At 57.1% G+C, this 56,885-nt stretch carries 56 protein-coding genes (2 of these 56 cut by a window edge); 33 read left to right on the top strand and 23 right to left on the bottom strand.

Features of this window, described 5'->3' with window-relative positions; translation table 11 throughout:
- On the bottom strand, positions 1-605 hold the beginning of the coding sequence (locus IE087_RS20235) for a glycosyltransferase (RefSeq protein WP_189371207.1). 2,716 nt of this gene lie to the left of the window's left edge; only the first 605 of its 3,321 coding nucleotides appear in the window; it begins with the start codon at positions 603-605; its stop codon lies beyond the left edge, outside the window.
- A gap of 155 nt (positions 606-760) precedes the next feature.
- Entirely contained in the window at positions 761-1,636 is an 876-nt protein-coding gene (locus IE087_RS20230) for a glycosyltransferase family 2 protein (protein WP_189371206.1), read from the bottom strand.
- A 444-nt stretch (positions 1,637-2,080) separates the two neighbouring features.
- Between IE087_RS20230 and IE087_RS20225 the strand changes: the two genes are divergently transcribed.
- Together IE087_RS20225 and IE087_RS20220 are read left to right on the top strand one after the other, a co-directional pair.
- Positions 2,081-2,884 carry a cytochrome P450 gene (locus tag IE087_RS20225; RefSeq protein ID WP_189371205.1) on the top strand — a complete coding sequence of 268 codons (804 nt, stop codon included), beginning with the start codon at positions 2,081-2,083 and terminating at the stop codon, positions 2,882-2,884.
- A gap of 47 nt (positions 2,885-2,931) precedes the next feature.
- Positions 2,932-3,930: an SGNH/GDSL hydrolase family protein gene (locus IE087_RS20220; RefSeq protein ID WP_189371204.1), complete on the top strand. Its 999-nt coding sequence runs from the start codon at positions 2,932-2,934 to the stop codon at positions 3,928-3,930.
- Here the strand turns inward: IE087_RS20220 and IE087_RS20215 are convergent.
- Positions 3,927-6,287 (bottom strand): class I SAM-dependent methyltransferase, encoded by a 2,361-nt coding sequence (locus IE087_RS20215; RefSeq protein WP_229801495.1) that lies wholly within the window; start codon positions 6,285-6,287, stop codon positions 3,927-3,929. The genes IE087_RS20220 and IE087_RS20215 overlap by 4 nt on opposite strands.
- A 158-nt stretch (positions 6,288-6,445) precedes the next feature.
- On the opposite strand from IE087_RS20215, the gene IE087_RS20210 reads away from it, so the two are divergent.
- The gene (locus IE087_RS20210; protein ID WP_189371203.1) at positions 6,446-8,122 is read left to right on the top strand and encodes a tetratricopeptide repeat protein; all 1,677 of its coding nucleotides are present in this window, start codon (positions 6,446-6,448) and stop codon (positions 8,120-8,122) included.
- Here IE087_RS20210 and IE087_RS20205 read toward each other — a convergent pair.
- The 5 genes from IE087_RS20205 to IE087_RS20185 form a co-directional block, all read right to left on the bottom strand.
- Entirely contained in the window at positions 8,119-8,379 is a 261-nt protein-coding gene (locus IE087_RS20205; RefSeq protein WP_189371202.1) for an acyl carrier protein, read from the bottom strand. The two genes, IE087_RS20210 and IE087_RS20205, sit on opposite strands and share 4 nt — an antisense overlap.
- A gap of 89 nt (positions 8,380-8,468) precedes the next feature.
- Positions 8,469-9,950 carry a class I adenylate-forming enzyme family protein gene (locus IE087_RS20200; RefSeq protein ID WP_189371201.1) on the bottom strand — a complete coding sequence of 494 codons (1,482 nt, stop codon included), beginning with the start codon at positions 9,948-9,950 and terminating at the stop codon, positions 8,469-8,471.
- Positions 9,951-9,953: 3 nt separating this feature from the next.
- Positions 9,954-11,861, bottom strand: a complete 1,908-nt coding sequence (locus IE087_RS20195; RefSeq protein WP_189371200.1) for a beta-ketoacyl [acyl carrier protein] synthase domain-containing protein — start codon at positions 11,859-11,861, stop codon at positions 9,954-9,956.
- Positions 11,858-13,885: an AMP-binding protein gene (locus IE087_RS20190; RefSeq protein WP_189371199.1), complete on the bottom strand. Its 2,028-nt coding sequence runs from the start codon at positions 13,883-13,885 to the stop codon at positions 11,858-11,860. The genes IE087_RS20195 and IE087_RS20190 overlap by 4 nt, the downstream gene beginning before the upstream one ends.
- Entirely contained in the window at positions 13,875-14,645 is a 771-nt protein-coding gene (locus IE087_RS20185) for a class I SAM-dependent methyltransferase (protein WP_229801494.1), read from the bottom strand. Before IE087_RS20185 ends, IE087_RS20190 begins: the two co-directional genes overlap by 11 nt.
- A 147-nt stretch (positions 14,646-14,792) precedes the next feature.
- On the opposite strand from IE087_RS20185, the gene IE087_RS20180 reads away from it, so the two are divergent.
- The 10 genes from IE087_RS20180 (at position 14,793) to IE087_RS20135 (ending at position 24,944) form a co-directional block, all read left to right on the top strand.
- The gene (locus IE087_RS20180) at positions 14,793-16,073 is read left to right on the top strand and encodes a polysaccharide pyruvyl transferase family protein (RefSeq protein ID WP_229801493.1); all 1,281 of its coding nucleotides are present in this window, start codon (positions 14,793-14,795) and stop codon (positions 16,071-16,073) included.
- Complete coding sequence (locus IE087_RS20175; protein WP_189371196.1) at positions 16,074-16,892, top strand: phytanoyl-CoA dioxygenase family protein; 819 nt, start codon at positions 16,074-16,076, stop codon at positions 16,890-16,892.
- Positions 16,893-16,960: 68 nt separating this feature from the next.
- Positions 16,961-17,719 carry a phytanoyl-CoA dioxygenase family protein gene (locus IE087_RS20170; protein ID WP_189371195.1) on the top strand — a complete coding sequence of 253 codons (759 nt, stop codon included), beginning with the start codon at positions 16,961-16,963 and terminating at the stop codon, positions 17,717-17,719.
- Between the two features lie 94 nt (positions 17,720-17,813).
- Complete coding sequence (locus IE087_RS20165) at positions 17,814-18,845, top strand: LacI family DNA-binding transcriptional regulator (RefSeq protein ID WP_229801492.1); 1,032 nt, start codon at positions 17,814-17,816, stop codon at positions 18,843-18,845.
- 99 nt (positions 18,846-18,944) lie between these two features.
- The gene (locus IE087_RS20160; RefSeq protein WP_189371194.1) at positions 18,945-20,033 is read left to right on the top strand and encodes an ABC transporter ATP-binding protein; all 1,089 of its coding nucleotides are present in this window, start codon (positions 18,945-18,947) and stop codon (positions 20,031-20,033) included.
- A gap of 29 nt (positions 20,034-20,062) precedes the next feature.
- Entirely contained in the window at positions 20,063-21,391 is a 1,329-nt protein-coding gene (locus IE087_RS20155; RefSeq protein ID WP_189371193.1) for an extracellular solute-binding protein, read from the top strand.
- Positions 21,392-21,471: 80 nt separating this feature from the next.
- Positions 21,472-22,383, top strand: a complete 912-nt coding sequence (locus IE087_RS20150) for a carbohydrate ABC transporter permease (RefSeq protein WP_039689903.1) — start codon at positions 21,472-21,474, stop codon at positions 22,381-22,383.
- Positions 22,383-23,318 (top strand): carbohydrate ABC transporter permease, encoded by a 936-nt coding sequence (locus tag IE087_RS20145; protein ID WP_189371192.1) that lies wholly within the window; start codon positions 22,383-22,385, stop codon positions 23,316-23,318. The genes IE087_RS20150 and IE087_RS20145 overlap by 1 nt, the downstream gene beginning before the upstream one ends.
- A complete protein-coding gene (locus IE087_RS20140) occupies positions 23,318-24,061 on the top strand; it encodes a cytochrome b561 domain-containing protein (protein ID WP_229801491.1) in 744 nt (247 codons plus the stop codon). Before IE087_RS20145 ends, IE087_RS20140 begins: the two co-directional genes overlap by 1 nt.
- Positions 24,021-24,944: an SMP-30/gluconolactonase/LRE family protein gene (locus tag IE087_RS20135; RefSeq protein WP_189371191.1), complete on the top strand. Its 924-nt coding sequence runs from the start codon at positions 24,021-24,023 to the stop codon at positions 24,942-24,944. Before IE087_RS20140 ends, IE087_RS20135 begins: the two co-directional genes overlap by 41 nt.
- Here IE087_RS20135 and gnd read toward each other — a convergent pair.
- Positions 24,933-26,354: an NADP-dependent phosphogluconate dehydrogenase gene (gene gnd, locus IE087_RS20130; RefSeq protein WP_189371190.1), complete on the bottom strand. Its 1,422-nt coding sequence runs from the start codon at positions 26,352-26,354 to the stop codon at positions 24,933-24,935. The two genes, IE087_RS20135 and gnd, sit on opposite strands and share 12 nt — an antisense overlap.
- 66 nt (positions 26,355-26,420) lie before the next feature.
- On the opposite strand from gnd, the gene IE087_RS20125 reads away from it, so the two are divergent.
- On the top strand, positions 26,421-26,840 hold the full coding sequence (locus tag IE087_RS20125) for a GlcG/HbpS family heme-binding protein (RefSeq protein ID WP_189371189.1): 420 nt from the start codon (positions 26,421-26,423) through the stop codon (positions 26,838-26,840).
- Positions 26,841-27,051: 211 nt separating this feature from the next.
- On the opposite strand, the gene IE087_RS20120 is transcribed toward IE087_RS20125, so the two are convergent.
- Genes IE087_RS20120 through IE087_RS20110 form a run of 3 tightly spaced genes read right to left on the bottom strand, consistent with a single transcriptional unit; the run spans position 27,052 to position 29,964 of the window.
- Positions 27,052-27,495, bottom strand: coding sequence for a tripartite tricarboxylate transporter TctB family protein (locus IE087_RS20120; RefSeq protein ID WP_189371188.1), 444 nt, complete (start codon positions 27,493-27,495; stop codon positions 27,052-27,054).
- Complete coding sequence (locus tag IE087_RS20115) at positions 27,492-28,988, bottom strand: tripartite tricarboxylate transporter permease (RefSeq protein WP_189371187.1); 1,497 nt, start codon at positions 28,986-28,988, stop codon at positions 27,492-27,494. The genes IE087_RS20120 and IE087_RS20115 overlap by 4 nt, the downstream gene beginning before the upstream one ends.
- A gap of 25 nt (positions 28,989-29,013) precedes the next feature.
- Positions 29,014-29,964, bottom strand: coding sequence for a tripartite tricarboxylate transporter substrate binding protein (locus IE087_RS20110; RefSeq protein ID WP_189371186.1), 951 nt, complete (start codon positions 29,962-29,964; stop codon positions 29,014-29,016).
- Between the two features lie 128 nt (positions 29,965-30,092).
- Between IE087_RS20110 and IE087_RS20105 the strand changes: the two genes are divergently transcribed.
- Genes IE087_RS20105 through IE087_RS20095 form a run of 3 tightly spaced genes read left to right on the top strand, consistent with a single transcriptional unit; the run spans position 30,093 to position 32,983 of the window.
- A complete protein-coding gene (locus IE087_RS20105) occupies positions 30,093-30,995 on the top strand; it encodes a LysR family transcriptional regulator (RefSeq protein ID WP_189371185.1) in 903 nt (300 codons plus the stop codon).
- Between the two features lie 42 nt (positions 30,996-31,037).
- Positions 31,038-31,916, top strand: a complete 879-nt coding sequence (locus tag IE087_RS20100; RefSeq protein WP_189371184.1) for an alpha/beta fold hydrolase — start codon at positions 31,038-31,040, stop codon at positions 31,914-31,916.
- A gap of 2 nt (positions 31,917-31,918) precedes the next feature.
- Positions 31,919-32,983, top strand: a complete 1,065-nt coding sequence (locus IE087_RS20095) for a tartrate dehydrogenase (RefSeq protein ID WP_229801490.1) — start codon at positions 31,919-31,921, stop codon at positions 32,981-32,983.
- 321 nt (positions 32,984-33,304) lie between these two features.
- On the opposite strand, the gene IE087_RS20090 is transcribed toward IE087_RS20095, so the two are convergent.
- Entirely contained in the window at positions 33,305-34,204 is a 900-nt protein-coding gene (locus tag IE087_RS20090; protein ID WP_229801489.1) for a Hint domain-containing protein, read from the bottom strand.
- A gap of 562 nt (positions 34,205-34,766) precedes the next feature.
- Between IE087_RS20090 and IE087_RS20085 the strand changes: the two genes are divergently transcribed.
- From IE087_RS20085 to IE087_RS20075, 3 genes are all read left to right on the top strand, one after another.
- A complete protein-coding gene (locus IE087_RS20085; protein WP_189371181.1) occupies positions 34,767-36,524 on the top strand; it encodes an alpha/beta hydrolase in 1,758 nt (585 codons plus the stop codon).
- 56 nt (positions 36,525-36,580) lie between these two features.
- Entirely contained in the window at positions 36,581-36,877 is a 297-nt protein-coding gene (locus IE087_RS20080; RefSeq protein ID WP_189371180.1) for a hypothetical protein, read from the top strand.
- A gap of 159 nt (positions 36,878-37,036) precedes the next feature.
- Positions 37,037-37,996 carry a hypothetical protein gene (locus tag IE087_RS20075; protein WP_189371179.1) on the top strand — a complete coding sequence of 320 codons (960 nt, stop codon included), beginning with the start codon at positions 37,037-37,039 and terminating at the stop codon, positions 37,994-37,996.
- A gap of 144 nt (positions 37,997-38,140) precedes the next feature.
- Here IE087_RS20075 and IE087_RS20070 read toward each other — a convergent pair whose 3' ends face one another.
- Genes IE087_RS20070 through IE087_RS20050 form a run of 5 tightly spaced genes read right to left on the bottom strand, consistent with a single transcriptional unit; the run spans position 38,141 to position 41,617 of the window.
- Complete coding sequence (locus tag IE087_RS20070; protein ID WP_189371178.1) at positions 38,141-39,145, bottom strand: LacI family DNA-binding transcriptional regulator; 1,005 nt, start codon at positions 39,143-39,145, stop codon at positions 38,141-38,143.
- Positions 39,146-39,148: 3 nt separating this feature from the next.
- Positions 39,149-39,481 (bottom strand): NIPSNAP family protein, encoded by a 333-nt coding sequence (locus IE087_RS20065; RefSeq protein WP_189371177.1) that lies wholly within the window; start codon positions 39,479-39,481, stop codon positions 39,149-39,151.
- On the bottom strand, positions 39,478-40,365 hold the full coding sequence (locus IE087_RS20060; RefSeq protein WP_189371176.1) for an NAD(P)-dependent oxidoreductase: 888 nt from the start codon (positions 40,363-40,365) through the stop codon (positions 39,478-39,480). The genes IE087_RS20065 and IE087_RS20060 overlap by 4 nt, the downstream gene beginning before the upstream one ends.
- Positions 40,362-40,862 carry a gluconokinase gene (locus IE087_RS20055; RefSeq protein WP_189371175.1) on the bottom strand — a complete coding sequence of 167 codons (501 nt, stop codon included), beginning with the start codon at positions 40,860-40,862 and terminating at the stop codon, positions 40,362-40,364. The genes IE087_RS20060 and IE087_RS20055 overlap by 4 nt, the downstream gene beginning before the upstream one ends.
- Positions 40,862-41,617 (bottom strand): SDR family oxidoreductase, encoded by a 756-nt coding sequence (locus IE087_RS20050; protein ID WP_189371174.1) that lies wholly within the window; start codon positions 41,615-41,617, stop codon positions 40,862-40,864. The genes IE087_RS20055 and IE087_RS20050 overlap by 1 nt, the downstream gene beginning before the upstream one ends.
- A gap of 94 nt (positions 41,618-41,711) precedes the next feature.
- Between IE087_RS20050 and IE087_RS20045 the strand changes: the two genes are divergently transcribed.
- From IE087_RS20045 to IE087_RS20010, 8 genes are all read left to right on the top strand, one after another.
- A complete protein-coding gene (locus IE087_RS20045; RefSeq protein WP_189371173.1) occupies positions 41,712-42,659 on the top strand; it encodes a 2-hydroxyacid dehydrogenase in 948 nt (315 codons plus the stop codon).
- A gap of 11 nt (positions 42,660-42,670) precedes the next feature.
- Positions 42,671-43,699, top strand: a complete 1,029-nt coding sequence (locus tag IE087_RS20040) for an L-idonate 5-dehydrogenase (RefSeq protein WP_189371172.1) — start codon at positions 42,671-42,673, stop codon at positions 43,697-43,699.
- Between the two features lie 250 nt (positions 43,700-43,949).
- Positions 43,950-44,969, top strand: coding sequence for a Fe(3+) ABC transporter substrate-binding protein (locus tag IE087_RS20035; protein WP_189371171.1), 1,020 nt, complete (start codon positions 43,950-43,952; stop codon positions 44,967-44,969).
- 324 nt (positions 44,970-45,293) lie between these two features.
- Positions 45,294-45,467, top strand: a complete 174-nt coding sequence (gene hemP / locus IE087_RS20030; protein WP_189371170.1) for a hemin uptake protein HemP — start codon at positions 45,294-45,296, stop codon at positions 45,465-45,467.
- On the top strand, positions 45,464-45,934 hold the full coding sequence (locus IE087_RS20025; protein ID WP_189371169.1) for a hypothetical protein: 471 nt from the start codon (positions 45,464-45,466) through the stop codon (positions 45,932-45,934). The genes hemP and IE087_RS20025 overlap by 4 nt, the downstream gene beginning before the upstream one ends.
- 32 nt (positions 45,935-45,966) lie before the next feature.
- Positions 45,967-47,226, top strand: coding sequence for an imelysin family protein (locus IE087_RS20020; protein WP_189371168.1), 1,260 nt, complete (start codon positions 45,967-45,969; stop codon positions 47,224-47,226).
- A 160-nt stretch (positions 47,227-47,386) separates the two neighbouring features.
- Entirely contained in the window at positions 47,387-47,644 is a 258-nt protein-coding gene (locus IE087_RS20015; RefSeq protein WP_189371167.1) for a DUF1289 domain-containing protein, read from the top strand.
- Positions 47,645-47,667: 23 nt separating this feature from the next.
- Positions 47,668-48,084, top strand: a complete 417-nt coding sequence (locus IE087_RS20010) for a hypothetical protein (RefSeq protein WP_189371166.1) — start codon at positions 47,668-47,670, stop codon at positions 48,082-48,084.
- 162 nt (positions 48,085-48,246) lie between these two features.
- Here IE087_RS20010 and IE087_RS20005 read toward each other — a convergent pair whose 3' ends face one another.
- Together IE087_RS20005 and IE087_RS20000 are read right to left on the bottom strand one after the other, a co-directional pair.
- Positions 48,247-48,717, bottom strand: a complete 471-nt coding sequence (locus IE087_RS20005) for a Dps family protein (protein ID WP_189371165.1) — start codon at positions 48,715-48,717, stop codon at positions 48,247-48,249.
- Positions 48,718-48,824: 107 nt separating this feature from the next.
- A complete protein-coding gene (locus tag IE087_RS20000; RefSeq protein ID WP_229801488.1) occupies positions 48,825-49,292 on the bottom strand; it encodes a hypothetical protein in 468 nt (155 codons plus the stop codon).
- Between the two features lie 28 nt (positions 49,293-49,320).
- Between IE087_RS20000 and IE087_RS19995 the strand changes: the two genes are divergently transcribed.
- From IE087_RS19995 to IE087_RS19975, 5 genes are all read left to right on the top strand, one after another.
- Positions 49,321-50,844 (top strand): di-heme oxidoreductase family protein, encoded by a 1,524-nt coding sequence (locus IE087_RS19995; protein ID WP_189371164.1) that lies wholly within the window; start codon positions 49,321-49,323, stop codon positions 50,842-50,844.
- Between the two features lies 1 nt (position 50,845).
- A complete protein-coding gene (locus IE087_RS19990) occupies positions 50,846-51,814 on the top strand; it encodes an imelysin family protein (RefSeq protein ID WP_189371163.1) in 969 nt (322 codons plus the stop codon).
- Positions 51,814-52,884, top strand: a complete 1,071-nt coding sequence (locus IE087_RS19985) for a DUF1513 domain-containing protein (RefSeq protein WP_189371162.1) — start codon at positions 51,814-51,816, stop codon at positions 52,882-52,884. Before IE087_RS19990 ends, IE087_RS19985 begins: the two co-directional genes overlap by 1 nt.
- Positions 52,885-52,895: 11 nt before the next feature.
- Positions 52,896-53,219 carry a heme-degrading protein HmuQ gene (gene hmuQ, locus IE087_RS19980; protein ID WP_189371161.1) on the top strand — a complete coding sequence of 108 codons (324 nt, stop codon included), beginning with the start codon at positions 52,896-52,898 and terminating at the stop codon, positions 53,217-53,219.
- Positions 53,220-53,393: 174 nt separating this feature from the next.
- Positions 53,394-55,271, top strand: coding sequence for a serine hydrolase domain-containing protein (locus tag IE087_RS19975; RefSeq protein ID WP_189371160.1), 1,878 nt, complete (start codon positions 53,394-53,396; stop codon positions 55,269-55,271).
- A 55-nt stretch (positions 55,272-55,326) separates the two neighbouring features.
- Here the strand turns inward: IE087_RS19975 and IE087_RS19970 are convergent, their stop codons facing one another.
- The 3 genes in view from IE087_RS19970 to IE087_RS19960 are tightly spaced (each overlapping or abutting the next) and all read right to left on the bottom strand, a layout consistent with a single transcriptional unit that may run on beyond the window.
- Positions 55,327-56,391, bottom strand: a complete 1,065-nt coding sequence (locus tag IE087_RS19970; protein WP_189371159.1) for an energy transducer TonB family protein — start codon at positions 56,389-56,391, stop codon at positions 55,327-55,329.
- A complete protein-coding gene (locus tag IE087_RS19965) occupies positions 56,388-56,774 on the bottom strand; it encodes an ExbD/TolR family protein (RefSeq protein ID WP_189371158.1) in 387 nt (128 codons plus the stop codon). The genes IE087_RS19970 and IE087_RS19965 overlap by 4 nt, the downstream gene beginning before the upstream one ends.
- On the bottom strand, positions 56,774-56,885 hold the 3' portion of the coding sequence (locus tag IE087_RS19960; RefSeq protein ID WP_229801487.1) for an ExbD/TolR family protein. Its footprint extends 275 nt past the window's final position; the window shows 112 of its 387 coding nt (coding positions 276-387); its start codon lies off the right edge, out of view — the gene reads right to left on this strand; the stop codon is at positions 56,774-56,776. The genes IE087_RS19965 and IE087_RS19960 overlap by 1 nt, the downstream gene beginning before the upstream one ends.

The following is a 56,885-nucleotide window of genomic DNA, read 5'->3' as shown; positions in this document are numbered from 1 at the left end:
GAGTGTGGAACCCATGGATTGCGGGGCGCATCCCTTTCGGCCTGCTTAAGCAAACCCTCAGCAAGGTTCAGATTGCCCAGAGTAATGGCAATGTTGGCGCGCTTGATTGCGACAATCTCTGGAAAGCATTCAACGACGTCTGCATCCTGTAAAAGCGCATCGGCGCGCTGCCATTCTCTTGCATCGAACAGCTCATCTGCCGACTTGATCTGTTCTTGCGCGCGGGTCCTGATCTCTGCTCGTTTTTCCTCCTCGGCCGAGATGCGTGACGCGATCACTTTGATCGGCGCGCAGTCTGTCTGATCCAGGCCACGGCGAAACGTATCGAGCGCAACTGCTGCATCCCCTTCAGCTAGTTTGGCGCGCCCAAGCTGAAAAAGGAGCCATGGATTGTTCTCAGACAGCATCAACGCTTCGTTGAGACGGGCGACAGCCGCAGCAGGGTTGCCATCTGCAATGTAGCGGTCGGCCACGTCTGACAAATGAGCGACGCCAGTTAGCGCTGATCCCAGAAGTTCGGACAGGATAGCGCCGTCTGTTGCGCCGGCCTCAACATCAGACCTCCATGTCGCAAACAGCTTTTCTGCCTGTTCCGCGCTGTCCATATTTCATCCCCCAGCTTGTGTGATCTACGCAACGGCTCAAAAAGCCACGCAACAATCGCTACGCGACGGTATCGCAGTCAGACGTACCAGCAAGCCGGAAATCGCCTAAAAGGGGAAAAAGTAGTCTGAATTGCTACCTGAGCGTTATGCCGTAGTCACATTGAATTGTCTTTCGTCACTTGCCCGGTTTTGACATCAAAAATCCAGCCCTTTTGCCGCACCGCCCGAAGCGGATACCCACGAATCCGGGCATAGTTCCGCGCTGCCTGTTTGACTGCGTCAATCGCTTTGGCGGTTCCATCAGTCGTGGTACCACCATGCGTCTGATGGAAAGTCGCGACAGAAGCCAACCGTATAAGCTGTGCATTCTGCAGACCAACTGCTCGGACAAGCATATCGGGATTGGCCACACCCCCTCCAGCCTCACTGAATGCGGGGTCATAATAGTCGAGGCGTTTCCAGGTATCTGCTGATAAAAAAAGTGCGTTGCTTTCCAACATGGGTGCATCGATACGAGACATCTCGGGTGAGCTGATCGAAAACAGATCGCAACCAGGATCGGGCCATCCAGCCTGGGCTAAAAGACCATCTTCAACCTCAGAAGAGTACCCTTCCTCGATACTAACGGCCTGACGTTTGGGGCCCAGCTGCCAGTTTGGGACCGCAATGATCGGATTGGTGTGCAACTGCCCGGCAGAATACACGCCTTGCAGAAGATTTTGTGAGGCAAGCCGGGCACCATCAATCCAGGCGCCCACCCATTTCCCTCGTGCATGTTTCAAGGCTGCGTTCAGCGCGCCAACCGGAGATTTCGAACGCTGCGGAAAGTGAACCAACACTGGCGCGGGGTCCATCTCGGGTATCATTGGCAAAGAAGCTGAGCCATTGTCGCAAAGAACAATTTCATAGGTCAGGTCTTCGACATTGCGTTGGAATGCGCGAGACAGTGACAAAAGCGTTCTTGGCAACTCTCGCGACATATTCCAGCACACAACAGCTATTGAAACATCAGGCTTTTGGGTTGAACCCATCCCAAGCATCCTCGCGAAATCTATGTGCTTTACAGCATGTTGGATACAGCAGCCCCTTGCACAGCAAAACCCGCATGCTATCGGTTGTGAGAGTGTGCAATTCCAGAGGATCAGAAGCAAATCAAGATGGTTGGTCACATTCAAGAGAATGAATCGTTTCTAGGCCAACCGACTGCACGCGAAGTGCGAAAAGCATCGGATGGTACATGGATTCTCTCGCGCTATGACGACGTGCTCCAGGCCCTTGGTCATCCGAACGCAATTGTTGACGGTTCGATCAGGCAGTTAATGGAGCGTGCGAGTTCAGCCTGGCCTCAGCGATACTCGGCTTGGAGCAATATTTGCCAACTCGTTTTGCTGCAATCTGGTGAGCCTCATCGTCAGCTTCGCAAGGCGACAGCACGTGTTTTGCAGGTGACTTCGATACATGTAGACGAAAACCCCTTGCGCGAAACGCTGCACACATGCCGCGAAGTCGAAGACGTTGACGTGATCAGCGCCCTTGTCGAACCCGCTATCGATCGCGCCATGGCCCCACTGTTTGGGTTTACGACCAATGAAATGACGCGCATCCGGGAAAGTGGTGTCGGTGTCTACAAGAATTTGACGGCGGGTCTTGCACAGATCAAGCCATCGATTTTTGAAGCGGACAACACAGTGCTTGTTGACGCATTTTCTGATGTCGTTGGGCGACCCGCAGATGCATGGACAGAACAGGACTACGCTATTGTTTTCTTGTGCACCGTGGTTCTTCAGCCCTTGTCGGATTTGGCTGCAAACACCCTGGCATTTATTGCGCCGCATCCTGAACTCCAGGAGGCGGCGCGCGCGTCACGCGGCGGAACCACAGCCTTTTGGAGCGAAGCAGAGCGGTACTTTATCAGTGCGCGTTACATCCATCGGCAAAGCTTTGGCGATGGGATGTCCGTAGGCGCCAACCATATTCCCGGTGGCGCGCGATTTATTTGCGATATTGCTGCCGCAAACCGAGACCCGTCCCGCTGGCCCAATCCAGACGACTTTGATCCGGCCCGCGCGCCTCTGTCCAATTTGGCATTCGGTGCTGGACCACATCGTTGTCTTGGAGTCGCTCTGTCGCGGCAATTCCTTCCCCAATTCCTGTGGGGTGTCTTACGGGTCGCCAATGTCAGCCCAGGAAAGTCACCCGTAAAAAGGCGATGCACGATGGCGGTCGAAGAGCCAATCGAAATACCTTTGGCATTCAAGATGTTGGAGGTCGCACGTTGAACGCGGAAACAACCCAATGCAGTCCGGCCCCAGCAAAACCAAAACTGATGATTTTCGGTTTTTCGAATGTGGCATCCGGAGCCGGGTTCACGACACCGCTGACAGAGATCCTGTCAGATACGCATCCTGAGGTTGAGGTGTGTCGAGTTGGTCTCGGAGCATTGCAACTTCATATCGTACCGGCGTTCTTGCGATCAGCACTCGAGGCCGAAGGCCCGGTGACACACGTTCTATTGGAGATCGCTTCATCTGCTTTTGCGTTGCACCCTTTGGCATCAGACGCGCTAACACGTGAATTCCTGCTTGATACGGTGCGCGCCGTTCAGGAACATGATGCCCAACCGCTTTTCATGTTGCACTACAGAGATATGCGGGACCGGATGGCCCACGATGTCGTGGCCAGCGCCCGCAGCTTCTGCCAGGAACGAAACCTTGCCTGCCTTGACCTTGCCGATGCGCTTCTGGACGAGATGGGCAAAGAAGCATTGCATGGCCTTTTGAAGGATGAAGCCCATACCACACCAGACGGTTCACAACTCTTTGCGGAGAGAACGCACGCCTTCCTTGCTCCATTTCTGGGAGAGCCAGAAAAAGTGGTCGGCACATTCCAACCGCAATGGGTTCGACGTTGCGTGCACCTGCGTGAAGTGCTGCCGACCCATGAACTGGAGCCGTTGGAACACTTCGGACTGCATCAAGAGTATTTGGAATTGTCACCAGAAACCCATATTGAACTGCGGTTCAAAGACCGCCAACGCGTATTGGGATGCTCATTTCTGTATCATTCAGGTGGGGGGCACGTGGGCATTCGATGTGATGATGATGCCTCTGCCACGTCTTTCGCAGCCATCGACCCATTCAGTTACGTCACACGCATCGGCATTCATGCCCTGAAACACTATGAGGGCCGCGACGTTGAACGGATTGAGATTGGGCCTACCAAACCTGCTGAAGACGTCGTTCTTCTCAAGGACAGATCCAAGACATCACTGAAAACACTGCTTGGCTCTGTTCTGGTAATGGACCCGTTCCCCAAACCTAACTAGCGACGGCGCAGCACCCACGACTGCCGTTTATCTTCGATGTCAAAGCCGTGCTCGTGCGCAAATTCCTTAATTGCTGTTTGCATGACAAATTCTCCCGTTTCATCGGGCCAAAGCCAATCGTCTCCACATAGAACTGCATCCGGGAACAGAGCGTAGGCAGCATCCAGGTCTGCGCGGTGCTTGAAGGCGTCAATGTAGATCAGCTCAACCGGTACGCTACGGTCACTGAGGTATTGAAGAGCCTCGGGCGAGAACCGTCGCACGGGTGTGAAACGATCCTTGTGGCGCCGCAAATTATTCATCGTCACTGCGAAGTTGCCAAATTGTCGAATGAGGTCAGCGATCCTAGCCACTTCAACATCTGAAATATGCGCAACATGACGCGACATGCTTGGGTCCTTTGCCATGTCCTCGACATAGCGTGCCCAGCTGTTTTCCCATGGGTCCACACCAATCAGATGCAGATCAGGTTTTGTACCAAGCCAATGCAAGGCAGAACCACCAAGGAAACAGCCTACCTCAACCATCAGTTTGACATCGTATTCAAGGATTTGATTCAAGATGATTTCGCGTCCACCATCACCATTTGAATCCAGAGCGAGGTGGAAAGGGGCGTGTTCTTCATACGGAAACTCGGGCCATGGATTGTCGCGGCGCAATGCCTCAAGGCCGTGCAACAACGGTATCTGAGACGTTTCGTCGGTGACAATCGTGGTCCGGGACGCAGCTTCGGCCTCTGAACCAGTACGTTGCGCCACAATCTCCATCGCTGGTGGCAGGCCACCTTTTCTGTAGTGAAAAATGCTGTGCGAACTGATCCCGTGCCAGGCGTTTGTCGGGATGACCGCCGCACGCAACTCGTCTCTCGAGAAGATTTCAATCGGCTCGACTAGATGCTTACCTTCGCCCCAAGCATCCCGAAGCAGTTCCACAATGCTTTCGGTTCCGAAGATGCGCATGTGGTCTTCTTGGCCAAAACGCTTCTTTCGTTCCGCTTCGGACAGATCTGGAGACAAATCTTCCGTGGTCGTTGTTCCCCGGAATGGAACGGAGAGGAAATGAAGACCGCCCGGTGCAAGGATGCGATCAAGCTCGCTCAGTACATGAGGTACACTGCAGGGAATGTGCTCAAGCACGTGCGAGTGCAGGATGAGATCGTAGCTTTCATCCGGAATGGCAGCCAAATCAGTGCAAAGGTCGAGTTTTCGTATTTTTACAAAATTGCTGCTGTAGCGTTCGACGTCAAAATCAGTGGCATGATAGTCATCGCCGGATAGTGACTTGAACTTGCGAACAAGGCCAAGCTCCGGGGCCATATGCAAAACACGAAGGCCCGGTTTGAACGCCCCCAACCGGTCAAGGATCATCCACATCATCCGGTTGCGCTCGACCGCGCGGCATGAACTGCAACGGGCATTCACCCGGCCGTTGAAGTCTTCAAACTGCGTACTGTCGCAGATAGGACATTTCAGAAGGTCAGCGCCGTTCAGATCACCCTGGGCTTGTTTGAGGCGCCGTGGCTGCCGTGTTGTTCCGTCCGTTGAAACCTTGCGCATAACAAAGGTTAGATTGGTCCGAGCCGCCTTGGGGATCGGGCTGCGGCGCACGAGGCTCAGAGTGCCGCCAAGTTCTTCGATCATGTCGACGAGGTCGGCGCCATAATCCGTGTAGACAAGACATTTCGAACCATCACCGGAGTTGTGATACACTTCCGGCTTGATCGGAACTTCGGCACCATCAACAATCGCAACACGTTTCTGCGTTTTGTCGGGAAAAGGAAAGTCATTTGGGATTGTGAAAATATGCACTCCACCCGGTTTGAGAACACGGAGTGTTTCGCGGAACGCTGCTTCGATATCGAAGAGATGTTCCATCACATCACTGCTAAGCACCAGATCAAAGCTGTTATCGTCAAAGGTCAGACGCGTGAGGTCTTCGTTGCGCACGCCTTGCGGCGACAGTTCTCCGAGTGCAAGCTCGGGCCAGAAATATGTTTGCGTGTAGTTGGGAAGCGATTGAAATCTTTGGGCAAAAGGACCACGCAGGGCCGGTTCTAAGATAGAAAGGTCATTGATCAAACCAGCTTTCATCAACCCAGCAAGCGACATTGCCTGCCCGCGCCCAAATTCGTCCAGAATGATGCTGGCCTGATCCCGCCACCTGGTTGTAAAGCGGCAGTTCGGACATGCATATGCTTCACGCGCGGACTTTTCAGTGCCCCGTTCAAACTGGCCTTCATGCCCGCAGATCGAACACTGACCCCAGAATGCTGTCGTCTCTGACGCGTCTAATTCCTGAACGGTCATGATGCTGTCCTCGCTCGCCAAAGCTGAAATACGTGCCAGTCTTTCAATCACGACTTTCACCTTAGGGAAAGAAAGGTTTCTGTCTAAGTATGGACGCGTTGCAAAAAACTTTTCCCCGACGCAAAGTTCGCCCATTAAGAGTGCCCCGTGAGCGCGTTGTGTTGAGACAGCGGGCCCAACGGGCACGTTGTGCGAGATGAGGATCAGGTGTGGCTATCACGAATGCAGAAGCGGACGACGCAACAAAAGCGCTTTCCGCCATTGAAAACCTGATCCGAGAGGGCGCGCTTGATGAGGCGGACGAAGCCTTTGCTTCGTCCGAACAAGGTTTGGAAGCTCATACACGCACGCCTCTTGTTCTAGTGCGCCTGCATATGGCTCAGAAACGCCATCAGGATGCACTTCAAGTGGCTGAGCAAAAACTTGTGCCCAAAGCTGCCAACAATCCTTGGTACTGGGCCCAGTGTGTTGATGTCATTGCCGCGGGAAAGGGTCTGGAAGACGCCTGCGCATTTTGTCTGGATGGCTTGTCGGCAGCAACGGCCGCCGATCCCAAAGCTGCAATGGCTGCTGTGGATGGGCTCTCGCAGAAACTGCGCACTCATTCAGACAGGATCGACTTTTACTCAAACGCAATCAAGCAAGCCCCTGATGTTCAATTCCTCAGGTTGCGCCTTGCCAACCGGTATGCGTTGGCTGGCAAACCGCATGAGGCAATAGAACTTATTCAAACGGCCGAGGCGCTGGCTCCTTTGCCTGACTACGCCGAGCGTACGCGGTCGATGCTATACCCACTCATTGCAACGTATTCGGAATCCTATGACAAACTGAAATCAACCGTAGATCCCGTATCTTCCAACTCAGCCTCTCTCAGGCGCATGGCCCGCTTTGCGACAGCGGCGCACCGCCATGACGAAGCATATGATGTCTTGAAAACGGCTCTGTCACGCACCCCAGATGACTGGCTGGTTCTCTACCGGCTTGTGAGGACGCGGCTGACATGGGCTCAGCGCAGTGACATCCTTGGTCGCCTCTTGGACCTTCGCGATCAGAAAGGCCCAGATGCCGCTTGGGATTTGCAGCTTGGCTGCTTTGCGCTGCAAGCGGGCGAAACATCGCGTGGCCGAGAGTTGCTTGCGAGCGTTGATAGCGAAAGCGCCGTTGGGCGCACGGCTCAAGCGCTGCTTGGCTCGATCAATGCAATAGATGATGCACATACTCTGTCATCGGCGCTGCATGGGAATGATGAAGTGGTCGAAGTTGAACGTGACAATGCGCAAGGAACGGTCGTTGTCTTTGCCAATCTCACGCAAGGCCTGGAATTGCTGCCCCTTGGCTACCTAGACAGCCTCTTTGCAGACCTGTCGCTCAATGCCATTTATGTCCGAGACCATTCGGGATTGATGTTTCAAAAGGGCCTTGTCAGTACTGGATCGGTTGTTTCCGCGATGCATTCTGATCTGGCACAGAGAGTAGCCCGATTTGAGGGCCCAGTCATGACTTTAGGAAATAGTTTTGGTGCCAACGTGGCCATTCGGGCAGCTCTCGGCATGAATGTGCGCCGCGCGCTTTCATTTTCAGGCATCTTCAACATGGCGGAGGCGCGCGATGACGGAGGAATTCTGCAATCGCACGGTGCCGCAGAACTGCAAGCCGCCGGCCAATTCGAAAATCTGCTGATTTCACTCAAAAGTCGCAACGACATGCGTGTCTTGCATGTATACGGAGCGGATTTTTCCCCTGACCATCGCCGATCAATGGATATTGCGGACCTCAGCTGCTGTCAGCTCGCAACCGTGCCTGATGTTGACCATCATTATTCTGCGATGGAGGCGATTGCGCGCGGACAATTCAAGGATTTTGTCACACGCGCACTCGCTGACTAGTCTTTTGCCGCCAGTCTCTTTTCGAGATGGCCGGCAAGAGCGGCAACATTTGCGTTTTCCACAACATCCGGCATTTGGATTTCGAGCCCAAAACGTTCTTCGATCATACCGGCCATGATCGTCACTTCGACAGAATCGAGACCAAGTTCGTCAAAGCGGCGGGACGCCCAATCTTCCCCCTCTGGAACATCGATAACCGAACCGATGTAATTCTCTAACCAGGATTGGATTTCCGGCGCTTTTTCTTTGACTTCCATGGTCATCTCTCCCAAGGGTTGGTGTGGTTGTCCTGCGATGTGCCTGGACAGATTTCAAGTAGAATTCCTAAAACGGCGGCAGGGTAAGTTCAGCCGCCCAAGTTTTTGGCGTTGCTCGCCAGTTCTGATCGCATCGGCTTGCCCATGTTGTTCCGTGGAATTTCGGGCACGACCAAAATGCGTTTCGGGATTTGATGCGGCGCGAGCAGAGACGCCAGTTTTTTTCTGAGTTCGGAGGGCGCCACCGTCTGGTCAGGTTTCGCAACCACCGCCGCCATCACTGACTCTCCCGTAAGATTGTGCGGAATACCAAACACACAGGCGTCATGTACGCCCGCACATTGAAGCAAGGCGGATTCGACGTCACTGGGGTACACATTCATTCCGCAATAAATTATCAAATCGCGCACCCGACCAACCAAGGTCAGGTACCCATCGGCATCGAGACGCCCGAGATCGCCGGTGTTCAGCTCCAAGTCGTTTGTTTGAAGTTCCGAACGAAGATATCGTTTAAAAACGGTTGGGCCAGAAACCACAACTTCACCGATCTCTCCAGGTTCAAGGGTGGCACGCGTTGAAGTATCCACTATGCGGATGTCGGTTTCAGGAAGTGCCTGTCCGACTGTACCAAACCGGATCGCTTCACAAGGGTTTGCAGTAGTGATCATCGTTTCGGTCATCCCGTAACGTTGAGCTATTTCATGCTGCGTTTCCGTTCGAAATCGATTTGCCAAAGCATCGCTCAAGGGTGCCGATCCACTTACGCACAAACGCAGAGTGGAAAACGCATGAGGATCAAAGGCGGGTGAGTCCAACAGCTGCTGGTAGTAGAAGGGCACCCCCATAAAGATCGAGGACCCATGCATCGCTTCCAAAACCGTTCGCGGTTCGAATGCCTCAATCCAGCGAAGGTTCCCGCCCGACGCAAGAACAGGCAGTGTTGCAATGACAAGACCATGGGCATGATTGATCGGCAACGCATGAAGGACGGTATCGTGCGATGTTAGACCCCAAGTTTTGGCAAGCGAAGTGGCCGTCGACAGCAAACTTTTGATCCCGTGCAACACACCTTTGGGATCGCCTGTCGTGCCGGATGTGAACAGGATCAGCGCATCAGCGTCTTCATCCAAGAGTGTCGCGTGCTCGCGTCCACTTGGTACGTAATTACGGATCAATTCGTCAAAAGACCCCGGTCCAGCCTGTCCCAGTGTTTCTCTTCGTTTCCCTGGCACATTCGGCACAGACAGGCCGACGTCGTGCAGGACAAGCTGGACGTCACTGGCCACGATTATGCGTTCCATCATGGCGGCTGGCTGTTGCGGGTTTATTGGAACAGCGACACATCCCGCTCGAAGAATGCCCAAAAACACAGTGACGGCGTCAACCGACTTCGCCATGACAGTGCCAATCCGGTCTCCGGTTTGGCTTCCAAGCGATTGGAGGGTCCGTGCAATATCACGGGTACGCAACTCCAGATCACCATAGGTAAGATCGCCAGACCTCGAGCTGATTGCAATCTGCTGATCCGAAGAGCCCATGCTCAGAAGCTGTGAAACAAGATCGCGTGCCATGGGTCAGTCCATTTGGAAGTCTTGCGGTTCGCTGCGCGTCAAAGCCCAAGCTTCAGTCCGCTGAAACGGGTAGGGGGGTACATCGATGTCCACATCTTGGCTGGGCCAAAGCGCCGATAAGTTTAGGGAAACTCCTTCCAACCAAGCACGTCCTATCGCCTCGAAAACCGCCCGTTTTGCACCCTTCGCCGATGTCTCGTCTAGACAAGGCACGAGAGAAACAGTGTTGGCCGGATCTGTGCCAAGTTTGATCCCCAACGAATTGAACAACGTTTCGGGTGTCAATGCATCGTACCAACCTGGCGACAATAACATCATCACATCCTGCCACTTCTCGCTGTCCAAGATGGCTTGAACCCGGCTGGTCGGAATTCTCTTTGGCGTAGCTCGCGTTGCAAGTTCCGCCTCCACCCGCACCAGAGCCTCTTCGCGTGTGTTGGCCCAGAACTGAAAACGAAAGGCGAGGCCATCCCATCGCATAGATACTGCCTGTGCCAATTGTCCGACCGATATACTGGCTGCAGTGTCCATGAGAAGTGTATGAAGTTGTGAAAGGCGCGCATGCAAAGCATCGGGACATGCTGCAGAAACCAGGAAAAGTCCTGTCAGCTCCGATGGCTCTGCGCTTGGTCGCGCTGGACTGGCAGTGAGCACCATCTGCGTACAACCGCCATTGTAACCCAACGAATTCACCAAGACCGCATTTGCGTCATTGGGCCAAGGCTGAGTTGTACGCGCAATCTGAATATCAGGCGCTGCAGCGGCCAGTTTGTCACCCGCGGTACAAAAACCCGGCTGCGGCGGAATATGGCGTTCCTTGATCACAGTTACAGCCTTGAGAATCCCCGCGATGCCCGCGGCGCCTTCCAGATGGCCCATCGCAGCTTTGACCGAACCAATCGAAACAGGTCTGTCGCATTCAGAAGCCAACGCTTCCTGGATTGCACGGGCTTCGATCATGTCGCCCAAAGGCGTTGCTGACCCGTGTGCTTCGACATAGCCAATGTCGACCGGCGTCACACCCGCCATAGCCATCGCTGCGCGCATGGCCTCACTCTGCGCTTGCCATGATGGCGCATGAATCCCGTTGGTTCGACCGTTATGCCTTTGGTGCCATCCCCTCAGCACACCGTGAATGTTGTCGCCATCCTCCAGAGCGGCGTCGAGCGTCTTGAGGACAACGACACCGCAGCCCTCGCCTCGGACATATCCGTCTGCTTCACTGTCAAAAGGCCGATACTCTCCACGAGGCGAAAGTGTCCGCATGGCAGCCAGCGACTGGAAAATGCGTTTGCTGAGCAGAACATTCACCCCACCGGCCAAGGCCATCTCGCACCGCCCCAGAACGAGCGCTTCGGCGGCAGCGATGACGGCTGACATGGACGACGCGCATGCATTGTCGATTGCTTGCACGGGGCCTGTCAGGCCGAGGCAATACGCAACGCGACCCGGAACAAGCGAGTTTGAAGCGCCCGTGTTCTGATAAGGGTTATCTGCATGGTCGCCCCACGAAGCGGCTTGCAAAAGAGCATATTCGGACACACAGACGCCTGCAAAAACGCCGCAAGGGACACCCTCCAACCGCGCGGGTGCATATCCCGCGTGTTCAAGGGCATGCCAAGACGATTCAAGGAACAACCGCTGCATGGGATCGATCATCGGTGCTTCATTGGCCGAAATCCGAAAACAGCGTCGATCAATACCATCGATGGCCCCAACAAGCCCTGCACGATCATGCGCAAGCCCGGTAACCACATTGTCATTTTTGACCGAATGGTGCCAACGCGCGGCTGGCACATCGTCAATCGCACAGCTGCCGTTTGCGACCATCTTGGTCAGCCCAGCGGACGTGTCCGCCCCTGGCAGCCGCAGACCTATACCAACAATTGCGACCGCAGTTTCCGTTTTCATGTCTGCATTCGAACCAGTTGTGGTGCCAGCGCACTAGGACAAGCGAACTCAAACAGCAAATCACTGTCAACTGGTACCGACATCACGCCCTCAAGAAGCAATACAAGCTCGGACGCGCGCAGCGAGTCGATGTACTGATCCGCCCAAGGTAACTCCGGATCAATCTCCGAGACATCCACACCGCCCTGAGCCGCCACCCAATGGCAAAGCGCCTCTTCCAATCTTGCAGATGACAACGGTGTTTTGGAGAGCACGCGGCCCACTTGATCAAGAGCCCGGTCGCCAGCAGGAGGACGCCACTCCATCCTCAAAAGCTCTGGTTCGCTTTTTATTCGACGGGCGGTGGCTTTGCGGCGCAATTTCCCGCTGGTCGTCCATAGCAAAGCAGAGCCCGCTACAAGCTGCACCTGGTCAATAGCAACCCTTGTTTCCCGCAAGATCGCCGCCCAAAGCGCCCGCGCGGCGTCTTCCTCTGCCTGCGTTCGGACCTCACATATCGCAAAGATGGCACCGTCTTCGGCATCTTGGAATATGGCGACACGATCCGGTCTCAGAGTGTCATGCGCGTGACGCCCGGCCCGCTCAAGATCGGCCGAATGATAGGTACGCCCGTATTTGATGATCCGTGTCTCTACTCGACCGGTGACATACAAACGCCCGCAATCCAGAAAACCTAGATCGCCGGTGCGCAAATACGTTGAACTCTCCCCCTGAACTTGTGCCTGAAAGGTTTTCCGCGTTGCCTCAGGATTGCGAAAATACCCACTGGCCACAGGTGGACCTGCAAGCCAAATCTCTCCGATGCGCCGTTCTGACAAAATTTCCAACCGATCAGGATCGACGATTTTCAGATCAACATTCGTCGCAACGACACCGGACGAAACGAGGCTTGTCGCACCTTGATCCGTTGTTTCGACACGGCCAAGTGCCAGTGAGGACGGCGCCGCGGGCAGCAAATGTGGCGCAGACCCGGGCGCTTCACCTGCAACAAGCAAAGTGGCTTCTGCAAGACCGTAGCAGGGCGCGAACGCGGTGCGACGAAATCCATAGGGTGCAAACGCAGAGCAAAATGAGTCCACGGTTTCAGCTCTGAGAGGTTCTGCCCCGCTAAAGGCAACCTTCAGACATGACAGGTCCAAATCGGAGCGGGCTTTTTCCGGCGTCAGATCAACTGCGCGTTGGTACGCAGAATTCGTCGCGACCGTTACATCGACGCGATTGTCGGAAATGGCGCGCAACCACCGCGCCGGGCGCGCCATGAAAGCTTCCGGCGCCATGAGCAAGACAAGGTTCCCGCTCCAGAATGTCTGCAGCATGCCACCGATCAGACCCATGTCATGTTCAAGAGGCAGCCATGACAGCGTTGTAAAGGGCTGGCCTTGCGGCAGTGTCACGTCAAGCGTGTCACGCATTGCGGCAAGATTGGCATGCGTGACTGCCACCGCTTTTGGCGTCCCGGTCGAGCCCGATGTAAATTGTAAGAGGGCGATGTCCTGCTGATGTTCCGGCAATGGGTCAGTCTTGGCCGGATCGGAAAACCTATCCACCAGAAGACGCTTTCCAGACGCCAAGTCACCCAGGGCCGGTTCTGTTGTCTCTGTCGTCAAAGTAATCGCTGGGGTGACATGTGACAGAGCCTGAGCAAGCCTTTCACGCGCCGCATCAGTCCGGGGACGAGGCAGCGGAACTGCCGGGTGTCCTCCCATAAGGCAGGCGAAAAACGCAACTACAAAGTCCAAAGACGGCTCAATTACCAGAGCAACAGGCTGTCCAGGCAATGCACCAGCATCTCTCAGGCGATGGGCAAGATCTGCCGCCTTGGCATACAATCCACCGTAGGTCAGGACAGTGTCGGGCGCGTCGGGTGATAAAAATCGGTAAGCTAAAACATCCGGCATTTCAGCCGCGTAACACGCCAGGCGAGCAGTGAGCGTATCCGCCCGGGAGGCAACAGCGCAGTTGTGAACGGACTGACGCAACAAACCTTCATCGGCTTCAACAATTGGAGCCGGATCAACCGCCATTCGTCTTCGCCTCTTTCCGAAGTGCAACAAGGATATACTCTTGCGTCATGTCTTTGATGAAACGTGCGATTGGCCCCCTTCCTGAACGCTTCAGATGGGCGGCAAATGGTCCGACCGTACGGTCGGTGATTGTGTCCAGAACCAAAACCTCAAACCCTGCCGACCGACATTTCGCAGCATAAGATGCACCGTCGGGAACAACGTTTTCGGCGGGAATGATATCGTTCGCTTTAGTGCATAGAATATCGGCAGCGTAAAGTTGGCCACCGGGGCGCAAAGTGCGCCAGACCTCATCGAGAAAGTCCACCCGCGTTTGGAAATGCATGGCCGCTTCAATACAGAAGACTCTGTCCACCGAGCCGTCTGGGAACGGAAGTGCAACCGCGTCAGCGCACTGAAAGCTCAAGTTCTCTTTTCGGTAAGTTGTTTCAGCCCTGGCGATTTGTCTCGGCGAATAATTGATACCACACACTTTTGCGTGGCAGTACACGTCGGCAATCTGCGCAGACCCGGCACCCAACCCGCAACCAACATCAAGAACCGTTCGGGCAGACTCTGTTTCTCTGTCCAGGTCGATGGCGGCCTGCGTCAAGCGGGCACTCGCGATTTCCGGCGTGTCGGAGGCTTCAGACCAAAGCCCGAAGTTGTAAAAATTCCCACCCATCATCTTGCGATACTGAGGATGCAGAATGGCCAGGTCATACGCGTCAGGGTGAAGATTTGGATATCGCTCGGCGTCAGCATCCTGCATTGCGGACATCAATACGTTCCTTTGAAAGATCTCAAAAATCGCGGCAGTTCTGCCACTGCAATATGCTCGCTCAGAATTGAATGCACCCAAATTGTTCAGACACGTTGAACTTCTGGTTGAGACCATGCCAAAGCGTTCCAGAGAAGGGAAGCTGATATGCATGAACCTGAAGAAAGTGAACGCTCGGTTTTGATGACGGGCATGTTTGACATGCACAATTTCGGTGATTTGCTTTTTCCACTCCTGGCGCAGACCAAACTGGCACCCTTTGGCTTCAAAATTGCCCCAGTCTCGGCAACGGGTGTCACGCCCTGTCTGCAAGATGCAGCATCATCACTTTCACTCCCCGACGCCTTCGCTTGCTCAGAACCGATGGCTGGGGTTTTGATCGGAGGTGGTTACATTTTGCACACCCATCGGCTGGATATTCTTCGGGAGTATCGTGGTGGTGACACCGGCGCATGGGTGGGCGCTGGCAACTGGTTGGGCGCGGGAATGCTCGCTGCCGCGCACGATGTTCCGATCGCCTGGAATGCACCCGGTGCTCCGCATCCCTTGGGCAGAATCGCTGGCGATCTGGCGCCCTTGCTCCTGAACGCCTCAGATTATGTCAGCGTGCGTGACCGGGGATCTCAAAAGGCTTTGGGGCCAGCTGCAGAAATTGCCCAGATCGTCCCCGATACACTTGTCGATCTTCCACAGTTATGGCCCGCAAAAAGGCTTGAGCGGGCTTACACACAATTGCGGGAAAAGTTCGGAATCCGTTCAGATCAAAAGGTCCTGGCGGTGCATGCACGGGGCAGATCATTTTCAGACATGTCACTGCCCAATCTCGCCCGCAAATTCGAGACGGTATGCAAAGCAAACAAACTGACACCCGTGTTTCTGGGATTGGGTTCGGCACATAATGACGATGCCATTGCCGATGCACTTCACGATACTGTCACGGTTCCATCTGTCTCACTCAGCGCGCCGGACTCCTTGCAGCAGATTGCAGCGCTTCTTGCCAACGCCGAAGCATATGTTGGGTCCTCGCTCCATGGCTATATCACCGCCTATGCCTATGGGCGCCCGGCTGTTCTTGTTGGCCGTCCAAGTTACCAGAAATTCCGCGGCTTCATCGGGCACGTGCAGCGCGAGGTCGATCTGGCCAAAAACTGGGATGACGGTCTTGAACGGCTAATTGCGGCTAAGACACCACCGGCCTTGCCGTCTTCCGTACGCGAAACGCTTGATGCCCATTGGACAGCCATTGCACAGTCTTTTCAGCGCGGCTCTGACGCAAAACGCGCCGCGCGAATGCAATACATGCGCGCCTGTTTTGCCAGCGGCTGCCAACATGCTGGTGTGGCGTGGCCGTGCATGCCCTTTACCCGTGCCAGCGATCTGGACGCCGCCGCACGAGGAGATGATGTTAGAGGCAAGGACCCGATCTGAATGGCTCAAGAGTTTGACCCGCTGGAACTGAAAACGCGATTTGCTGCGGATGGGTATGCATGTCCGATCAACGTTTTGAATGCAGACGAAGTCGCGTCTGTGATGGGCGCAATTCGACCAGACGGAAAAAAGCTCAATCCATTGACCCGGATCAAACCGCATCTTCTTATTCCAGAGCTTTGGGATCTCGTTCGGCACCCGCATGTACTTGCGCCGCTCAAGACCATTTTGGGTGAAGATATTTTTTGCATCGGGTCCAGCACCATTGAAAAAGAGCCCGGCAGTGATGCCTATGTGGCTTGGCATCAGGATGCAACGTTCTGGGGTATGGACCGCCCAGCGGGCGCAACGGCATGGCTTGCACTGACACCTTCGACACGCCTGTCCGGGTGCGTACAGGTGCTGCCCGGCAGTCACGGATCGCAAATACAACACCGTGCGCCAAACGATCCGAACAATATGCTCGGGGCTCGGGAAGAGGTCGAGGAACTGCCGTCTCTTGAAAATGCTGTCGCTATGGAACTGCAGCCCGGACAGATGTCACTTCACCATCCATTTGTACTGCATGGCTCAGATCCCAACCGTGCAGGCCATGAACGCGTCGGCTTTGCAATCAGGTATTTCTCGGCAACAGCGTACCAATCCGGTGGATCAGTTACGCTCGTGAGCGGGCAAAACCGCTCCGATATGGAACTCGAGGACTTTACCGGCCTATCTGGTCAGGGCCTCGCGCAACACGCAGCCCGCACGCGCAAATTCGCCTCCGTGATCAAGCGAGAGAAAGAAGCCCACTTGAAGTCTGCAGATAAGGAGGCGTGACTTTGACAAACGCAAATAAGTTGTCGGAGGACTTTGCTTGCAATGGGTATGTCTCTCCTGTTTCGGTCATGTCCGAAAATGAAGCCGCAGACCTTTACGATCAGTTGCTCTTGGCCGAGCAAAGCTGCGGAGGTCGCCTCCCAGCTGTACTGAACGCAAAGGCGCATCTTCTGCTGCCCTTCCTGTGGGATCTTGTCCATGATCCGCGTATCGTCGACCCTGTGCGCGCAGTACTTGGGCCTGACGTCCTGTGTTGGGGGTCCAGCTTTTTCTCGAAAGATCCCGGATCATCAGACCACGTTCCGCTGCATCAAGACAGCACGGTCTGGGGGTTAAGCGAACACGCCGGTCTGACCGTCTGGCTTGCGTTGACACCAAGCACCGAAGAAACGGGTTGCTTGCAGGTCGTGCCCGGAACGCATCGAACGACCATTCAACACGTCATTCGCGATTCAGGGTCCAGTATGCTGCCCTTCGGCGAAGAAGTTGCCTTGGACTACGACCTAAATGATCGGCTCAGCTGCCCGCTGGCGCCGGGCGAGATGTCTATGCATCATGCTCTCCTTGTGCACGGCTCTCATACCAATTCTTCGGACAGCTTGCGCCGCGTGGGTTTCGCGATCCGTTACATTCCCGGCCATGTTCATCAGATCGGAGATGACAAAATGTACGCAACTCTTGTTTGCGGCGAGAATCACGGCACAGCGCACAAGGAAGTTCGACCGGAAGCAAGTATGGCGCCAGACGCGCTTGCACGACATCGCCGCATACTCGCGGCGGCAACACGGGTTGTTTCAAAGAACGCGCGCGGGTTGCCCCGCGAGTAAAACTGCAGAGCGTGGGATGGATGCACAGAATGCATACGCATTCTGCTGAAATACCACCTTGACGCCGCATGTTACCGCGAACACCCTGCACGGCATGTCCCAATCACACTCCAAAACAACTGGTCCTGTTACGATGCGTGACGTGGCGCGTGCCGCGGGCGTTTCGCGGATGACGGTCAGCAGGGCATTGAAAAAGGACAGTCCTGTTTCCAAAGAGACACGCGACCGCATTCTCAAATTCGTGCGTGAAATGAACTACGTGCCTGACCAGATGGCCGGCAGTCTTACCACCAAGCGCTCCGGCTTTGTCGCCGTGCTTGTGCCTTCTTTGAACAACCTACACTTTGCAGAAACGGTGCAAGCGCTCACTGAAGAGTTGGAGGGCATTGGACAGCAGATCTTGCTTGGGCACACCGACTATTCTCCGGAGCGTGAGGAACAACTGGTCGAAGACATGCTCAAACGTCGACCCGAGGCGATTGTTCTGTCCTATGACGGCCATTCAGACCGGACCATCGCACTGCTAAGCGACGCGCATGTCCCAGTGATCGAGCTGTGGGAAAGGCCCGACAACCCCATCGGCCACACCATCGGTTTTTCCAACCGGCAGGCAGCAGCAGATATGACACGGGCGTTGATCGACCGGGGCTATCGCAACATCGCCTTCGTCGGTGAAGCCGATGATGACTGGACCCGAGGCGCCGCGCGGCGCAAGGGGTATCTCGACGCGATGAAGGAAGCCTGCCTGCCCACGGATCGCGCGCTGAAGATTGGCAAGCCACCTCTATCTATCGAAGACGGCGCGGCGGCGGCGGCACGTTTGTTGGACGAGTTTCCGGACACGGATTGTGTATTCTGCGTATCCGACGCGCCGGCATTTGGTGTGCTGTCCGTTTTGCCAAAACTGGGTAAGTCTGTGCCCGATGACATCGGCATCGCAGGCTTTGGTGATTTCGAAGTATCCCGCTTTGCAACACCCACGATCACAACGGTTTCAGTGGACCCCAAGATTATTGGACGCGAGACTGGGAAATTGATCGGCCAGCTGCTTTCTGACGATACGCCGATGAGTCGATCCTTGGTCCCTGTACCGGTCAATCTGACGTTCCGCGACAGCACGAAATAACGAAACCCCACGTTTTCAGAGAGTTAAGCCAAGCAATTTTCCTTGTGTTACCGGTCACAATTGCTAATGTGACCGGTAACACAGAACGGAAGTACACCCATGCCCACCATCCGGCTCGACAATCTGGTGAAACGCTACGGCAATGTTGAGGTGCTGCACGGCATCGAACTGGAAATGGCCGAGAACGAATTCACCGTGCTCGTTGGCCCCTCCGGCTGCGGCAAGTCCACAACCTTGCGCATGATTGCGGGGCTAGAGGATGTGTCGGATGGCGAGATCTATGTCGACGACAGACCCGTCAGCCATCTGGAGCCGAAGGAACGCGACTTGGCGATGGTGTTTCAGGACTACGCCCTCTACCCACATATGAACGTGGCGCAGAATATCAGCTTTGCCCTGCGCCTCGCCCGTCGCCCGAAGTCCGAGATCAACGCCAAGGTCAAGGAAGTGGCCGAGATGGTCGGTCTGACCGACTTTCTGGGCCGGAAGCCCGGTGCGCTTTCCGGTGGCCAACGCCAACGGGTTGCAATGGCCCGCGCGCTCGCGAAAGACAGCGGAATCTTCCTGTTCGACGAACCGCTGTCAAACCTCGACGCCAAGCTGCGCGGGCAGATGCGTGCCGAACTCGCGTTGATGAGCCAGCGCGTGCAGAAAAACATGATCTACGTCACCCATGACCAGATCGAGGCGATGACCCTCGCTGACCGCATCGTCGTCATGCATGGCGGTTACATCCAGCAGCAGGGGACACCCGAAGAACTGTTCAAACGCCCAGTCAACAAGTTCGTGGCGGGCTTCATGGGCATGCCGCCGATGAACTTCCTCGACGGTACGCTAGAGGAACGGGCAGGGGACATCTGGGTCGCCGGTGACGGCTTCGATTTGAAGCTGTCGGGCAACATTGCAACCAAAGCCAAGGCGCATTCCAGCCGTGAGGTGACTTTGGGCATCCGGCCTTCTGACCTGAACTATGCCGATGACGCAGACCCATCACAGGCACTGACGCTGGATGTGCAAGTGTCCGAATATGTAGGGGCGCAATCCGTCTTGCTCTGCAAATGCGGATCCGCGCAGGTGATGGTCGAGGTCAACTCGGAAACACCAGTGGCACTCGGCCAAACTCTCACATTCGCAGTCAACCAACGCGGCGTGCATCTGTTCGACCGCGCAACTGAAATCGCACTTTGAAGACCAAAAAAGTTCTAAGGGAGGAACACATGTTCAAAGGACTGAAAACCACGGCGGTGGGTCTGACGACCGCCACCATCATGGCGGGGGCAGCCTGGGCCAACCCGTACGAGGACTACGCTGGCACGACCCTGATCGTGAACTTCCCCGCGCACCCGCACTACAACGCCGCGATGAAGGTGCTCCCCGAGTTTACCAAGGAAACAGGCATCGAAGTCGAAGTGGACCAGCTACCCTACCTCAAGATGCGCGAGCGTCAGACGCTGGAACTGGCACAGGAAGAAGGCGAATATGACCTGATCTCCTATGTCGTGTTTTCCAAGGCGGACTACGTCTTTGCCGACCAGCTGGAAAATCTGGCCAAGTATTTCATGAACCCCAAGCTGGCCGACCCCAACTATGACGCCGACGACCTGATCGACGGCTATGTCGAAAACATCGGCGTTGCGGGCGGCACCAAGGGCTACCTGCCGGGCAAGACCGGATCGCTGTTTGGTATCCCATTCGGCTCCGAGACTTCGGTGCTCGCCTATCGCAAGGACATCTTCGAAAAGCACGGCATCCCGACGCCCGAAACCTATGACCAGCTGCTCGACGCGGCCTGCAAGATCCCTGAAGTCGAGCCGGGAATGGGCGGCATGGCGTCCCGCGCGGCGTCCGGCCACCAGGCGAGCCACGCGTTCCTTCTGCACCTCGCCCCGCTGGGCGGTCGCGTCTTTGATGATCAGTGGAACCCGATCATTAACAACGCAGCTGGTGTCGAAGCGGCAAACGCGTTGAAAACCATTGTCGATTGTGGCCCGGAAGGCGCGATGAGCTTTGGACCATCGGAAGCCGCCAACGCCTTCGCCAATGGTGACGCGGCAATGTTCATGGACTCCATCGCCTTCATGCCCGGCTTTGAAAACCCGGAGCGATCCAAGGTTGTGGGCAAGGTTGGCTATGCCATGCACCCTGAAGGCGTGCGTCGCGGCAGCCAAACTGGTGGTTTCGGCATCGGCATCCCGAAGAACGCCGAGAACAAGGAAGCGGCCTTTCTACTCATGCAGTGGCTGACGTCCAAGCAAGGTGACCTGATGGTCGCCATGGAAGGTGGTAACCCTTCGCGCTTCTCCACCTACCAAAACGCCGGTCTGAACGAAAAATACCCGTTCGCGGCCACCTTTGGTGAAGCGCTGAAGTACGCTGATCCTGACTGGCGCCCGATCATCCCCGTCTGGGGCAAGATCAACGCCGACATCGGCACAACCATGTCCAAGGTACTGACCGAGGACTTGGACATCCAGGAAGCCCTTGATGGCGTGGCCGAACGAACTCGCGCTGTGATGGACGACGCCGGCTACTACACCTGGCAGTAAGCCTTTCCTCCTGCCGGGGCGTGCGGTGTCACGCCCGCGCCCCGGCCCTTTGATCCTGCAAGACCCGGAAAGATCGCCCCATGCGCACCGCGATGGCCAACCGACTGACGCCCTACATGTTCATGGCTCCGGCCGCGATCATTATGGCAATCGCGCTGATGTACCCGCTGGGTTACATGGTTTGGGGATCATTCCGCGACTGGAACCCGAGCCAAACCATTGGCGAGGCCGAGTTCGTGGGCCTCAAGAATTACATCTTCCTCTGGAACGACCCGAATTTCCACGAAAGCCTTGGTGTCACGCTCAGGTTCGCTTTCTTCGTCGTGACAATCGAGATGGTCATCGGCGTGGGCCTCGCCCTTCTGCTGGATCGCGAGATCAGAGGCATCTCGCTTCTCCGCACCATGTTCATCCTGCCGATGATGATCGCTCCTGTCGTCGTGGGCCTGATGTGGCGGTATATGTATCACCCAACCGTCGGCACGTTTAACCGTTTCCTCGACAGTATCGGTCTGCCCCGCGTGGACTGGCTGGGGGACCACGCCCTGACCTCCGTCATAATCGCTGATATCTGGCAATGGACGCCCTTCATCTTCATTCTGTCGCTCGCCGCTCTGCAATCATTGCCGCGCTCGGCTCTGGAGGCGGCGCGCATCGACGGCGCCACGGCATGGCAACAGATCATCCACATCAAACTGCCCTTGATGATGCCGGTTCTGATTGTCACTGCACTCTTACGCCTGATTGACGCCTTCAAAGTTCTCGAAGTGATCCTCGTGATGACTGAGGGCGGCCCCGGCCTGTCCACCGAAATTCTGGCATTGAGGATCAGCCGCACTGCCACCGAATTCCGTGAACTTGGCGTCGCAGCCGCCATGTCCAACTACCTATTGATCCTGCTTCTGCTGCTGACCGTGGGCATGTTCGCCTTCAACCGCTGGCAAGAAGCCCGCGCCGCCCGCCTGAATGCGCTGGTCGAGGAGGAAAGCTGATGTCTACCCCCAACACCCGGGCCAATCCGGCTTTCTATGCGGTTATCGCCCTGCTGGTCTTCATGTCGGTCGGTCCCGTGATCCTGATGTTCTTGAATTCGTTCAAACTGGACGTGGATATCATCTCTGGCACCTCCGGGCTGATCTTCCTGCCCACGATCCAAAACTATGAAAAAGCGCTTTGTGACGTGCTTTGGTACGAGCCTGACCATATCGACTTCTGCTCGCTTAAGTTCGGCAACGCCTTCATCAACTCGCTGATCATCGCGCTGGTCTCGACCGCGCTAACGCTGGTGATCGGGTGTATGGCGGCTTACGCGCTGGTACGGTTCCGGTTCATGGGGCGGGATACCGTGTCGCTTAGCACACTCATGGTCCGCATGGTGCCGCCTGCGGTGCTGCTCGTCCCAGTTTTCGGTTTGTGGAATAACGAGTTCTGTCTGGATCGCGATGGCCTGATTGGCGGCGCGATCCGGGACACGTTTGGTGGCCGGGGTGATGTCTGCCTTGCAGGCACGCACTCCGGTATCATCCTGATCTACGTGGCGATGAACCTGCCCTTTGTGATCTGGATCCTGCAAAGCTTCATCGTTCAGGTGCCGCGATCACTGGAAGAGGCAGCACGCGTCGACGGGGCAGGGCCGTTTCAGGTGTTCTTCAAGGTCGTCCTGCCGCTGATCAAACCCGGCCTTGCCGCAGCGGCCATATTCACCTTCCGCATCGCGTGGAACGAATACCTGCTCGCCTCGGCCCTGTCGGATCGCGATACGCGCACCGTGCCGATCCTGATCGTGAACAACATGTCCGAATTCAACGTGGAATGGGGTGTGATAATGGCCACCGGCATGTTGCTCGCGATCCCGCCCATCATCTTCACTCTGCTTGCAAGCCGTCAGATCATCACCGGCATGACGGCCGGGGCGGTAAAAGGCTGATGGATTGGCTCCTTGCCCCCATCGACCCAACCCGCGCGCACGAGGTGGGGTTTGCCATCTCGTGGCACGCAAGGTCGATGGTGCTGGCCTGGGGCATTCTTGCACCGCTTGCAGTGATCATCGCGCGGTTTTTCAAGGTCATGCCAGGGCAGGATTGGCCGCGCGAGGTGGACAATCAGGTCTGGTGGCGCAGCCACTGGATGGGGCAATCGCTTGTGGTGGGCCTGTCGATCTTTGGTCTGGCGCTTGTTTTGCCCAGCGATCTCGGATCGATGAGCCTGCACAACTGGTTAGGTTATGCGGTGTTGGCCGGTGCCACCGCCCAGATTACCCTTGGTATCTTTCGCGGTTCGAAGGGGGGGCCGACAGACACGCAAATGCGTGGACATCACTATGACATGACCCCATGGCGGCGCATGTTCGAAGCCCTGCACAAGGGACTCGGGTATTCCGTCATCCTGTTGGCTATCATCACGATTGTGTTGGGTCTGTGGAAAGCCAACGGCCCGGTCTGGATGTGGCTGACGCTCGCGGTATGGTGGACGGTGCTGGCGGTGGCCTTCGTGACGATGCAGAAGCGCGGCATGGCGATCGACACCTATCAGGCGATCTGGGGCACCGACCCGGCGCACCCTGGCAACCAAGGACCGCCACCGGGCTGGGGCGTGCGCCGGTTTGGTAAGACTATGGAAGGAAAAGACGATGTTCGGCGTGATCGAGGGGACCGGGTTCGAAGTCATTGAACCCGAATTTGCAGGATGCTTTGTGGGCCACGCCCGGGTCGAACGGCTGTGGACCGGTGCCCGCTGGTCAGAGGGACCTGTGTGGTTTGCCGCCGGGCGTTATCTCTTGTGGTCCGACATCCCGAACAACCGCATCCTGCGCTATGACGACACCGACGGTTCGGTCTCGACCTTCCGCCAGCCCTCCAACAATTCCAACGGCCACACGGTAGACAGACAGGGGCGGCTTGTGTCTTGCGAGCACCTCGCCCGCAGGGTCACGCGTACGGAACATGACGGGTCCATCACCGTTATTGCGGACAGTTACCAAGGCAAGCGGCTGAACTCGCCCAATGATGTGGTGGTGAAATCCGATGGATCGGTATGGTTCACCGACCCCAGCTACGGCATCCTTATGGACTATGAAGGAGACAGGGCAGACAGCGAAATCGGAGCCTGCCACGTCTACCGCGTCGACCCCTCGGGCGAGATCACCATCGCCGCTGCCGACTACGTCAAACCCAACGGCCTCGCCTTCTCCCCCAATGAATCGCTGCTCTACATAGCCGACACCGGCATCACCCATGATGCAGACGGCCCCAAGCACATCCGCCGCCATATAGTAAACGCCGATGGCACGCTGTCCGGCGGCGAAGTTTTCGCCACCTGCACCGAAGGATTGTTCGACGGTTTCCGCGTCGACACTCATGGCCGTATCTGGAGCTCTGCCGCCGACGGTGTGCACTGCATCAACAGCGACGGCGTGCTGATCGGCAAGGTGCATATCCCCGAACTGGTCGGGAATGTCTGTTTCGGAGGAGAGAAGCTGAACAGGCTTTTCATCGCCGGCACAACCTCGCTTTACTCCGTGTTCCTCAACGTGAACGGCGTTTCACCCATTTAGGTGCTGATCCAGCCACGGCCCATGATGCGCACCATCATTATCAGTGCGCTCAAAGCTGTGTGCCCCGAAATAGTCGCGTTGCGCCTGCAGCATGTTGGCGGTCGTTCGCGCGCTGGTGAGCGTGTCAAAATAGTTGAGCGCCGCAGCCAATGCCGGCACTGGCTGCCCCGCGCCCATAGCCGTCACCGCCACTTTGCGCAGACCAGCCATATTCGCTTTCAAAATGTTCGCGAAGTAGGGTGCCAAGGCCAAGTTCCGTTCCGGCGCATCAGTCAGGGCTGACGCCATGTCGTTCAACATGGCAGACCGGATAATGCATCCCTCGCGCCACACTTCGGCAATCTCGGCCATGGGCAGCGCCCATCCATAATCTGCACTTGCCTTGGTCAGCAGCTCAAAGCCCTGCGCGTAACTCAGAATCTTTCCCGCAATCAGTGCTTGTTCGAGCTCGCCGAAACTCAGCGCTCCACTGGGCATGGCGTCTGCAGTGGATCCAAACGCCTCAGACCCGGCGAGGCGTAGATCGCGCGCGGCAGACAGGTTACGTGCAACCACTGCCGCCTCGATCACCGGCACCGGAGCGCCCAACATCTGGCTTTCGATGACCGTCCAGCGTCCGGTTCCTTTCTGACCTGCACGATCCAGGATCATGTCCAGCATAGGGGTGCCAGTCTCTGGGTCTGTCGCGGCGGACACGCGTCCTGAAATCTCGATCAAGTAGCTTTGCAACAAGCCCTCGTTCCACTGGTCAAACACCGCGCCACAAGCGGCCGCGTCCATGCCCATTCCGTCGCGCATCACGCCGTAGGCCTCGGCAATCAACTGCATGTCAGCATACTCGATACCGTTGTGCACCGTTTTCACGAAATGCCCGGCGCCGCCTATACCCATGTAGGTGGCGCAAGGCTGACCCTCGTACTTGGCCGAAATGGCTTTCAGGATATGTGCTACTCGGTCCCAAGCCGCAGGCTGACCGCCGCCCATGATTGATGGACCAAACCGCGCACCTTCGGCACCTCCCGACACACCGATGCCCAGAAATGGGATACCGGCCTTTTCAGCCTCATTTGCCCGCCGTTCACTATCATGGAAATTCGCATTTCCCGCGTCGATGATCATGTCTTCCGCGTCAAGTAGCGGACGCAGCTGCGCGATCTGCGCGTCTACTGCATCACCCGCAGGCACCATTAGGATAATGTTGCGCGGAGACGCCAAACCTTGCACGAAGTCTTTAAGCTCGGCATGGCCGGTGATTTTTTCGGCCAGATCACCCGCTTTTTCCAGGAACTCAGGGATGCGCGCCGCCGTGCGATTGTGAACGGCCACCGAAAACCCGTTGTCGGCAATGTTCAGCGCCAACATGGCACCCATTGTGCCCAATCCGATCACACCGATTTCTGCTGCAGACATGTGCTTTCCTCTTTTGTGTGGCACTGTTATGTTACCGATAACAAACACGATCAAAGGATGGAAGCCATGCATGTCGAAAACTCACTGGTGCTGACACACAGTGCCGTCATGACGATGTTGCAAGCTGCCGTTTCGCGGGCGGAAGAAACAGGCCAACCTCAATGCATCGTGATTGTGGATGCAAGCGGGGTCGCTTTGGGTCAGATCAGGATGTCCGGAGCAAAGTTCCTCAGCCTCAAAAGTGCTGAGGCGAAGGCTCGCACGGCTGCGTCCATACGTGCAGCCAGCGATTCAATTCCGGAAGAGGTTGGCCTATACATTGCGGCTGCCACTGACAATTCCGTCACAAGACTTGGTGGCGGTTTGCCAATCTACATCGATGGAGCCTGCGTTGGTGGGATTGGCGTGGGATCAGGCACGCCCGAACAGGACAAAGAAGTGGCACAAGCAGCACTGGCCGCCATCGAAGCACAAACACAGTTTTAGAAAGACATTTTTCACATAATTAATATTACAAGATCAGTTTCACGGCTGAACTGTGAAACCAGTGGCACAGTTTAAACGCATGATCCCCGGCACGAAACCTTGCGGAACGGACAGGCTGAAACCGCGTTCAGACCACCACAAGAACGCCATGATCCGCTTGATCACTGAGTGCGCCTGCGTAGCAACCAGGGAATGACCATACCCGTCCGCCTCATGGCAGACGCACATTCAGAACCTCGCTCAGTAAGAATGCAAATCCAAGGACCAGCAAAACCCCTGCAAACGCATGAAGTACAATGGAGGAAACGGACATTGGGTCGCGCCGGGCAATCATAGCGATCAGAACAACCGCGATACCCGAGGTAAGCTCAAAACCAAGCCGCTGAAGCGACGCTGCCCAGATCAAAAGCACTGCGCCAAGTAAAGCAGCCCGCAGGTAATCGACGTGCTCGGTGGCGGGAACTCCGGAACTGGATCGGAGCAGTGCCTGCAAAAGCACTCCCAAACCTGCCGCAATGGCAATCAAGCTTGCCGTCATGGGAAAAACACGGCCGAGCTCTGACATATGGGACGTCTGCAGAATGGCCAGCGTGCCCAGCCCGATGCCGAGCATGGCCACGAGGATAAGCCGCCACTGCGCCGTCATCCGGCTCATGACGGCTGTTCCTTTTGCGCCTTGCGCTTGAACAACCCTGACGACATCAAGGTCAGCATCGTCATGGCCATGATCCCCAACGAGATCGGCTGGCCGAAGAACATGCCAAACCGGTCCTCCTGTGCTCCACCGATTAGCCAGCCCTGCACAAAACCGGCCTCGGCAATTGGCCCAAGGATCAGACCAAGAACTATGGGCGACGCTTCAAGCCCCACCCGCGCCAGCAACCAACCAATGATGCCTAATGTGACCATGATCACCACGTGAAAGGTGTTGGCCTCGATCGCGAAGGACCCGACAATCGTAAGAAAGGCGATCGCGGGAGCCAGCGCCGTCTTTGGGATCGACACGATCAGCCGATAGGCATAACGGCCGATGATGAGCCCCGTGGGCAGCATCAGCAGGGTCGCGATCAGAAGGCCAAAGGTGAAGGTGAACACGATATCTGCCTGTTGCGTGAACAGTTGCGGCCCTGTGCGGATACCCTGCACCAGAAGGGCGCCAAGGATAATAGCATCGGGTGGTGTGCCGGGAATGCCCAGCACAAGGGTCGGGATGAACCCGCCGCCAACCGTAGCGGAGTTGGACGCCTCGGACGCAATCACGCCGTCATGTGCACCCTTGCCGAACTCCTCGGGCGTTTTCGATGTACGGCGCGCCTCGGAATAGGCGACCAGACCGGCGACCGACCCGCCAGCCGCCGGGATGATGCCCACCGCGGTTCCAACCACCGCCGAGCGGATCACGTTGACCTTTGATCGCCACATCAAGCCAAGGGCCTCGATCAGCCTGAACCCCCGCATCCGTTCTGCGCGTTGTTCAAGATGCGCTTCGGGGCGGATCACCATTTCGATCAGAACCGGAACACAATAGAAGCCGATCAGGGCAGGAATAACCGGAATACCGCCCAAAAGCGCAGTCTGGCCAAAAGTGTATCGCACATCCCCACCTACGACGGCGGAGCCAACACAAGACAAAAGCAGGCCAATGGCGCCACCAATCAGCCCAAGCAGAGTTGCCCCGCGTGACAGAGTGGCTATCAGGGATAGCCCGAAAATTGCGAGCCAGAAATATTCGATAGGACCAAAGGATAACGCGATTTGCGACAGGGGTGGCGCCAAAAACAAGAGCGCCAAGGCGCCAATGGTCCCCCCAGCGACAGAGCCCAAGCACGAGATGGTCACAGCCAGGTCCCCGTCCCCCCTTTTGGCCATGGGAAACCCGTCCATTGCTGTCGCAATGGCGGCCGGCGTGCCCGGCGTGTTAACCAGGATGGCCGAGTATGCGCCGCCGTAAATTGCGCCAGTGTAAATCGCGCCCAGTACGATCAGACCCGAGCTTGGGTCCATCGTAAAGGTGAATGGCACCAGAACGGCGACTGCCATGGTCGCCGACAGTCCCGGCAACGCGCCAATGATGGTGCCCACCAACACCCCAAGAAATGCAAGCGTGAGGTTCTCAAGCGACAGAGCCGCAAGAAGAGCATCCAGCATGGCGCGTTACTCCGTCAGATGCGGCTCAATTGCCCTTGAGCGTTTCAATGCCTGGTGCATAGTCGGCTTTTCGTGCCGCGATCCAGTCGACCATTTCGGCATTTGGCACATCAACCAGCACGTAACCGTTTTCCTGCATTTGTGCCTGGAACGCGGGGATATCATTGATGCTTGCAATTACATCCGAAAGCTTCTCGCGCACGTCATCCGGTGTGCCTGCGGGAACAGTGACGCCACGATAAGCCCCGGCAACATAGTCAAAGCCCAGCTCCTTGAACGTGGGCACATCCGGGAAAATATCGAGCCGCTCTTCGGTGGCAATCGCCAGAACACGCACCTGATCGCCAGCCTTCACGCCTTGGGTTGTGTAGGTCATGCCTGCGCCGATCTGGCCTCCCAAAACCGCCGCCATCGCGGGCGCAGAACCACCAAAAGGCACATAGGTGACTTTGACATCCGCCATCTGCCCGAAACGGACAGCGGCCAGATGGTTGGCCGAATTCGTGCCCGAGCCGCCGAAAGTAAGGGCGCCAGGGTTGTCCTTTGCAAAGTCGATCACATCCTGCAACGTCTGATGGGGGCTGTCTGCGCGCACAACAATGGCGTCTGGTGTATAGTGGAACACATATACCGGAGTCACGTCCTCGGTTTGGTAGCCGACATCTTTAATCGACGGCTGCAGAATGGCATGCGGGAAGTTCACGTTCATGATCGTGTACCCATCGGCATCAAAGCCACCCAGTTGCGACCAAGCCGTCGCGCCGCCCGCGCCCGGCTTGTACGAGATAACGACGTCTTGTCCTGTTACATCGCTCCAGAACTTTTCCTGAAACCGCGCGGTAACATCGGATTCGCCGCCGGGGTTGTAAGGAATGATGTAATCGATTGCTTTGGCCGGGTAATCCTCGGCATTTAGCACGCTCGCGCCTAGGGCGAGCGCAACGGTAACAACGATCGTTCTGAGATTGCGTTTCATAAAGTTCCTCCCTTGTCCGTCGATTTTCCATCGACCCTGACGCGGGAGCGTAAGGCAGAATTGTCATTCCTATTAAGATGAAATCAATTATAAATAATTCCACTCACCACACCCAAGGCCCTGCACAAATGGAACTCAAGCAGCTCAGGATTTTCCTTGCCGTCGCCGAGGAGCTTCACTTCGGGCGAGCGTCGGAACGGTTGCACATGGCGCAACCGGCGCTGTCGGCCCAAGTAAGGACGCTGGAAAGCCGCTTAGGTGTAAAACTGTTTGAACGCACGACCCGCACCGTCAGCCTGACCCGCGCGGGTGAGGTTTTCCTGCCAGAAGCAAAGGCAACAATCGCGCAGGCGGAAGCGGCCGAAGCGGCGGCGCGCGCCATCGGTGGGGGCGGTGGTGATCTATTGAAAATCGGTGGCGTGGATTCGGCAACGGCGGGCATCCTGCCGCAAGTGATCCGTGCCTTTCGGCGCGCGCACAGCACGGTTGAAGTCAAGATATTCGAACTGTTGTCGGCCCCTGCCCTTCACGGACTTTCCAATAGATCGTTGGATATCGCCTTTGTGCGGGTACCGCCAAAGGAAGAATTCTTGGCCCACCGGTTCGTGTTCAGCGAACCTATTATGGTCGCTTTGCCTGCCGACCATCCGGCGGCGACAGATACCGAAGTGACTCTCGACACTGTCGCGGCAGAGCCGCTTGTCATTCCCACGCGGTCGCACCGCCCCATCCTCTTTGACGTGATCCATAACCACTTTGTTCAGGCCGGGCTGACGCCACGGATCCTGCAAGAAGCAAACGAACGGCATATGATTATTGCCATGGTCGCTGCGGGACTCGGCGTGTCCCTTGTGCCGCATTGGGTGAGCCAGTTTCAGCGCCCTGACGTTGTTTACCGCCCGCTCAAGGGTGGTGGGCCGATGGTCGACGTTCATGTCGCTTGGCGCCGGGGAGAGACACTCGCCGCTGTCGACAGTTTCCTAACATGTCTGTCGAAAAATGGCTCATTGATAACGAATCATTCTCAATAAAAACGTCTGGACAATTGACCCATACGCACGGCTCATTGGGATATGTTTGAAGACTTCTCAGCCTTTCGGGTCAAAACGGAGGGGGCCGAAATTGCTGGCGTGACCGGCGGAAGCGGCCCACCCCTCTTGTTGTTACACGGTTATCCGCAGACCCACGTTATGTGGCACAAGGTGGCGCCGGTGCTGGCACAGGATTTTACAATCGTTGCGGCAGATCTGCGCGGCTACGGCGCATCCTCAAAGCCCCTCACGGATACCGACCACATGCCGTACTCCAAGCGCGAAATGGCGTCTGACATGGTGCAGGTGATGCAAGACCTGGGACATGATACGTTCTTTCTTTGTGGTCACGATCGTGGCGGTCGCGTTTCGCATCGGATGGCTGTTGACCACGGCGCCCGGGTGCGCAAGCTGGCGGTTCTGGACATTGCCCCTACGCGCGAGATGTACCGAAACACGACAGAGGCTTTTGCCCGCGCCTATTGGCACTGGTTCTGGCTGACGCTGCCTGCGCCCTTGCCAGAAAACATGATCAACGCGGATGCCGAGGCGTTTCTGACCTACAAGTGTGGCCATGGTGCCGCCGGGATGGCGCCCTTCTCAGATGAAGCATGGCAAGCCTACCTGGCCGCAATTCGAAATCCAGCAACGGTCCATGCAATGTGCGAAGATTACCGCGCCGCGGCTGGGATTGATCTGGACCACGATGATGCCGACGCCGGCCGCAAGTTAGATATGCCTCTATTGGCGCTTTGGGGTGCGCACGGGGTGATTGAACGCTGCTTTGATTGCCTCGCCCTCTGGCGCCGCCGCGCGACCGATGTGCGCGGGCGCGCGCTGCCGGGCGGGCACTATCTGGCCGAAGAATGCCCCGAACTGGTGCGTGCCGAACTCAAATCATTTTTTCTGGAAGGATCATGACAGTGAGCCAACGACGACACCGCATTGCAACCATTCCCGGCGATGGGATCGGACACGAAGTGATCGCAGCCGGGCAGGAAGTGCTTGAAGCGGTCGCCCGCCGGTTCGATTTCGTCTTGGACTGGACCGAATTTGACTGGTCCTGCAACCGGTTCGAAAAAACCGGGCAGATGATGCCCGATGATGGGATTAGTACGGTTCGCGAGTTCGACGGGATCTATCTGGGCGCAGTGGGATGGCCTACCGTACCGGATCATGAGTCGCTTTGGGGGCTCCTGATCCCGCTACGTCGTGAGCTTGACCTTTATGCGAATGTGCGCCCAGTCAAACTGTTTGAGGGTGTAAAGTGCCCCTTGGCTGGTCGTACGCCCGAAGACATTGACTTCGTCGTGGTGCGCGAAAACGTCGAAGGGGAATACTCAAAAATCGGCGGGCGGCTGTACGAAGGCACACCGCACGAGGCGGCAAACCAGGTTGCGATGTTCACACGCCACGGCACGGACCGGATCATGGACGTAGCTTTTGATATCGCCAAGGAGCGTCGCAAGCATGTGACCTCGGCCACCAAGTCAAACGGCATAGTCCATACGATGCCGTTCTGGGATGAGCGCTTTGAGGCCGCGCAGGAGCGGCATCCGGGCATCGATACATCGGTGTATCACATCGACATTCTTACGGCGCATTTCGTGCTGAATCCGGATCGGTTTGACGTGGTCGTTGCATCCAACCTGTTCGGTGACATCCTGTCAGATCTCGGACCTGCCGTTGCGGGGTCCATCGGGATTGCGCCGTCGGCAAACCTGAACCCTGCCCGTACAGGTCCTTCGATGTTTGAACCCGTCCACGGATCCGCACCGGACATTGCCGGACAAGGCATCGCAAACCCCGCTGCAGCGGTTTGGGCCGGCGCCATGATGCTGGATCATCTTGGTGAGGGTGACGCCGCAGAGGCGTTAGTCAATGCTATGGCTGCAACTCTTGCCAATGAGGATACGCGTACTGCTGACCTTCAGGGATCTGCAAACACCAAAACGGCCGTAGAGGCGATGTTGTCCGCGCTCGGGTGAATAAATTCACCTGCCAATACTGCATTTCGGACCCTCTCACGCCACTTTCAAAACGCGTGAATTGAATCATTCTCTGTCATTGGCGACTTCCAAGCCTATTGCATCCGAGTGCTGAACCAAAAACCACTGCGCTTAGGGCGGCATATATGATGGCGCGAAGAAACGCAGGTTCCAATGCCAACTCAGGGTCATCTCAAACCCAATGTCCAAATACCGCTATATATCAGAAATCAGCCAGCGCGAAACAACGGTGCAAGCCCACACTCCACTGGCAATGCCAGAGGAGCATGTCAGTTGGCGTAGCTTGACAAAGAAGTTAGTTCAGCCCGCAAGCTGTTCGTTTTCGAGACGGTAGGGAAGCAAGCGCGCCTTGATGGTTTGGGGAACAAGCCGTGATGAACAGATCCTGCGCATGTTCATCTCGGGAACAACCCGCTCTACTCCGTACAGCTCGATGTATTCGTCGTAGTTGTCGAAGTTTTTCCGATCAGCCGCGTCTATGAACGTTTCGGCACAAGCACCATTAGCCAGGATCACATCGTGATCTTCTGTTTCCACATGATAGACGCAAAAGATGTCGTCCAAGTCCGCCATTGGCACCCAGTCGATTGAAACACCATTCACCAAGGCTGACGCGTTGATAGCATAGTCGTCGATGATGATTGCGTGGTCAGGAGTGACAGTAAGATCGCTGTGAGGAAGCCCATCTCCCAACGCGCCTGACTTAATGCAAATCGGCTGCATAGATTGGCCAGAAAACATCTTTTTCATGGTCTGCCGCCCTACCCACTTGACAGGAACGGTCGTGCCTTTGGACGTCACGACATGATCACCTATTGAAAGACGCTCGACAGCAACTTCGCCATTTGCTGTCGAGATCAGTGTGCCGCCAGCAAAGCAGTATGTGTATGTGCCGGAGTCTGTGAACCCAATGTTGCCCGTCAAGGTGTCATCGTCCGACAACAGAAAATAGAGTGACAAATTTCCATCAAAAACGACTGGCTCATTGTTCGACGAAAATCCCACAAAAACAACGGGGTCCGTTGTCCCTCCTATCGTTAACGACAAAAGACCGCCAACTGCGGTCGCATCGTCGTTTGACCCATCAAGGTCGTCCGTAAGCGTGAAAGTTGAGGCCGGGCCTGGAGTCGAGTAGGTTGTTGTCCCGTCAGGCAAAGTCGACCCGAGGTTGTACAAAAATGAGAAAGTTTCGGGAGACATCAGTGATTACACTGTTGTTGCCTTATAACGTTTCCATACACGCTTACGATGTGCAAAAGAATGCTGCGCTTAATCGAACCGCCAATTCTCAACAATTTGTGCGGTTTTGTTGCGATTCTGCAAGAGTTGAAAGCTTGCACCGGTAGGCCTGCGGCACGATTATTTGACTTTTGAGACCAGAGAATGTGTTCTGACCACCAATTTCTTGGCTCCTCAAACCTCAATGCGTTTAAAAGGGCGTCGTTTTGGGCTGCTGTTTGGGTATTGCCAAAACTCGCGACATTCCTTGAACCGTATCTAGGAATAGTGTGAGCGACAGTTCAACAAGTTAGGGTATTTCGATGACCCGCGACCAACTCCTTGCAATCTTTCTGGCAATGCTCGGCGGAGACGCACCAGAGCCGGAGTATCCTGTCCTCACTGCGGGGGGGGAGCGGACCCGCGCTATCCTGTAGAAATCACCCCATGCACACGACCAGTCGTGCCGCGCGAGCTTGATGGCCAGACTGTAATCTGCGGCACCATAGCCGTGCCGGAAAATCACGATAACCCCAATGAACGAATGCTTGAGCTCAGCTTCATCTTGTACCGTGCGCATTCCCTCGCGCCAGTAGACGATCCCGTCGTTTATCTGCATGGCGGTCCCGGTGGCGGCACGGTTCAGTATGTGGCCGAGGTAAGCAGCTTTTTTGATCACCTTCGCGGTCGACGAGACGTTATTGCGTTTGATCAACGGGGCGTCGATGCGAGTGGCCCAGACATGGATTGCTTTGAAACGCTGGCTGAAAACGTTACTGAAGTGGTCGATCAGCTTGCTGGAGAAGATTTTCCTGACCTTGAGGAAACGCTGGTTTCCAAATGCATTGGTGAATTGGAAGGACGCGGCTTCGATCTATCCCAGTTCAACACCACGCAGAACGCCCGCGATGTACGCGCTGTCATGAGTGCATTGGGATATCCGGAATACAATATCTACGGCGTGTCCTACGGCACGAAGCTGGCGCTTGAGGTGATGCGAACAATTCCTGACGGGGTGCGATCCGTGGTTCTGGACAGTGTTGCTCCACCACAGGTGCCCCTATACGACACACTCTATGTGCCGCACCATCAGGCTATCGTGAATACTTTTGCGCCGTGTGAGGCCGACCCTGTATGTTCCGAAGCGTACCCAAACATCACCCAGCGCTACTGGAACCTGCTTGAGCAGTTGTTGGATGAGCCTGTCGAAGTTGACGGGATTGAGATCAATGGTTCCGCACTCTTCAGCACATTTTCGAGACGCAATGACTGGGCGGATCCCACGACACGCGGTTTCACAACCTATGCACCGGCGTTGGTGAGCCAACTTGAAGAAGGCGATGTGACCCTGATGCGCCAAGTCCTGCAAGGATTGGTTCCGCCCCAGGCATCAGCGGAAGCAGCCCTAGCTGCCGCATCCGGGCTTACACCTGACGAACAGGCCCTGGCACAAGTGGTCAGGAATGCACTGAACCAAATGCAACTCGGCGCAGAGTCCGCATCTCAAGCGTTAATCCAGTTGGAAGCCAATTTGGACGTGGATGCAGCCCCTGCATCGCTTGGGGAATTTTTTGATGACCAGCTTGAACAAGCCGCAGCCGGACTCCCGGAACGGGCCGCGCGTACTGCATTTGCGCAAGACTATTTGAACCTGCGTTTTGAACCGCCTGGCGCAGGTGCATTGATTGATCTGGTGCGCACACATTTTGACAGCCTTACGGCCTCTCGCCTGTCTTCGCTGGCAGCACTTATGGCAACCGACGACGTAGAGCGGGTGTTCGATCTGATCGCGATCGACAACGCAACGCTGCAAGCGCTCGCGGAAGGCAATTTCGAGCTAATGCTTTACGCCTGTCAGGAAGACTTTGAAGATGGCTTCAACTCTCTTGAAGGGTTTCTGGCAACAACGCGTGGCCTAGAGGATGTGGGCTCCGGGATGATCGCTGAAATGACGGATCCGCCGAATACTTTGTATGCGGATTGCAAGCTGTTTGAGCAGCACCCGCGCCCCAACTGGTTGGAGCCTGTGACATCTGACCTACCCGTGCTAGTGTTCTCTGGAGAAATCGACACACAGACCTCTTCGACCTGGGGCCCCCTTGTCGCCCAGACGCTTCCCAATAGTCATGCCATCGTTTTTCCGGAAGCCGGACATGGTGCGTTGCTGTTCAGTCAATGCGCGCGCGACATAGGAGAGGCTTTTCTTGAAATGCCCCAGTCAGCCGTTGATACGTCTTGTGTTGCCGATCTTCGTTTGCCGTACCTTATGCCGGATGGCAGTTTTCACAAAGTCGCGCAGTGAACATTCCCCGTCCACAAGATAGAAATGCTCTAGTTTCATTGAAAAGGAGAATTCGAATGAAAAGGTGTATCTGCACTTTATTGGCCGTTTCATTTTTGACTGTCCCGGCGCATGCGTTTGACCGCAAAACAACAGAAGCTCTGCGGTTGTGTCACGATTATCTATGGGAAGTCCCCGAATACGCAGATCTGCCAAACGCTGCGATTTCTGTGTTTCCAGGCGTATTTGACGACCAAAGCATCACCGTGTTCTGGAACATCTATTGGGACGCGCCGACAACTCGTTCAGCCGGCAATTGCACAATTATCAACGGGACATTGGAGGGCTTCGAAGACTATCTGGCACAAGACTAGGATGACTTTCGTGCCATTTTTCAGGAAACCAAGACCCATTGATAGCACAGGCTGTTGCCGGAACATTGGATTCTGCTCCGTGGCGCACATCGGATGAAGCGGTCAGGAAGGTTTTGGATTTCTATTGCGGTCGTAATCGCAGTGGGTGCGACGTGGTTTGTGTCTCGTTCTCTATTGTCGATCCAAGTCCCCAAGGGTGCTGTTGAGGATGCCTCTGTCGCACCAGCCGCTCTGAGAGCATCAGACCTGGAGGAGCGACTTCTTGCGGTTGGCCTGCATCCAACCGGTCAATTGAGTGACCTGGGCGTCGACGATCACTTGGCCCGACTTGCCGCGGGCGAGGTAACCGAGGCGACGTTGACTGCGTATGCGGATGCAATTGAGAAGCTGTCCTTCAAAAGCTCTGAACGCGGGCAACCCCTGCCGCCGACGCTTTGGGACGTCAGCACGCCAGCTTTGCGTGAGGCAGGTTGGAGTGTCTATACACTAACTGAAGCACTGGCATCTGATGCAGGAGCTACGCACATTGGACTTCTGTCTGATGCCTATGCAGCTTTCCTGAAACACCGGCCAAATGCTTTGGACGGTGCTTTGGCACTCCTGCCGCTTGCACGCACTTACGTCGAAACACTGCCCGAGAGCGCGCGTGCGGAACGAGAGCGTCATGCTCAAACTGCCGGGCAGGCCACTCTATTGATCTGGCAGGCGCTGCTGTCGGGCACAAACAGGCACAATCCTTTGACGCACCGACCACTTTGGAGCCACGGCTATGTGGGCCATTTCAGCGTCCCGCATATTCATCAATATGCGACAGGCGAGGGTCTGACGGCGAGCCAGGTCTGGGGTGTCGAGGGTTTTAATCCTGCCTTCGTGGGACCACCCTCCAACAGCAATCAAGTGGAACATTTAGGCATCAGCGCGCTGCTTCAGGGCGTTGCGCATGTCCCGGGCGCAGTCTTGACCACGGTGGAAGCCATTGAGGTTGCGATTGACCATGAAGATCCAGCTGCCGCGATGGCCGACAGGGCATTGAATGGGGTCGTGAGAACGGTTCTCCTTCCTCGGATGGAAGGGGAACCGAACGCGCTGGTCACCGCTTTGATGAACGCACTTCGTTAGAAATTACTTTCCTGCGAGCGAGGGCAACTGGCCTGTCGCACGCGACGGTCCGTGAGCGACTGGAGACGCCGCCAATCAATTTAACCAAACCAAGGCTCAGAAATTGAGCGATCCGACAAGTGACAGCCAATTGCCCCAGTTGGTTCAGCTCGTCTCACCCAACACCAAGGCGGAACCCACATCAGTTCTGATCGGGCCGTCCACCTCATTATCAAAAATTCCGGACAGCAAGGACACAACCTGCCGACCAATGTCCTCGGCGTGGACGTCTACAGTCGTAATCCGAGGATTTGATATTTTGGCCACCTCAAAGTGGCCAAAGCCTGTGATGGCCAAATCGTCAGGCACACGCAGTCCCAGTCGTTGCGCAGCACTGAGACACCCGAAGGCCACCGGATCCGACACACAAACCAGCGCATCATATTGCGCCACATCGCGCCCAAGGGCTTCGATCGCAGCCGCTCCATGACGCATTGAAACTGGTGCCGGACCCGCATCAATCACCGCTACTTCGGGCAACCCGCGGGCGCGCGCCGCCTCAATGGCACCCGAACGGCGAACGGCTCCCCTCATATCAGCCCCCTCAGACGCACCAACAAAGGCCAGCTTGCGCCGTCCTGTTTGGGCCAGATGCTCTACTACATGGTCCATTGCGTCCCCGTTGGAAAAGCCAACAACGTGCCCCAGAGGGTCGACGGGCAAATCCCACATTTCGATTACAGGTAAATCCCGTCCCTGTATCAGTTTGCGTGTCTCATCTGTGTGGTGGCCGCCGGTCAGCACCAGAGCTTCGGGGTTCCGCGTCAACAATTGACGCACCAGTTCCTCTTCGCGCTCAACGCGATAGTTTGTACTGCCCAGGAGCAGTTGCAAGCCCAAGTCGCCCAACCCGTTTGTAAGCGCGCGGAAAGTCTCGGCAAAATTCGCGTTGTTCACGGACGGAAGCGTGACAGCGACAAACCCGCTTTTCTGTGTGCGAAAGGCCTGTGCAGTGCTGTCATAGACATAGCCAAGATCATCTGCGACTTGCCGCACCTTGGCGCGGGTCTTTGCGTTGACGGTGCGGTCGTCACGCAGCGCACGACTGACGGTCATGGGCGACATACCCACAGCCTGCGCCACATCCCGCATGGTGACACGCGCACCCATGACTCACGCCTTGAACGCGTTGAGCTGCGTGACGTGGTGGTGAATGCGCCCGTCGAAGTGCTCCGCCACGATCTCGCCCGTCACATCCCGCGATTGGGCGCGAAAAGGGCTGTCCAAAGCACTCTCCATCGCCGCTTCATCCGGGTAGGTGATGGCAAGGATCAACGGAAATTCCGGCGCGCCTTCATCCCGGTCATCACTGAACATCACGCGGACATCGGTGTTGCCCGGAAACTGAGTCCACAGCGGCACCAACCGTTCTAGCACGACGGCGCGAAAGGCGTCGGTCTGGCCAGGTTTTACCGACCCTTCGAACAGGGCAAATCGCGTGATCATGTCTCAATCTCCTCCTTCGCGCCTTGGAAAAACTCCATCAGGGCGGCTTGATCTTCCCCACCCAACCCGGCGGCGGTCAACATCCGGTGAATTTCAGCGCAGAGGGCGGTCATTGGCATTGACGTGCCGGTCTGCCGTGCCAAATCGTTCACCATGTTCAAATCCTTGACCATGTTGTCGATGCGGCCCGTACGGCGGTAGTCCTTGGTCGCGTACCGGGGCAGATATTCCTGCAACAAAGCCGAATCTGCCCGCCCACCTTTCAACGCTTGCGGAATCTTCTCGGCATCCACACCCGCATCCAGCGCCAATTGCGTGGCCTCTGCCACAGCCATAAAGCCCAACCCACACAGCACCTGGTTGATCAGCTTCGTGGTCTGCCCGGCACCGGACGGCCCCATATGGGTGTAGTTCGACGCCACATGCTTCAGTGCCACATGGGCGCGTTCCACATCTTTGGCCTCACCCCCCGCCATCAATGTCAGTTCGCCAATCAATGCTTTGGGCGCGCCGCCGGACAAAGGGCTGTCCACCCAGGCCAAATCACGCTCTGCGGCCATCTTGGCAAATTTTCGTGTCGCATCCGGTTCGATCGACGACATGTCGATGATTAAAGTTCCGGACTTCGCTCCATCCGCAATCCCGTCCTTGCCAAAGGCAGCAAGACCCACAATGCGCGAGGCATTCAGGCTCGTGATCACGAAGTCCACGTCCTTCGACGCCTCAGCAGCAGAGGCGGCTGCAACCGCACCCTTCTCGACCAGCGCGTCCACCCGCGCCTTGTCCAGGTCAAAAACGTTCAGAGAATTCCCCGTCGCCAAAAGCCGCTCGCCAATGGCGCCACCCATGGCCCCCGCGCCGATCAAGGCAATCTTCTCACTCATATCATCGTCCCCCTCACATAGTCTTCGGACTGTGCGACCACCTGTTCAAAGGGGCGCGCAATGTCGATCTCTCCGCCCCACTCACCGCGACCCAACCGCTCCAGCGTCGCGAATTGACTGTCGAGCAGGGACGCGGGCATGAAATGCCCAGGCCGGTGGGCGACCCGTTGTGCCAATACATCGCGCGGCGCGTCGAGATGCAGGAAATGCACCGGCTCGTTGACGTGCTCGCGAATCCAGTCGCGGTACTTTTTCTTAAGGGCCGAACAACCAATGGCAATGGCACCCTCGTGCTTGGCCAACATCCGCCCCACATCCGCCAACCATGGCGCTCGGTCGTCATCATCCAACGGCACGCCCTGAGCCATCTTGTCGATGTTTTCCTGCGGATGCAGGTCATCGCCGTCGACAAACTCCATGTCACACAGCACCTGCAAAGCCGTCCCTACCGACGACTTCCCGCAGCCTGACACGCCCATCAAAACATAGCACCGCATCAGAGTGACGCCGTGATCCCGCCGTCCACAAACAGCGTGTGGCCGTTGACAAAACTCGACGCGGGCGACGACAGGAAAACGGCTGCGCCCACAAGTTCCTCGACCTGACCCCAGCGGCCGGCAGGCGTACGCTTTTCCAGCCACGCCGAGAATTCCGGGTCCGCCACGAGGGCCGCATTCAAAGGCGTGTCAAAGTACCCCGGCGCGATGGCATTGCACTGCAAGCCATGCTTGGCCCAATCCGTCGCCATCCCCTTTGTCAGGTTCGCAACGGCACCTTTGGTTGCGGTGTAGGGCGCGATGCCCGGACGGGCCAGTGCTGTCTGGACGGAGGCAATATTGATGATCTTACCCGCCTTGCGCCCAATCATGTGCCGCGCCACGGCTTGACCCACGTGAAAGACGCTGGCGATGTTGGTTTGCAACAGCCGTTCGAACGCATCTGCGGGAAAGTTCTCCAACTCTGTCCTGTGCTGCATCCCTGCATTGTTGATCAGGATGTCGATTGCACCTGTAGCAGCTTCAAACCCGTCCACGGCAACGCGCACCGCATCATGGTCGGTCGCATCGAACGCCAACTGATGCACCTTGCCGCCCAAGGCTTCAGCCGCTGTCGCCAGCTTGCCTGTATCGCGTCCGTTCAACACGATCTCGGCTCCCGCGTCCGCCAGCCCTTTGGCCAGCGCAAAGCCGATCCCTTGCGATGATCCAGTGATCAGGGCACGGCGGCCCGAAAGCGAGAAAAGGTCAGACATACGACACTCCGAATTTTGAGGACGGGATTGACGCCCGTCGAATTGTTATCGATAACATGATACCGATAACATCGCGTGTCAACGAGGAATCGCCATGACCAAACCCATCGTCCTTCAAGTCGGCCCCTACCCGGAATGGGATCAGAATCCGCTCGACGCGGCCTTTGACGTAAAGCGCTTGTTCGAAGCGTCCGACGCAACCGCCTTCCTCGCCGAACATGGACCGCAAGTGCGCGCCATCGCCACACGGGGCGAACTGGGCGCAGACGCCGACATGATCACTGCCTGCCCGTCACTGGAACTGATTTCAGTCTACGGCGTGGGCTATGATGCCGTCGATCTCGACGCCTGCAAACCGCGCAACATCCGCGTGACCAACACACCCGACGTATTAACCGAAGACGTCGCAGACCTGGGCGTCGCCATGATGCTGTGCCAATCCCGCGGCATGATCGGGGCAGAGGCTTGGGTGCGCGACGGGTCTTGGGCCGACAAAGGGCTCTACCCACTCAAGCGCCGCGTCTTTGGGCGCAAGGCCGGCATCCTCGGGCTGGGGCGCATCGGGTTCGAGGTGGGCAAACGGCTCGCGGGTTTTGGCATGGACATCGCCTATTCCGACATCGCGGCCAAGGACTACGCCCCTGACTGGACTTATCTCGACAATCCGTTGACGCTGGCGCAACACGCCGATTTCCTCTTTATCACTCTCGCTGCCTCGGCCGAAACAAGGCACATCATAAACAGCGACATCATCGAGGCGGTTGGCCCCGACGGCATGATCATCAACATCTCCCGCGCCTCGAACATTGATGAAGACGCGCTGATTGACGCCCTGCACTCTGGTGCACTTGGGTCCGCCGCCCTCGACGTGTTTGAAAGGGAACCGGCACTCGATCCCCGCTTTCTTGATCTCGAAAACGTGCTGGTGCAGCCGCACCACGCCTCGGGTACAATTGAAACACGCAAGGCGATGGGCCAACTTTTGCGTGATAACCTGACCGCCCATTTCGCAGGCGACGCCCTGCTGACCCCCGTTCTGTGAAAGGCCAGATTATGAAAGTCATCGTTGCCCACGCGGCCAAGGACCTGCGGGTTGAAACCCGTGACATGCCTACGCCCGGCCCGGATCAGGTGCTGGTCAAGATGGCGGCGGGCGGCATCTGCGGCTCGGACCTGCACTACTATAACCACGGTGGCTTTGGCCCGATCCAACTGCGCGAACCGATGATCCTGGGTCACGAGGTTGCCGGACATGTCGAAGCCGTAGGCGACAACGTCATGGGCCTCGACACCGGCGCGCTGGTCGCCGTCTCCCCTTCCCGCCCCTGCGGCACGTGCAAATACTGTGTCGAAGGCCGCCAGAACCACTGCCTGAACATGCGGTTCTACGGCTCCGCCATGCCCTTCCCACACATCCAGGGGGCGTTCCGCGAATACATCGTGGCCGACGCCGCCCAATGCGCCCCCGCAGGTGACCTGAGTGCGGGTGAAGCAGCGATGGCCGAACCCCTCTCGGTTGTTCTGCACGCAGCGAAGCAGGCTGGCGACCTGATGGGCAAACGGGTATTGGTCACCGGATGCGGCCCCATCGGCCTGCTGGCTGTTCTGGTCGCGCGGGCTGCTGGGTCGGTCGAGATCGCCGCAACCGACATCTCGGATTTTACACTGGCCAAAGCCGACGAGGTGGGCGCCGATCACACGATCAACGTTGTAAACATGCCCGAAGGGCTCAGCGAATTCGAAGCGGACAAGGGCCATTTCGACGTACTTTTCGAATGCTCTGGCGTGACCTCTGCACTGGCTTCGGCGGTCCCCGCCCTGCGACCCGGTGCAACTATCATGCAACTGGGTCTGGGCGGTGACATGACATTGCCTATGCAGGCAATGACAGCCAAAGAATTGCAGCTCAAAGGATCCTTCCGCTTTCACGCCGAATTCTTCACCGCTGTCGACATGATGCGCACGGGACGCTTGGACGTTAAACCGCTCATCACACACGCAATGCATGTGGATTCCGCCGTGCAGGCTTTCGAATTGGCGGGTGACCGCACACAGGCGGTGAAAGTCAACATTACCTTCTGACGCGCTCCAGCAGTATTGGGACCGGTCTGCGGCAGGCACGGCCACCACTGGCACCCGAGAATCGTGACGCCATATCTCGGACGCCTCCAGTTTCCCGCATTAAGGGTGTCGACAGCAATGCTGATTGAAAAACTCGGGATTCTGCACTCCAATCCCGACAATTTCACTCGGAAAGTCTTGCTTTCCGCCGGGGCTGCTGTAATTGACTGTTTCTGTAAGATTAAGATCTGTGGGAACAGGGAGTATTTCCATGACTGCTAGAGCCTATTTCGTCACCCTTGCTGCTGCGGCCATTACCGCCACCAGCGCTGCGGCCGAAGGTGAATTGAACCTGTATTCGTCGCGCCATTACGACACCGATGAACGCCTGTATTCGGACTTCACCGAAGCGACGGGCATCACCATCAACCGCATCGAAGGCAAAGCCGACGAGCTGATCGAGCGAATGAAAGCCGAAGGTGCTAACTCGCCCGCAGATATTCTGCTGACCGTCGACACGTCGCGCCTTGAACGTGCCAAAGACGCTGGCGTCTTGCAGTCGATCGACAGCGAAACGCTCGAGGCGCGCATTCCCGCCAACCTACAGGACGGCGACAATCAGTGGTTCGGCTTCAGCCAGCGCGCGCGGATCATTTTCTACGACAAGAACGATGTCGCCAACCCGCCCGCGACCTACGTAGACCTAGCCGACCCTGCCTATAAAGGCCAAGTGTGTCACCGCTCCTCTTCGAACGTTTACTCCCAAACACTGCTGTCTGCCGTGATCCAGAACCACGGCGAAGAAGCTGCCAAAGGCTGGGCGCAGGGTGTGGTCGATAACTTTGCCCGTTCACCCCAGGGCGGTGATACCGACCAGTTGCGCGGCCTGGTGTCTGGTGAGTGCGACATCTCGATCTCGAACACCTACTACTTTGCCCGCGCCATCCGCAAAGACGTCGACGGCCTGCCCGCCGATGCCCGCGCCAACATCGGCTGGGTCTTTCCCGCTCAGAACACTGAAGGCGCGCACATGAACCTGTCCGGTGGCGGCGTTGCAGCAAACGCACCGAACAAGGAAAACGCAATTGCGTTCATGGAGTATCTGGCCAGCGATCAGGCACAGCAATACTTCTCGGCTGGCAATGACGAATACCCCGCCGTTCCGGGCGTAGGTCTCAGCCCGTCGGTTGCGGCCCTCGGCCTGTTCCGCCCGGATAACGTGGATCTGACCGAAGTGGCCAAGAATGTGCCAACAGCTCAGAAAATCTTTAACGAGGTGGGTTGGGAGTAATTCCGCTCACAGGCGAAAAAATGGAGAGGCGCGGCTGTTCACCGCGCCTTTTTCTTTTCTTACAGTAATTGTCAGGATTGACGTATCCGACAAAAACAATCAACATATCTGCAATGAGTCTCAGCCACCCAGTTTTGGGCAGCCCGGACACCGCTGACCCAACAGGAGGTGAGACATGGTGAGACGACACAAAAGCAAACGCGAAGAGGCCCGCAGGTGCTGTGACAAGCCATGCCGCCAAGAACTGCTCATGGGGGCCTTCCTTGGGCTCTACGACTTAGATCAGTGCCTTGAATGCATGCTTGATCATCTGGAGCAGGCGACATGAATGCGATGACACAAGTCCCGAACACAACCACCACACCAGAACCTCAGAAAATCGACACCTACGATGCGCGTGATCTGATCAGGGACGGTGTACAAGCATCCATCGTGCTGGACGGCCAAATCTACTACTTGCGCATCACGCGCGCCGGCAAGCTGATCCTCACAAAATGACCAACCCATACAACGCCCGCGGGGGTGCAGCCGTTGCAGCCCTCAATCGTATGGACGAGTGGGAAGCCAATCTCGTTCTGAATTTGCGACTATGGTGCGAAGGGCCTGCCGGGAAATCCCAAGCACGCCAAGACTACTACAACGCGTTTCAGGAAGCCGAAGCCGATCGCGCGTGGCAGACCTTTGAAAGCCTGCTGAGCAAAATCATCCGCACAGCATCCAGACCCCTCGTCCGACACGAAGTTGGGTGCAATTGTGTTGGATCAGATGAATGCGTCTTTTTGCACCTCGTCCGCACAGCCTCTGATGGGCACCTGAACGACGCAGCGCTCATTGCCACACTGCTTTCAGGGCCGGCACACGCCGAACATATTGCCCTTATGGCTGGAGAAGTCGGCACAGCGATACGGCACATCCACAAACCGTTTTCACCCGCAAACGCGCCCAACGAAGTGCGTCTGCATTAACGCACCAAGAAGAATCTTAAGGGAAGCCACCTATGAAACTAACAATAACAACGGCACTCGGGACAGTGCTATTGGCAGCCGCCCCCGCCATCGCGGACAAAGCTGCTGTTCTCGACAATTATGCAGACATTGCGCTTGCAAAATACAGCGACAGCCTGACAACAGCGCAATCCTTGCTCGCCGCCGTCAATACACTCACGGCAACCCCCTCGGCTGAAGCGCTGGAAGATGCCAAGCAAGCGTGGCTGGCCGCACGCGTGCCCTACCAGCAGACAGAGGTCTATCGCTTCGGCAATGCGATCGTCGATGATTGGGAAGGCAAGGTAAACGCTTGGCCGCTCGATGAAGGGCTGATCGACTATGTCGACGCCTCCTATGGCGGGGCCACGGACGAAAATGAATATGCCGTGCTGAATGTCGTGGCGAACCCGACCTTCACATTGTCGGGCGAGACGGTTGATGCCTCGGACATCACACCGGAACTGCTCGAAGAGGCGTTGCACGAAGCCGATGGTGTGGAATCAAATGTGGCCACCGGCTACCACGCCATCGAATTTCTGCTTTGGGGTCAAGATCTGAATGGCCACGATGCAGGTGCAGGCAACCGCCCCTGGACAGACTACGCCGCGGGCGACGCATGCACAGGCGGGAACTGCGACCGCCGCGCCGACTATCTGACCGCAGCAACGGAGCTGCTGGTGTCCGACCTGGAATGGATGGTGGCGCAATGGCAGGACGGCGGGGACGCTCGCACCCAACTGACCGCAGACGAAAACGCGGGCATCAGCACCATCCTGACCGGCATGGGCTCTCTGTCCTATGGCGAACAGGCCGGTGAAAGGATGCGCCTTGGCGTGCTGTTGAACGATCCCGAAGAAGAGCATGATTGCTTCTCGGACAACACACACAACAGCCACTTCTACGACGCACTGGGCATCCGCAACGTCTATCTGGGCAGCTATACATCCATTGATGGCACCATCGTTTCCGGCGAAAGCTTGTCATCGCTGGTCGCGGCCACCGATGCACGCGTCGATACCGAACTGCGCGCCAAGCTGGATGCAACCATGCTGGAGATGTCGGAAATGAAAACGGCCGCCGAAGCCGGTTTCGCCTATGACATGATGCTTGAACGTGGCAACGATGCGGGCGAGGCCCTGATCATGGGTGCTGTCGACGCGCTGGTGGATCAGACCCGGTCTATCGAACGGGCCGTGGTCGCACTTGGCGTAGACGCCATCGAGTTCGAAGGGTCCGACAGCCTCGACAACCCTGACGCCGTATTCCAGTAACGGCTCCCCGTGGGCGGCAGCGGCGTTCCCTAAATCCCGCCGCGCACAACGCCATCCCCGGATGGCCATTGCGCGCACTGGATGTTTCCGTGTTTCCAGTGCGCGCGTTGCAATTCAAGACCTGAATACCCAGCTCAGCACTGCAACAGCGAGGTTTCCGATGGCAAAGACCCCAAGCCCCTGCATCGACGTGTGCAAGTTCAAACGCGAAGGGCATTGTATCGGCTGTTCCATGACCAAAACTCAGAAATCGATGTTCAAGCAATTGAAAAAGGACAAGCACCGCAAAGCCTTTGTCGAGATGCTGATCGGTCAACAGTCCCGCCTGGGCAAGTACCGCCATTGGGCACCTGAATATTTGCGCAAATGTCTCAAGAAAAAGGTCAAGCCGGTCGCCGCCATCCGGGATGTGGCCTGATCCCTCAACGGGTAGGACAAACCATGCTCCGTCAATTGATTGTTATGAGCGCCCTTTTTGCCAGCCCCGCATTGGCCGACTACCAGCTTGCTCTGACCGATATCGGCAAGCGCGACTACTACTGTACGATCACCGTCGAATTGACGAACCAGACCGAGACGACGCTCACCGAAATCAATGCCTTTTTCCTCAACTATGTCGGAGATACGCAGGTTGGACGCTCCAAGGGGGCGTCCTTCATGAACGTCGCGCCGGGCGCGGTGGCATCCGCCATGTTCGAAACCCCGAACGCCCCTTGCTCTGCCACGGAAACACAGGTGGATAGCTATCAAATGGTGATCGGAGCGTGCCGGATCGACAATGCTTTCGAAGATAAGGCCGTGTGCGTCGATGCCGTAAGGCTCGCCCCGCCATTCAATTCGGTCGTGCCGCTGAACTGAAGCGGGGTTACACACGCCGCCAAAAAAGAAAGGTCAAGCCAACCGCCGCTGTCACGAACGTGGCTTGACCTCCGCTTGGGTCGCTGCCTTGATAACTCGCTGCCGATACGGTGGCTGGGAATCTGGGTGGCGTCCTTTGCCCTTATGCAGATCGCAAGTGGCTTAGGCCAAATGCGACCGCAGGAACCAGGCGAATTTCTCATGCTCTTGACCCCGCGCGATACACAGATCCTCGGTCAGGGTATCGCCATGCTCAGCCGCCAGTTCACCACAGCCCGCCAGAGTAGCAGCCAGAGTTTCCTGAGCTTCCTGCATGATTTTGATCATCTCTTTGTCGGTCGCGTGGCCTTCATGCTCTTTGACCTTGGACCGTGCGATCATACCGGCCAACGTGCCCTCGGCATGGGCATCTATCGCACGAATGCGTTCGGCCAGATCGTCCTGTGCAACAAAATGATCTTCGTAAATCTTCTGAAACAGGTCGTGCAGTGGGCCAAAGGCCATGCCTTTCACATTCCAGTGGAAATTTTGCGCCAACATCGTCGTCACGGCAGTTTCCGCAACCGACTGGTTCAATGCTTCGGCAATCGCGGCGCGTGCGTCAGTGGACAGCGCAACAGCTGTTTGGGTCATCCCTACAATCCTCTTCGATTATGATGCTGGCTTGCACGGTGCTGGCTGGCTTGCCCAATAGTAATTAGGCAACCAGATCAGATAGGCAAGGTATTTTTAGAATTATTCTAAGCCAGAGAAAAAAACTCTGAAATGCGACCCACCAGAAACCGGATCAAACGGCGGTGTTCCGGCAGCACGCGCGACCTCAGTAGAAAGCCGACGCTGGCCTCGTCCCGACGCACTGTAGCTTGGCCAAGCTGTATCAGCCACGTCTCATCAAAAGACATCTCGTGGGTTCCCGGCGCATGCAATCGCGCGGGCTTTCCAACGGCTTGGCTCAAACAGCGCATCAATGCTTCGGCATGGGCGTCTCGCGAAGCGGTGCGGGTCACATGCAACAAGGCGCAGGCTTCGAACAAGTCGGTGCGCGGCTTGGATCGGCACGACATCGACATGAAACGCAAATGATTGATAAAGGCAAATGCCTCGGCTGACACGGGCCGAACGGGCCGCGGCTCAGTCACCATATCCAATCGCAAGGGCACCATGTCGCAGGTCTCTCCAAGGATGCGGGGCATGAATCGCCTCGCCATTATGAATTCCTGAGTATATTTATAAGCTATGAGCAAGATCACAAGCACATTCCCGACTGTACTTGTCGGACTTTTGACTTTTTCCGCCGCTTCAGCGGCCGAACTCACGGACTTGCACCTGCCTGTGATTCCAAGAACGGCTGCCGAGGCCGAGCGTATCGCTGCCGTCACGCAGCCCACAACCGACTTCACAGAAGCCGAACAATTCGAAAACAATCCTGCCGGGGCGGCAACCGTGCGTGTCAGTGACACACGCAACGCGTTCAGTCAGCCATCGGGCAACATCAGCTTTGAAAAGGAACTGGATTTCAAAGTCGGCAACGGCCTGTTCAAAAAGCTGTGGGTGTCGTCGCCTTCGTCCACGCTTGCCTCCGACGGGCTGGGGCCACTCTTCAACGCGCGTTCCTGCCAACGTTGTCACCTGAAAGACGGACGAGGTCATCCACCTGCCGGGCCAGACGACAACGCAACATCCATGCTGATGCGTGTATCCATCCCCGGCGGTGCCTCACCCAAGGACATCGCCGATTACATCGCCACCCAACCCGACCCGAACTACGGCGGACAGATTCAAGATTTCTCCGTCGCGGGGATCGTTGCAGAAGCTAAGCTGCAGATCATTTACACCGAAGAAGTCATCGCGCTCTCGGGCGGCGAAACCGCGTCCCTCCGACACCCCACCTATGACCTCACCAACCTTGGCTACGGGCCGTTGCATCCGGATGCCATGCTCAGCGCGCGCGTGGCGCCACAGATGATCGGGTTGGGCCTGCTCGACGCGATCCCCGCAGCGGACATTCTCGCATTGGCCGATCCGGATGACGCGGATGGCGACGGCATCTCGGGCAAAGCCCAAATCGTCATGTCCACCGCATACGGTGTGCCAATGCTGGGACGCTTCGGCCTCAAGGCGGGCAAGCCTTCTGTCTGGGAACAATCGGCAGGCGCATTTTCCGGCGACATCGGCATTTCAACCACATTGCACCCCGCGGGCTATGGCGACTGTACGGAATCGCAGACCAAATGCCGTACAGCGCCCAACGGCAACACCGCCGCACATGATGATGCCGAGATTGGGGATGTCGGCCTTGAATTGGTGTCATTCTATTCCTCGAACCTTGGCGTCCCTGCCCGCCGCAACATCGACGACCCGCAGGTGCTACGCGGCAAGCAAATGTTCTATGAAACAGGATGCATCTCCTGCCATACGCCGAAACACGTCACCCACAGGCTCGACGGTCAGCCCGAACAAAGCTTTCAACTGATCTGGCCCTATACCGACCTGCTTCTGCATGACATGGGTCCCGGCTTGGCCGACAATCGGCCCGAAGCGCGCGCAAATGGCCAAGAATGGCGCACGCCGCCGCTTTGGGGCATTGGCATGACCGAAACGGTCTCCGGCCACACGTTCTTCTTGCACGATGGGCGTGCCCGCAACCTGTTGGAAGCCATCCTGTGGCACGGCGGCGAGGCCGAGCCACACAAACAGTCGGTGATAAACATGCCACCCCCTGACCGCGCCGCCTTAATTCGTTTTCTTGAAAGCCTCTGACATGCGCTTTGCCCTGATCCTCCCCTTTCTTGCCCTGCCTGCACACGCCGATGTGCAGACAGTCATCAATGACCACATCCTTCCCGGTTACGCACGCCTGGCGGACGAAACCACAGAACTGGCCACCGCAGCCCAGGCAAACTGCGCGCCGGACACGCTGATTTCATCGTTCCATGCCGCCTACGACGCATGGATCAGCATCAGCCATATCCAATTCGGCCCGCTGGAAGATCAGGCGCTCACGCTCTCCATGTCGTTTTGGCCCGACCCCAAGAACAGCACAGGCAAGGCATTGGCGCGCCTCACTTCCGAAGCCGACCCGATCGTGGAAGAGCCCGAAACGTTTGGCGATGTGTCGGCGGCGGCTCAGGGGTTCACCGCGCTCGAACGGATGTTGTTCGAACCTCAACCAGATGCAGACTATGCATGTCAGCTTACGCAGGCCATTGCCGCAGGTCTGGCGCAAAAGGCGGACGACCTGAACACCGCATGGCCTCCATTTGCGGAACTCATGCTGACAGCAGGAGAAGATGGAAACAGCCGGTTCCAAAGCGAGTTGGAGGCACAGCGTACCATCTACACGTCTTTGTCGACCGGCCTGGAATTCTTGCACGATCAGCGACTTGGCCGTCCGTTGGGAACGTATGACCGTCCACGGCCCCGCCGCGCTGAAGCGTGGCGTTCGGAGCGGTCTCTCCGGCATATCGAGTTGCAGCTGGCCGCCTTGGAACGCCTCGCCGCCACAATGACCGACAACAACCTCGTTCCGATCAGCGCGGCCTTCGCCGAAGCCCAAGGTCGGGCAGATGCTTTGAACGATCCCGCACTGGCGGGCGTGGCTGATCCCGCACAACACTTCAAGATCGAGGTGCTGCAACAAGCAGTGCGTGCCGTTCAGGTCGCAGTGATTGACGGCATTGGCACGCCGCTCGGCATCACGGCCGGGTTCAACGCACTCGACGGCGACTGATGCCGTCGCGCCGGGCCTTCCTCGCCGGTCTGACATCGGCTTCGCTCACACCCACTTTGGGGTGGGCAGATGTCGGAAACCCTGTCGCCCTCAGCGCCGCAATGGATCAAAGCGGACGCTACCTGCTGGTTGGGCTCACGACGCAGGGCGATATCGCGTTCCAGGTTCCTCTGCCGGCGCGTGGCCACGCTGCAGCAGCCCATCCGTACGTGGCCGAGGCGGTCGCCATAGCCCGCCGCCCCGGAACATTTGCCAAGGTGGTCGATTGCAGCACCGGCGACATAATCCGAACAATCCGTACACCGACAGGGCGGCATTTCTACGGCCATGGTGCCTTTTCAGATGACGGCACCCTACTCTTCACACCCGAGAATGACATCGCCTCGGGACAGGGCCGCATCGGTATCTGGGACCGAAGCGCAGGGTACAAGCGCATTGGTGAATTTACCTCGGCCGGTATCGGTCCTCACGAAATCCTGCGGCTGCCAAACGGCGCACTTGCCGTTGCAAACGGTGGCATCCATACACACCCTGCAACAGGGCGGACGAAACTGAATATCGACACGATGCGGCCCAACCTCGCAGTGTTCGACACGGACGGAGAGCTGAAGGATTTCGCAGAGGTACCGGACGCCATCCACCACAATTCGCTCCGCCATATTTCCGCCGCGCCAGACGGAACCGTGGTCTGCGGTTTTCAATGGCAGGGCGACCCGTTCGAAGCGCCTTCTCTCGTGGCACTCTACAATGGGAATGGCACCCTGAAACCGGCAGACATGGACGACACAGCCCTGTACCAGTTGGACGGATACATTGGCAGCGTCAGTGCATTTGGGCCCGGGCGCTACGCTGCATCCTCACCGCGTGGCGGTCTGGCCTTTCAGTTCGACGCATCGGGCCAGCAAATCGGCACCTACCGGGCACACGACGTTTGCGGCCTGTGTGCCACGCCGGATGGGTCATGCCTCGTGACGGACGGCACGGGCCAGGTCCATGCTTTGGTCGGTGATAGGCTCATCCACCGCACCACGCACAGGCTCGCTTTTGACAACCACCTGACAGCAATCTGAAAGGACCGCCCATGTACATCGCAATGAACCGCTTTACCGTCGCCAAGGCCAACGCTGACGCGTTCGAGGTGCTCTGGCTTGGGCGCGATAGCCATTTGAAAACCATGGACGGCTTTGTCGAATTCCAGATGCTCAAAGGCCCTGAAAAGGAGGACGGTACGCGGCTTTATGCCTCGCATACGGTTTGGTCGTCAGAAGAGGCGTTTCGCGCATGGACCAGATCAGATGCGTTCCGCGCGGCGCACAAGGACGCAGGCAGCACGGCCAAGCTGCATGAAGGGGCACCGACATTCGAAGGCTTTTCTGTAATTCAGGAGATCTCCGCAGATGCCTAGAAGACAGCGCCAGCTTTGAAGCTTTGGTTATGTGCGGCGATACGCGCGTGAAGAAAGCTCGGTTGGCCGCTTGGATGCACTAAAAAAATATCGGACAGTCACCTATATTGGTAACAGTCGACTTTATCAAAATACTTTTTTTCAAACACCTCCGTACACAATGGATTTTGTGACATGATTCACCAACTTCGGCAGAGTGCTCTGTCTGTTGTCCGCCGCCTTTTGTTGATCACGCTTGTTTGCGCCAGTTCCAAGGGTGTTGCCTCCCCTGACGGCCATTGGCATGAGACGCTGAATGGCTTTGCGGATGGCTTGATAACGACAGGTCTGGATCAGGACGCCGTTGCAGGGGCGGTCTTGGTTGTGGTCTCGGGCAATGACGTGATCCTGTCGCGCGGCTACCGGCTTTCGGATGCCCGAACCGGACGTATCATGACCACCGACACAGACATCATCCCGCTGGCGTCGGTGACCAAGGTTTTCACCGCTTTGGCCATTCTGCAATTGGCTGAAGACGGGCGCTTGTCATTGGACGACCCCATTGCTCGCCATCTGCCCGGATTGGAGCTGGCCCAGAAGTACGGGGACATCAGCATCGCCCACCTTCTCAGCCATGCAGGCGGGCTCGAAGAACGGTACTCCGGGTATTTCGCCGAACACGACACCACAACAGCCGTTGAACATATTTCAAGTGTCCTCCCGCGGCAGGTCCGACCGCCGGGCGATGCCATCGCCTATTCGAATGCCAGCTATGTCCTGCTGGGCGAGATCATTTCTCAGACCTCGGGCCAGCCATTCGAAAGATACATTACCGATACGATCCTTTCCCCACTGGGTATCGAGACCTCACGCTTTATGCATGAACCGTCCGAGATCAGGGGCACCAGCCCGTTCCACGTTTGGGATGCCGGTCGCTACGTCGCCATTGATGCCGCGCCATTCCCAGCGATCCACCTCAGCTCGGGTGGTCTCGCGCTTTCAGCCGACGCCATGGGACATGTCATGCAGCGCCTGCTTGACCTGAAAGCACAGGACGGGCCTCTGTCTTCGGCGGCAATCGGCAACATGTACCGACCAGCCTGGCCGGACAGCCCGCAATTTTCCGGACGTACACTTGGGTTTTGGACCGAAAAATGGGCCGGTCACACCGTCTACCACCACGGCGGCACACATTTTGGATTCCACACGAATATGGTGCTTGTGCCATCTCTCGACCTTGGGTTCTTCATCGCTGCAAACGGGCGAAGTGGCAGCGCGCTGATGGGCTTGCCGCGCCGTGCAATCAGGGAAGTGATTGCGCCGGACGAACGACCAAAGGCAGCACGGTCCGAATGCACTGCAGAGTGCCTGGATGAATACACGGGCCGTTTCATTACCACCCGCCGCAATAAGACCGGTTTGGATCGCCTGCACGCCCCCAATGCCCATAAAATGGGGGTACAAACCACTGAGAACGATGCACTTCTTATGTCGGGTCTTGGCTTTTCCCGGCTGTTCCACGCAACGGGGCCTGACCAGTTTGAAACGCCGGAAGGCGATTTCTGGCTTGGGTTCTCCCGCAATGCATCGGGTGAGGTGACAAAGGCATATCTAAGTGGCGGCATGCACACATTCGACCGCATGACCTTCTGGGATGATGTTGGCTCACTGCACTCTGCACTTTGGACCGCGCTCGCCGGGGCGCTCATGTGTTTGATTGGTGCCATGGGGACTTGGCGTTCAAGACGCCGCGTGGTTGGCATGCCGGTGTCTATGTCCATCAGCTGGTTCGCAGGAAGCGCGATTTGCACCGCGATCCTTGCGTGGGTCTGGCACGGTTCGAACCTGTCTGCGCAACCCTCAGCCGGCCTTGAGCTTTGGAGTTTGACCGGCCTCTATGCGGTGGGCCTTGTGTCGCTGCCCGTGGCAGCGTTCTGGGCACTTCGCCTCGCGCGATCTTCAGACACGGCGCGCATCGAACAGCTTGCGGTCCTTGCCGCTCTTCCCCTGTTTAGCTGGGCGCTGCTTGCCGCATGGAAATGGAACCTTCCGACCGCCGCCCTGACTTGGTAGCCGCTCGACGACCCGTCCACACTTGCAAAGGGCAGCGACGGCCACTTCGGCAGTGTCAACGACCTTTGATCTGGATACTGAAGGACCGCTGCGCCCCCGGTGGCGGCGCCGGAAATGGCGCAGCGCCTCGGATCACCTGCATCGCTGCGTTGTCCAGATCGCGAGAGCCGGAACTACGCGCCACCGACACAGCACTCAATCCACCGTTCGATGCAATGCGAAAGCTGACTGTGGCCACACCGCGGTCCCCAACCCTCGGACGGCGCGCACGCTGAAGCTTGCGCATGATTTCGCCGGGATAGTTTGATGCTGCGGCGGTGCCTGCCCGCGCGGCAACCGCGTTTCCTGTGGCCTTTGGCGCAGCACGCGCCGCGGTCCCGTCGGCTGCACCGGCACGCGCATTGGTTTGCGCCTGATTGCCGCGCGGCACCTCACGTTCAGGGGTTCGGCTTGCCGTTTGCTTCGTTTGACGCGGCGCGGGTGGCGGGTCATTCGGCTTGTTGCGGTCCTCAAAAGCACGGCTGCGAACCTTGGGTCTCCGCGATTGTGCCAGGTCAATCTGATCGGTTTCGTCGGCTGTCAACGTGTCAAGCGGTGCGACTGCCTCGGTCGGCACACGCGCGGCTGGTTCAACCGGCGAAAGTGGCTGAAGCATTGTCAACCGCTCGGGTGTCATCAATGGTTCGGACACCGAAGGCGTCATCTGAAGGGTGGGCGTTGGAACCTGCGCCATTTCGGGCACCACCGCGCTGGCAGTTGTCTGATCCGGTTCAGCGCGCGGCGGTAAATTTTTTGTGCCTTGCTCTTCAACGCGCGCGTCTGTGTCGGCGGACTGTATCATTTCTGGCGGTGTCGGATCGACCGTGTCGTCAATCGGCTCTGATGTTTCGGTCGTGTCTTCAACGTTGACCGGCTCGGTGACTTCGGTCGTTTCAACCCCGGTCAACGTGCCTTGCGCAAGATCAGCAAAAGCGCTGCCAAGCGAAGCCTCGGTCGCGCCGGCTTGTCCGCCGTCCATCTGGACGGGTTGGACCAGATCAAGGCGCACCAACCCACCTAAGTGAAAGACGGCAGCCAAAACAACAGTCACAACCGCCACGGTGCGAGATGCAGCAATCATTCCAGCCCCCGCTCGGTCACGATGATCACTTTGCCTGCACCGGCGCGGCGTAGGTCCCGACCCAGCGACACCAGTTGGGCTGCAGACAGTTCCCGATCCGGCACAATCCGCACTTCCTTACGTGCTTCGGGATCAAGGCTGGACATATAAGCACCGGCATCCACCTGATCTGTGCCCCGAAAGCTCAGTACCCCATCCGCATGGACAACAAGCGCATCCGGCGGTGGCCGTCCCTCCAGATCGGACGTGCTGACAAGGGCCAGTTCCCGATCAAGCGGGGGCGACAACGTGCCTGCGACCATAAAGAAAACCAACATCAAGAACACGATGTTGATCAGGGCTATCGTCGGCTCTCGCTTGAACCTTGGGGCACGGCTGCGCATCAGGCGTCTCCCAGCACGGTAACCTGCAAACCCTGCACCGCGCGCAAGACAACCAACAGATCGGTCAGCCGCTGTGCGGTGACCCCGGACTGCAAACTGACGATCAGCGGC

It is taken from the genome of Tateyamaria omphalii, assembly GCF_014651375.1.
Classification (GTDB): Bacteria; Pseudomonadota; Alphaproteobacteria; order Rhodobacterales; family Rhodobacteraceae; genus Tateyamaria; species Tateyamaria omphalii.
Note: the sequence above shows the minus strand (reverse complement) of the source record. Positions and strands in the feature narration are given on the sequence as shown.

Excerpts from the sequence above, each read along its gene's own strand:
- IE087_RS20230 (WP_189371206.1), bottom strand. The coding sequence starts at position 1,636 with ATGGGTTCAACCCAAAAGCCTGATGTTTCAATAGCTGTTGTGTGCTGG.
- IE087_RS20220 (WP_189371204.1), top strand. The coding sequence starts at position 2,932 with ATGATTTTCGGTTTTTCGAATGTGGCATCCGGAGCCGGGTTCACGACA.
- IE087_RS20205 (WP_189371202.1), bottom strand. The coding sequence starts at position 8,379 with ATGGAAGTCAAAGAAAAAGCGCCGGAAATCCAATCCTGGTTAGAGAAT.
- IE087_RS20200 (WP_189371201.1), bottom strand. The coding sequence starts at position 9,950 with ATGGCACGCGATCTTGTTTCACAGCTTCTGAGCATGGGCTCTTCGGAT.
- IE087_RS20195 (WP_189371200.1), bottom strand. The coding sequence starts at position 11,861 with ATGAAAACGGAAACTGCGGTCGCAATTGTTGGTATAGGTCTGCGGCTG.
- IE087_RS20190 (WP_189371199.1), bottom strand. The coding sequence starts at position 13,885 with ATGGCGGTTGATCCGGCTCCAATTGTTGAAGCCGATGAAGGTTTGTTG.
- IE087_RS20185 (WP_229801494.1), bottom strand. The coding sequence starts at position 14,645 with ATGTCCGCAATGCAGGATGCTGACGCCGAGCGATATCCAAATCTTCAC.
- IE087_RS20180 (WP_229801493.1), top strand. The coding sequence starts at position 14,793 with ATGCATGAACCTGAAGAAAGTGAACGCTCGGTTTTGATGACGGGCATG.
- IE087_RS20175 (WP_189371196.1), top strand. The coding sequence starts at position 16,074 with ATGGCTCAAGAGTTTGACCCGCTGGAACTGAAAACGCGATTTGCTGCG.
- IE087_RS20170 (WP_189371195.1), top strand. The coding sequence starts at position 16,961 with ATGTCCGAAAATGAAGCCGCAGACCTTTACGATCAGTTGCTCTTGGCC.
- IE087_RS20165 (WP_229801492.1), top strand. The coding sequence starts at position 17,814 with ATGTCCCAATCACACTCCAAAACAACTGGTCCTGTTACGATGCGTGAC.
- IE087_RS20160 (WP_189371194.1), top strand. The coding sequence starts at position 18,945 with ATGCCCACCATCCGGCTCGACAATCTGGTGAAACGCTACGGCAATGTT.
- IE087_RS20155 (WP_189371193.1), top strand. The coding sequence starts at position 20,063 with ATGTTCAAAGGACTGAAAACCACGGCGGTGGGTCTGACGACCGCCACC.
- IE087_RS20150 (WP_039689903.1), top strand. The coding sequence starts at position 21,472 with ATGCGCACCGCGATGGCCAACCGACTGACGCCCTACATGTTCATGGCT.
- IE087_RS20145 (WP_189371192.1), top strand. The coding sequence starts at position 22,383 with ATGTCTACCCCCAACACCCGGGCCAATCCGGCTTTCTATGCGGTTATC.
- IE087_RS20140 (WP_229801491.1), top strand. The coding sequence starts at position 23,318 with ATGGATTGGCTCCTTGCCCCCATCGACCCAACCCGCGCGCACGAGGTG.
- IE087_RS20135 (WP_189371191.1), top strand. The coding sequence starts at position 24,021 with ATGTTCGGCGTGATCGAGGGGACCGGGTTCGAAGTCATTGAACCCGAA.
- gnd (WP_189371190.1), bottom strand. The coding sequence starts at position 26,354 with ATGTCTGCAGCAGAAATCGGTGTGATCGGATTGGGCACAATGGGTGCC.
- IE087_RS20125 (WP_189371189.1), top strand. The coding sequence starts at position 26,421 with ATGCATGTCGAAAACTCACTGGTGCTGACACACAGTGCCGTCATGACG.
- IE087_RS20120 (WP_189371188.1), bottom strand. The coding sequence starts at position 27,495 with ATGAGCCGGATGACGGCGCAGTGGCGGCTTATCCTCGTGGCCATGCTC.
- IE087_RS20115 (WP_189371187.1), bottom strand. The coding sequence starts at position 28,988 with ATGCTGGATGCTCTTCTTGCGGCTCTGTCGCTTGAGAACCTCACGCTT.
- IE087_RS20110 (WP_189371186.1), bottom strand. The coding sequence starts at position 29,964 with ATGAAACGCAATCTCAGAACGATCGTTGTTACCGTTGCGCTCGCCCTA.
- IE087_RS20105 (WP_189371185.1), top strand. The coding sequence starts at position 30,093 with ATGGAACTCAAGCAGCTCAGGATTTTCCTTGCCGTCGCCGAGGAGCTT.
- IE087_RS20100 (WP_189371184.1), top strand. The coding sequence starts at position 31,038 with ATGTTTGAAGACTTCTCAGCCTTTCGGGTCAAAACGGAGGGGGCCGAA.
- IE087_RS20090 (WP_229801489.1), bottom strand. The coding sequence starts at position 34,204 with ATGTCTCCCGAAACTTTCTCATTTTTGTACAACCTCGGGTCGACTTTG.
- IE087_RS20085 (WP_189371181.1), top strand. The coding sequence starts at position 34,767 with ATGCTTGAGCTCAGCTTCATCTTGTACCGTGCGCATTCCCTCGCGCCA.
- IE087_RS20080 (WP_189371180.1), top strand. The coding sequence starts at position 36,581 with ATGAAAAGGTGTATCTGCACTTTATTGGCCGTTTCATTTTTGACTGTC.
- IE087_RS20070 (WP_189371178.1), bottom strand. The coding sequence starts at position 39,145 with ATGGGTGCGCGTGTCACCATGCGGGATGTGGCGCAGGCTGTGGGTATG.
- IE087_RS20065 (WP_189371177.1), bottom strand. The coding sequence starts at position 39,481 with ATGATCACGCGATTTGCCCTGTTCGAAGGGTCGGTAAAACCTGGCCAG.
- IE087_RS20060 (WP_189371176.1), bottom strand. The coding sequence starts at position 40,365 with ATGAGTGAGAAGATTGCCTTGATCGGCGCGGGGGCCATGGGTGGCGCC.
- IE087_RS20055 (WP_189371175.1), bottom strand. The coding sequence starts at position 40,862 with ATGCGGTGCTATGTTTTGATGGGCGTGTCAGGCTGCGGGAAGTCGTCG.
- IE087_RS20050 (WP_189371174.1), bottom strand. The coding sequence starts at position 41,617 with ATGTCTGACCTTTTCTCGCTTTCGGGCCGCCGTGCCCTGATCACTGGA.
- IE087_RS20045 (WP_189371173.1), top strand. The coding sequence starts at position 41,712 with ATGACCAAACCCATCGTCCTTCAAGTCGGCCCCTACCCGGAATGGGAT.
- IE087_RS20040 (WP_189371172.1), top strand. The coding sequence starts at position 42,671 with ATGAAAGTCATCGTTGCCCACGCGGCCAAGGACCTGCGGGTTGAAACC.
- IE087_RS20035 (WP_189371171.1), top strand. The coding sequence starts at position 43,950 with ATGACTGCTAGAGCCTATTTCGTCACCCTTGCTGCTGCGGCCATTACC.
- hemP (WP_189371170.1), top strand. The coding sequence starts at position 45,294 with ATGAATGCGATGACACAAGTCCCGAACACAACCACCACACCAGAACCT.
- IE087_RS20025 (WP_189371169.1), top strand. The coding sequence starts at position 45,464 with ATGACCAACCCATACAACGCCCGCGGGGGTGCAGCCGTTGCAGCCCTC.
- IE087_RS20020 (WP_189371168.1), top strand. The coding sequence starts at position 45,967 with ATGAAACTAACAATAACAACGGCACTCGGGACAGTGCTATTGGCAGCC.
- IE087_RS20015 (WP_189371167.1), top strand. The coding sequence starts at position 47,387 with ATGGCAAAGACCCCAAGCCCCTGCATCGACGTGTGCAAGTTCAAACGC.
- IE087_RS20010 (WP_189371166.1), top strand. The coding sequence starts at position 47,668 with ATGCTCCGTCAATTGATTGTTATGAGCGCCCTTTTTGCCAGCCCCGCA.
- IE087_RS20005 (WP_189371165.1), bottom strand. The coding sequence starts at position 48,717 with ATGACCCAAACAGCTGTTGCGCTGTCCACTGACGCACGCGCCGCGATT.
- IE087_RS20000 (WP_229801488.1), bottom strand. The coding sequence starts at position 49,292 with ATGGCGAGGCGATTCATGCCCCGCATCCTTGGAGAGACCTGCGACATG.
- IE087_RS19995 (WP_189371164.1), top strand. The coding sequence starts at position 49,321 with ATGAGCAAGATCACAAGCACATTCCCGACTGTACTTGTCGGACTTTTG.
- IE087_RS19990 (WP_189371163.1), top strand. The coding sequence starts at position 50,846 with ATGCGCTTTGCCCTGATCCTCCCCTTTCTTGCCCTGCCTGCACACGCC.
- IE087_RS19985 (WP_189371162.1), top strand. The coding sequence starts at position 51,814 with ATGCCGTCGCGCCGGGCCTTCCTCGCCGGTCTGACATCGGCTTCGCTC.
- hmuQ (WP_189371161.1), top strand. The coding sequence starts at position 52,896 with ATGTACATCGCAATGAACCGCTTTACCGTCGCCAAGGCCAACGCTGAC.
- IE087_RS19975 (WP_189371160.1), top strand. The coding sequence starts at position 53,394 with ATGATTCACCAACTTCGGCAGAGTGCTCTGTCTGTTGTCCGCCGCCTT.
- IE087_RS19970 (WP_189371159.1), bottom strand. The coding sequence starts at position 56,391 with ATGATTGCTGCATCTCGCACCGTGGCGGTTGTGACTGTTGTTTTGGCT.
- IE087_RS19965 (WP_189371158.1), bottom strand. The coding sequence starts at position 56,774 with ATGCGCAGCCGTGCCCCAAGGTTCAAGCGAGAGCCGACGATAGCCCTG.